Raw genomic sequence first — 57,671 nt, 5'->3', positions numbered from 1 at the left:
CTCTTTGCAGGCGGGGCTCCAATGGACTATACTGGGAAAAGGGATTCGGGCTGGTGGTATGGCGGCAAAAAAGGGCATCAAGAGCTCTGGAGCTATAGTTGGGCAGTAGCCAACAGCTTGCATCACTACTTAGAACGTCCCCATACGCATGGATTGACAGGTACAGTTGTCAAAGATCCTAGGGAGCTTCAGCCAGGAGATACCATAAGCTATGATTGGGATGGCGACGGCCGCTTCCAGCACAACACAATTGTTATAGGTAAAGATGCCAATGGGATGCCACTAGTTAATGCACATACCTTTAATAGTCGCAATCGTTATTGGGCATATAAGGATTCACCTGCTTGGTCAGAAAGGACGAAGTACGTGTTTATTCATGTTGCTGATGAAATGTAGGAAGGCATAGAGATTGTAAATACTAGACGGAGGTACGTAATGAGCCGCAAAATACGAATTGGATTAATTTATGGAGGGAAATCCGGGGAGCATGACGTATCATTGCAAACAGCATTGGCCGTTATGAAAGCTGTGGACTTCACGAAATATGAGATTACACCGTTCTACATATCCAAAAAAGGGGAGTGGAGAAGCGGTGCACCTCTTCTAGGTCCGGCTGAATCCAAGGAAGTACTGACATTCAGTACTGGAGATGCAGGAGCTCCTGCTTCGAACGCACTGGCACCGATTTTCGGTGGTATTCAAACGAAGGGCGATGTAGCTGTTTCTTCTATTACATCCGCTGGTGCGGAGGATCTCGGATTAGATGTTGTGTTCCCGCTTTTACACGGCACCTTCGGAGAAGATGGGACGATTCAAGGTCTCTTAGAAATGGCGAATATTCCATATGTAGGCGCTGGCGTACTGGCTTCTGCTGTAGGCATGGATAAAGTCATGATGAAAAAGGTTTTCGCACAGGAAGGGCTTCCTCAGTGCATTTTCCGTCATTTTACTCGTACCGAGTGGGAAAAGAACCGCGCTTATCACCTTATGGAGTTGGAAACAGCGATTGGCTACCCATGCTTCGTAAAGCCAGCTAACTTAGGTTCAAGCGTTGGGATTTCCAAAGCGAGAAATCAAGAAGAGCTTATCGCGGCGGTTGCGTTTGCTTTCCAATACGATCGCAAAGTCATTATTGAAGAAAATATCGATGCCCGTGAAATCGAAGTTGCGGTTCTGGGGAATGATGAGCCTATCGCTTCCGTTGTTGGTGAGATCGTGTCTTCGAATGAATTCTACGATTACAAAGCCAAGTATCTGGATGGCAAATCGGCCATGATCATCCCTGCAGAGATCTCCGAGGAGATATCGGATGAGGTCAGAGCACTGGCGCTCCGTGCATTCTTGGCAGTAGATGGCAGCGGCTTGTCACGTGTGGACTTTTTCCTAGGCAAAATCGATCAGAAGATCTATATCAATGAAATTAATACGATGCCAGGCTTTACGCCGTTCAGCATGTACCCATTGCTATGGCAAGAGACAGGTAAGCCATACAAAGAGCTGCTGGATGATCTCATTCGTTTGGCACTTGAGCGACATGCAGCTAAGCAAAATATCCAATATTCTTTCGATGCGGAGTAGATGAGCTATGGGTTTTCAAACGGAATTCAATTCAGTTTGTAAGTTTAAGTCCGAACAGGAGCTCTATGAGCTGCTGGAGTATGGCCGCGGCAAAATGGTAAAGAGCGGCTTCCGCGTTTTCCCGACAGGTCAGAAGGTCATCGCGTACACGCCTGAGAATCAAGCGATTGCGATTGTTCGTATCGTAGCTTCCATCGCGGAAATCAATTTCCAAGGTGAAGAGGTCACACAGGTGGAAATGGAGCTCATCCGTCGGTTGACAGAGGAAGAGGCTCGGATCCAGACCTCGCTTGCGTACGAAATGTTTTTCGGAGAGCAAGCTTAAGAAGAACAGATAGAGGAAGCACCGTCCTTGCAGGCGGTGCTTCTTTTATCTGTTATGACGCTATCTTTTGTCCCTTTCGAGCAGAGTGCTAGCTTCATATACTAGCTTATCCTACTAGAAAGTTCTGTTGTACGATGGCGCGATGGCGATCCGATTAATGTTCGTATTTAATTTCAGCCCCTTCTGACGTTTGAACGTCGAAGGGTCTGTTTGTATGTGCACCTATTCGCTAGGGTAATCTAATTATGAGAAAATCCGGGTTTTTCAGCAGCACCCAGCACCAAGTAGTAGCCGTACATTCCATTTGAAATCGAATCTGGAGGTTAACCGAACATGCTTATTCGCCTAGGATATGTAGCCATGTCCACTGTGGTAAAGAATGCTTCCCCGTCCAAGACGATGACGGCAACAAACTTCAACAAGTTGCTTGATCGAGAGGCCGCCATCCGTAAGTTAGAGCGAATTGGCGCTGAAAATTTACATAATACGCTCCGCTTGCTCAAACATAATCGTGCTCATGACATCATGGTGTTTCGGTTTTCTTCTCGGTTTATCCCGCTGATTGGCCATGAAATGCTAGGTGACTGGGATCCGATCCCATCCTTATCTGCGGAGTTTGAGGAGCTTGGCAGCTATGCGAAGCAGAATAACATGCGCGTCAGCTTCCATCCCGATCACTTCACCGTGCTTAGCACGCCACGGAAGGACGTTTTAGAGAAGTCTGTTCAGGATTTGGAGCGACATTCCGCCATGCTGAACGCCATGGGTCTTGGCATGGAAGCCATGTGCAACATCCATGTTGGAGGCTCCTATGGGGATAAAACGAAGGCAGCGAAGCGATTTGTTCAGAATTTCAGCGCGCTGCGCCAGCCAGTTCAACACCGAATCACACTCGAAAATGATGACAAAACCTTCAATGCGCTAGAAACGCTTGAGATTGCCGAGGAGGTCGGTGCTCCTATGGTACTGGATGTACATCATCATGCGGTCAACAACAATGGCGAAGACGCCGTCGAGCTATGGCCACGCATTCAGGAGACCTGGCTGAAGCGCGCACGCTTGCATCTGGATGAGGCATCAGCTTCTCTCCCTCCGAAAATCCATGTTTCCAGCCCAAAGGGTGAAACGGAGCCAAGAAGCCACGCCGATTACGTGGAGGTAGAACCTTTATTTACGTTTCTCAAAGCGATAGCTCCGATCACACCGAAGCTGGATATCATGATCGAAGCCAAGATGAAGGATAGCGCCCTTTTCAAACTTATGGAGGACCTTAAGGGACAAGAAGGCGTCACAGCACTCGATGAAGCCTCGTTGCAGCTCTAATCCCATATTTTTCTTGAATTGTTGGACAAAATGGGGTACTTTGGAGAATGAACGACTAACCATCCCATTGTGAGAGGGGCTTCTACGAACCATGAGTCAATTATTAAACGGAAAAAATATACTTGTAATGGGTGTTGCCAATGACCGCAGTATCGCTTGGGCCATTGCACAATCTTTAGCTGCACAAGGCGCTAATCTGGTGTTCACGTACGAAAATGAGCGTGTTGAAGAACGCGTGCGCAAGCTAGCTGATACGATTCCAGGCTCAACTTTGATGCCTTGTAACGTAACTGTAGATGCAGAGATCGATACATTGGCATCTGCGCTCAAAGAGAAGTTCGGTGTTGTGCACGGTCTTGTACATAGTATTGCTTTTGCTAAAACAGAAGAGCTTGACGGATTGTTCGTAGATACTTCACGTGATGGTTTTGCGCTTGCGCATGACATCAGTGCATACTCCCTCGTTGCAGTCTCCAAACGCATCTACCCGCTGATGACAGAAGGTGGAAGCATTATGACCATGACGTACCTTGGCGCAGAGCGCGCTATGAAGAACTACAACGTTATGGGTGTTGCCAAAGCAGCACTTGAAGCTAGCGTACGTTACTTGGCGGCAGATCTTGGCCAATACGGCATTCGTGTAAACGGTATTTCAGCGGGTCCAATCCGTACTTTGGCGGCAAAAGGGATCAAGGATTTCAATTCCATCCTGCGTCAAGTTGAAGAGAAAGCTCCGCTTCGTAAAACAACAGATACAGCTGAAGTTGGCGACACGGCTATGTTCCTAATGAGCAACTTGTCCCGCGGTATCACGGGCGAAGTTATTTATGTAGACGGCGGGTACCACATCGTTGGTATTTAAGTGAAGACCCTATTTTCATAGATAGAAAAAGAAAGAAATCCGTACGGCCTTGGTGCCGATACGGTTTTTTTCGCTTTTTTCCGCGGCCAATGTGAAAATGTACGAATAATTTAGGATGAAACGCACTAGTATTAGAAACGTATAATTTACTATACTTAACGTATTATCTAAATTAATGAAAAGAAAGAGTTGATATATATGGTACAAGGTGAGACGGAAACCTTCGTTGTTGGGAGCAAAAGTTTTACAGCAGTAGCCATTAATACGGCAGCCAAAGCAGGACAATGGATCAAGACCAAGCTCGGGGACATCAATCATGTAGGGACAAAGCACTCTGCTCAAGACTTGGTGACAGAGGTCGATAAAGGATCTGAGAAGCTGATTCGCAATCTGATTATGACGCACTTCCCGAATCATTCCATCCTTGGGGAAGAAGGGGTTGAGCCAGGACCGGAGGCATCGGCCAAAGCGCTGCAAGAGATGAGCGACGAAGAGTACCTTTGGATCGTAGATCCGATTGATGGCACGACGAACTTCGTTCATGGTTTTCCTTTCTTCTCCGTATCGATTGCATTGGCGCATAAAGGTGAAGTCATCGTAGGTGTCGTATACGACCCATCACGCGACGAGCTGTTTGTTGCTGAGAAGGGGAAAGGCGCTTACATGCACGGCAAAAAGACAGAGGTCTCCGAAGATGAGACACTGCTAACCAGCTTAATCGCTACTGGATTCCCGGCTGATCGTGATGGGGCGCTGCCAATTAACCTGAAAGGTGTTCAGGCGCTGTCGCCTAAGGTTCGTAACATCCGAGTCGCAGGCTCAGCTGCGCTGCATTTGGCTTATGTGGCTGCTGGACGTCTTAGCGGCTTTTGGGAAATCGGCCTCAATGCCTGGGATATTGCTGCGGGTGCTTTGCTCATTCAAGAGTCAGGCGGCCGTGTGACGGATACCGAAGGTAAGCCTTATCATCTGGGTGTTCGTAATGTGATGGCAACGAATGGACGCATTCATGAAGAGTTTCAGCGCGAACTGGCAGTGGCCGAGGCGACAGGGTTATAGAGTGAAAAACCAACCTCTTGCATGGTTGTTCCTTAAGGAATGATTATGCAAGAGGTTTTTTCCTCTATTTGGAAACCGTAAGGGCCTTCGTAAAAGTCTGGTGAAATCCGTGCAAATCCACTATAATATGAGATATCTCATTTATTTAAACGTTTCAATTAACGGGACACGCGAGTCGTGATCGGAATGGATGGAGTGCTTCTATGTCGGTTAATACAGGATCAGGACCAGATATTATTACGTTTGGAGAAACAATGGCGTTGCTCATGCCTTCAGGCGGCAAGGGCTTGGAGTACTCTTCTGAGTTACACAGCCTGTTTGGAGGTGCGGAGAGTAATGTGGCGATCGGCATTTCACGTCTTGGCGGCAGCGTAGGCTGGTTCGGCAGGCTAGGCAAGGACCCCCTGGGTCGTATGATTTTCAAAAAAATCCGTGGTGAAGGCGTCGATGTTTCTCGCGCGGAGTTGACTGCAGAAGCGCCGACAGGTCTCATGATGCGTGAAGTGCTAATGGGCAAAACGTCCGTTTACTACTATCGCAAAAACTCGGCAGCAAGTCAGATGAGCCCGAAACATTTGGATGAGGCGTACATTGCTGGGGCTAAAATATTGCATATTACCGGTATCACACCGGCGCTCAGTGAGTCGTGCAGGGAGGCAGCTTTTGAAGCTGTTCGCTTAGCACGCAAGCATGGCGTAAAGGTGAGCTTTGATCCGAATTTACGCTTGAAGCTATGGAACATCGAAGGGGCACGGCCTGTGCTGCTTGAGCTTGCGAAGCTGTCTGATATTTTCCTGCCAGGCTTGGATGAGCTGAAGCTGCTGTACCAAACAGAAGACTGGGATGTCATTGTTAGCAAGCTGCGCGAATTGTCGGCCGTATCCATCGTCAAAGGTGGAGAAGATGTGACGTATGTTGTGACAGCCGATTCTATTACGACGGTGCCTTACTTCAAAGCGGAGCATGTCATTGATACCGTGGGGGCGGGCGATGGGTTTTGCGCGGGCTTTTTGGTTGGCGTGCTGAAGTCGTATGAGTACCCTGAGGCCGTTCGCATCGGGAATTTGGTGGGCTCCATGATCGTGCAGACGGAAGGCGACTGGGAAGGCGCTCCAACGTGGGAGCAAGTGGAAGCGGTACTTAACAACATTAAACATATAGAACGTTAATAGTACCTAGGGATGTAAAAAAATAACAAATACTGGCTTACACATAGAAGGGAAGATGATTGTGAAGAAACTTCAATTACTTCAGCAAATTACAAATGAGGGTGTCGTTGCCGTCCTACGCGGGGATACACCAGAAGAAGTCGTCGAAATGGCGGATCAAGCTATCGCCGGAGGTATTAAAGTCATCGAAGTCACGATGACCGTGCCTTTCGCGCTGCGCGCAATCGAGGAGCTTGCGAAGCGCTACTCGAGCACAGCGAAGGACGCGTCCAAGTACGCGATCATCGGGGTGGGCACAGCCCTTGACCCCGAAACGGCGCGTGCCGCGATCCTAAGCGGGGCCGAATTCGTTGTCGGCCCATCCTTGAACCCTAACACGGTTACACTGTGTAACCGGTATCGTGTGCCGATCATGCCAGGGTGCATGACGATTGCTGATATCCAAACCGCCTTGGAGCTCGGCGTGGATATTGTAAAGCTCTTCCCGGGTAATCTGTACTCCCCGGCGATGATTAAGGCCATTAAAGGTCCGCTGCCACAGGCGAACATTATGCCTACTGGCGGGGTTTCGCTGAGCAACCTCGGCGAGTGGATCCAGGCCGGCGCAGTTGCCGTCGGCATCGGCTCCGATTTGACCAGCGAAGCGGTCAAAACAGGAAACTACAGCCTTGTTGCAAAGAGGGCTGCGCAATATATCGAGGCCTACCAAGCGGCCAAGAAGTAGGTAAGTACGTACGCTCCGTCGAATTTAGGACGGAGCGTATTTTTTTGTTCGGAAGGAACTGGAGGAGACACCATGTATCGAGGACGGGCTAGACTTCTTTTGCTGAGCGTGGACAACTTGGCAGCTTCATTAGCTTTTCATAAGAACCAGCTGGGCTGGGAAGTGATAGAGCTCGCCGAAGAGAGTGAAGCAGCATTGCTGCACATTGGCGGGACAGAGGATCAGGCAGTGATATGTGCGGGGGGAGAAGACCAAGACCAGTTAAAGTCCTACATGGAGCGTTGGCTGCAGCCGAATCATACCACCCCGCAACTAGGGAGTCTTGTGTACGTTGGCGTTGCCTCTGTGGCGGAGATGGAGTTGAGTTTACGCTCAATTGGCTGCACTGTCGCGATGAAGAGCACGGAAGAATCGGGACACATTCGTGAACTGCATGTGCCCACGATAGATGGGTACATCTTGGTGTATTGGGAAGAACTGTTTCTGTCTGACAATGACATTATGCGGATGTACGAGACGGGAGCCGCCGAGCTGGAGAATGCCATAGAAGGCTTGTTCGATGCTCAACTCAGCTTAAGGGAAGTGCCTGGGAAATGGTCCATACGCGAGCACGTGCTGCACCTTATCGATCTGGAGCTAGTCGCTATGCACAAAGTGAAATTTGCCTTGGCCGAGCCAGGTCGGATGTACCAAGGCAATTCTTTCCAACCAGATGATTGGCAGAAGGGACTGGCCTATGCAGATAGACCGATTGAGAGCGAAGTACAACTATTCCTAGCGGCTAGAAGGCATATCCTCGGCTTGTGTAACCATCTGCCAGATGCGCTGGAGCGAACCATACGAACGACGAATCGGGAAGAGACCGTTGCCCAATTGTTAAAAATGATGGCTGGACATGCGAACCATCACGTACGCGCGATTAAGCGAATTCGCGAGAAGAATGGCTGCTAGAGTCTGCTCTTAAGACTGCGCGGCTCTATAAAGACTATCCCCATGGCTCAGGCTTCAAAAGTTGTTGAACGTCCTAAGTGAAAAGGATAGTGCACAGTTCATATAAATACACAAAGAACCCGATGACCTTGTTTCCTTAGAAACAGGTCGAACGGGTTGCTTTGTGTTGGTCCCTCTTTAACGTGTGGGAGGAGAGGGGGGAACTTATTTACTTCTTACTTCCCGCATCATACTCGCTGGCGAATTCCGCCAGGGCTTTCACCTTACCATGTGGTGGATGTTGAGCTTGTTTACGACCCTTCCATGCAGCTTCTTCGCGGCGTTTTGAGTGGCTCATCGCTAAAAACCTCCTCTGGCATGCGGATGGTGTTGCACTAATAAATTGTGATAGATGAGGTTATTTTATGCAAAGCAGAAACATCTCTTTACGAAAAAAAACTCCACCGGACCGATGAGGGTCTGATGGAGTTTTTTACAATTATGCTATTCCGTAGCAACGGATTGGTCGGCTTGCATGTTGACCGGGGAGATACGGATGAAGTTAGCTTCAAGATTGCCCAGCAAAGCTTCGATTTTCGCTGCGGCTTCGGATTGACCGGAGTTCGCAAGCTCAGCGTGATAAGCTGTGAGCAATTCGGTAAGATCTTTTTTACTTTGAAGGCCGATAGGCTCAAGTTTAACTTTAGCGCCTTTAGCAATACGACGTTCGATCGCTGCTTGATCAAGACCCATTTCTGGAACAAGACGTTGGTAGATAACCCCACCAGTCATACCTGCACAGATCCATGGACCTGGATCGCCCATAACAACGGCACGGCCGTTTGTCATGTACTCGAACGCGAAGCCTTTAAGGTTCGCACGAGCAGCTAAACCGCCAAGCTCATCTTGCAAAGGTGTCGTGATTTCGCCGCCGAAGACAACGTCAGCACCGGAGAAACGGATACATGCACGTGTATCTGCACTGCCTTGAATCAAGAACAAACCTTTTTGTGCGCCGTAACCGAATGATTTACCAACGCTACCGTTGATGAAGGTATTGTTTTGGCCAAGTGATTTGACGATGGCAACTTTACCACCGAAAGCCATTTTACCAAGACCATCTTCAGCACCGCCGTGAACAGTGATGTTAACACCACGTGCGTTGAATGCGGCAAGACCGTTACCAGGAACGGAACCGTCAACAAGGTTAAGCGCAACAGCTGGAAGCTCATCGTAGCTGCCGTTGAAACGGTCTCTTACACGATGGCTGGAGTAACGAGTTCCAAGGATACGGGACTCGGCATCCACTTTGGACCAGTTACGTACGACAGGAGCATCGAACGATACGGACTCTGGGAAGAATTCCAAACCTTCTGCACCAGCCGCGATACGGATATCGGACGAAACCGCTGCTTCTTCAGCCGCTCTTGTCTCTTCAGAGATGAACTGAAGTGGAGCTGGACGAAGAATGTCGGACAGATCAATACGTTCAACGTGGCTGATTTGTTCCAATAGATCGGAACGGCCAACGAGTTCTTGTAAGCTTGAGAAACCAAGGGAAGCAACGACTTCACGTACTTCTTCACCCATCGAACCGAACAAACGAACCAAGCTGTCTACAGCTAGATCGAATTGACGAGGTACGAAACGGCGAAGACCTTTTTCTTCGGCTTCTTCCATGGAATCGATTTGTGTTGCGATACCAACGTGACAAGTGTCCAAGTGACAACCGCGACATGTTGTACAACCGATAGATTGCATTGCGATACTACCGAAGCCTGCACGGTTTGCACCGAGCATAACCATTTTAACAACGTCAGCGCCTGATTTCAGACCACCATCGGACCATAGCTCAACGCGGTGACGAAGACCAGCTTCAATTAAAGCAACGTGAGCAAGCTTCGTACCAATCTCCGTAGGAAGACCAACGTGCGTCAAGGAGTGAATACGAGCCGCACCTGTACCGCCGTCGAAACCGGAAAGGGTAATGACGTCAGCGCCAGCTTTAGCAACACCAACGGCAATCGTACCGATACCAGGAACAACTGGGATTTTTACGATGATTTTGGCTTTACGTCCGCTTCCTTCTTTAAGCTCGGAAATGATTTGCGCCAAGTCCTCGATGGAGTAGATATCGTGGTTGTTGGATGGCGAGATCAAGTCTGAACCGATAGTAGCGTTACGTGCTTCAGCGATTTTTGCTGTTACTTTGGAGCCTGGTAAGTGACCGCCTTCACCTGGCTTTGCCCCTTGACCGATTTTGATCTCAAGGAAAGCTACGGCGTTAGCAAGCTCAATGTTGACACCGAAACGTCCGGAAGCGACTTGCGCTCCGCGCGTTTTTTTGTAACGGCCAAGCATATCTTTAATCTCTCCGCCCTCGCCGTTCATGGTAACCATGTTCAGACGTTCGCCGGCTTCAGCATAGGCACGGAAAGCTGTTTCATTTTGTGAACCGAAGGACATAGAAGAAATCAACATCGGCAAGGAATGTCCGCCAATGGAAATATCAACTTGCGACGGATCGAGTGGCTGACGGCCATCGCTAATCGCTTTGAAGCCCGCAATATGACGAATGGAAATCGGATTCTTCTTCTCTTCTTCACGCAGTTTGTCGCGGTAGTCGCTGTAAGGAGCAGCTCCTGATGCAGCATCGCCTAGGGCTTTCCACATACGTTGGAAGAAACGGAAGTTTTTCGCTGCTTTCGCTTTCGGATTCGTGAAATCTTCATAACGTGCTTCAGCTTGAGTTTCAAACTGTGCAAAGCCAGTTCCTGCTTTTTCACTACCCAGGTAGTTCACGATATCCAGCACCTCGGATACTTCCGGATGGAAGCCAATGGAGGAGAAGAAACGTGTGTAACCACGTAGTTCATGCGTACCGATCGTAGAAATGACTTTTTCAAGTCCTTTCGTTAGTGCCGCATATACTTTACGTGCTGCTGCTGCATTGCCTTCTTTGTCAGAAGCCGTGGAGAACAACAAGTAAGGCGAAATCACATCTGCACCAAGACCACAAGCTACAGCAATATCATGCAGACTGCGAATAGCAGCTGAACGAAGGATTAGTGTAACATGGCGGCGCAGGTTGTCACCGAAACCGAGTTTCTCCGCACGAAGTGCGATATCGATTTTGGAAACTACGAGGTGCGGATCTAACCACAAGCGGTCGTTTTGGTGAGCTTCTGCATCGTCCAAGACGAGTAGAACAGCGCCATCACGTGCTGCGGAGATTGCATCAGCTGCAAGTTTGTTCAAGCCATCCTTCAGAGAAGTTCCTCTAGCGAATGTTGTGGATAGAACAGCAACTTTGTTATCACCTTGTGCGCGGAATTGAGCCAATAATTGCTCGAAAGATGGCTGTAACAAGTGCTCTTCGCTGCCTACACCGTTCGTTCCTTCAAGAACAAGCGGAGCAAGAAGCTCAAGACGAAGGTTGTTATCCACCTGTGCGAATACCGGAAGACGAGCACCAGCGATAACACGCGTGGAGAAATGCTCCATTTCACGGTCACGGTCAATGGCAGGGTTGGTTACAACGGCAACACTTTCTTTAATGAAGTCAGGCACGTTCTGGCGTTCCCATGCAAGCGCTGCGTGAGGGGAATCATGACCCAATGAACGAATTGGCTCAGCGCCAGTCTCGGACATGGATTCAATGTGTGAAATGCCGTCACGGTCCCAACCAAATGCACTGTAAACTTGATCTGTTGTAACAATATTCTCATTAAGCTCAGCTTCTGTATTCGTTGGGGCAGGGTTCAAATAAGAGCGGAGACCGCCAAAATTCACACGCTTGCTTACACGCTCATACACCAAGGATTGAACTTCATGGTAAGGAATAACTTGAATATGTTCGCCTGGTGTTAGAACAACACCGACTTTTTCACCTGGAGCGATTGGCTTCGGATCAGCAACCATTTCGCCAACCGTAATAACACCTTGCTCGGATGAGAAGTACAGGGACGTTTCACTTTCAACCATCCAGACGGGACGAAGACCCAGCGCATCTACGCTGAAAATACACTCATTACCGTAACGGGAAACGATCCCTGCTGGACCTTGTGCAAAGTGGCCCCATACTTGACGGTAGTAAACATATAGATCTTGAAGCTCGGGACGGAATTGTTTCATTTCATTAATAATAGGAGGGAACACCATTTCCATGGCTTCGAAAAGGGACAATCCAAAACGGTGAATGAACGTTTCGATCGTTCTGTTCATGTCTTGGGAGTCAGACCCACCGCTAACAAGTGGAACGCCAACCATGTCAGCTTCAAGACGAAGTTTCTTCACCGTGTTAATTTCACCGTTGTGTCCAAGAAGGGAGAACGGTTGAACGCGGAAGAAGCTGGACAATGTGTTCGTTGAATAACGGTTGTGACCGATGGTTACTTGGGACGCAAACAAAGGATCACGCAAGTCGTTAAAATATTTAGGAAGGATGCTTGCTGCACCTAGTACTTTGTAGGCAGATGTCACATTGCTAAGTGTCGCAACATGAACGTTGTAACGATCTTCAATCGCAATATGCAGCTCATAAAGGTGATCGGCAACTTGACCTTCTGTCTTATTGCTAATCGCTGCAATTTGCCAGAACGTAGGCTCATCGAGCAAACCGTTGGCACCAAGCGAACCGCTGTCAACAAGGTTTTCTTGCTCAAGAATAATGGATACATCATGGGAGGCAAAAAGCTCACGAATGCCGTTTTGAATCTCAGCAACGGTCAAATCCAACTTACGTGGAACAAAGATATGTCCAACAGAAAAACGGTTGTCAAAAGCAAGTTTGCCGTCCAGACCCGCATCTGTTAATTTCTTTTCCCAGAGAGTACGTGGAATGTCTGTTAAAATACCGCAACCATCGCCTTCACCATTGATAAATCCTGAACGATGTTCCATTTTAACAAGGGCATCAATCGTTTTTTGGATGTTATCACGGGAAGGGTGACCATTTTTTTCAATAATACAAATAATACCGCAGCTGTCGTGTTCGGTTCCTAGTAGATCTTGAAAACGGCCTTCATTACGCATAATTTCATTCATTGCTCTGGTCAGTCGCCTGACCGTCACCTCCCATACATAATTAAACTCCTCTTGCTTACGCTTCTTGCATTCTGGCGCTGATGAGCCTGCCAGCTCTCACATTTTAGGGAGAAAAGCCACAATATGCTTAAATCCGAAATATGCATGAATGTGTATAAAAATGCAATATAACTGAATATCATGCCGATTTACAGGAGATAAATCTCTTGAAATACGGCAAAAATCGACTCGTAGGAAAGTAAGGCATCGCACACAAAAATCCGTGTAGTATTTGTAAATCATGCCCTAACTTTCTAGGAAAATACTGTGTATTCAAGCCGTTTCGCTAAAAGGGTAAAAGTAATCTTAGAATAGCATGAAAAACTTCATCCGACAATACTTGCAGACGTAAATCACGAATGTAAGCGTTACCTTTTTTGTATATTGGTGAATAAAACCATAATATATATGACTCTAGTACGTGTAGAAAGACGAACGAACTATAATCCAGATAGGATCATAGTTCGTTTTTGGGACAATCAGCGTTTTGACATGACTTTGAAAGCGCGATCTGCCGCTTCGAGTGTTTGGGCAATATCTTCATCGGTATGGGCGATCGTCATGAACCAAGCTTCGTATTTGGAAGGAGCGAGATTGATACCTTGCTCCAGCATCAGGCGGAAGAAATCAGCAAAGCGTTCGCCATCGGTATCTTGCGCTTCCTCATAGTTGGTGATCGGATGATCACAAAAATGGGTAGAGAAGGCGCCGCCGATGCGGTTCAGCGTCAAGGCAATGCCATGGCGCGCGGCGGATTCCGAGATGCCGCTAGCAAGGCGTGTGCCAAGCTGCTCGAGCTTGGCGTAAACACCAGCCTGCTGGAGCACCTCCAAGCAGGCGATGCCCGCCGAGATGGAGGCGGGATTCCCCGCCATCGTGCCGGCTTGATAAGCAGGTCCGAGCGGAGCGACCTGCTCCATCACTTCCTTGCGGCCCCCGTAGGCCCCGATCGGCAGCCCGCCGCCGATCACTTTGCCGAGGGCCGTCAGGTCCGGTTCGACGGCGGCGAAGCGGGCCGCCGCCTCGGTAGGGCCTCCCTCTAGAATAGGGAGGTCTTCATAGGTCTGTGCCGATCCGTAATGGAATCGGAACGCCGTGATGACCTCGTCGTAGATGACGAGGGCACCGTGCTTGCGAGCAGCTGCGCAGAGCTGCTCGAGGTAACCGGCATGGGGCATGACCATGCCGAAGTTGCCGACGATGGGCTCGACCATCACCGCGGCAATGTCTTCACCCCAACGCGCAAGCGCGGCCTCTAGTGCCGGAATGTCGTTGAACGGCACGGTGATGACCTCTTGCGCAATGCTTGCCGGCACGCCAGCGCTGTCCGGCGTGCCTAGTGTGGACGGCCCGGAGCCGGCCGCCACCAGCACGAGATCCGAGTGGCCGTGGTAGCACCCGGCAAACTTAATGATCTTGGTGCGCTTCGTGAACGCGCGCGCCACACGAATCGTCGTCATCACGGCCTCGGTGCCGGAGTTGACGAAGCGCACTTTGTCGAGCGAGGGAATCGCCGACTTCAGCATCTTGGCGAACTCGATTTCGAGTTCGGTCGGGGTGCCGTACAGCGTGCCGTTCTGTGCGGCGCGGATAATTGCTTCGGTCACATGCGGATGTGCGTGACCGGTAATGATCGGACCATAGGCGGCAAGGTAGTCAATGAAGCGATTCCCGTCTACGTCCCAGAAGTGTGCGCCTTGCGCGCGCTTCATGAAGACGGGCGCGCCGCCGCCAACGGCTTTGAATGAGCGGGAAGGGGAGTTGACCCCGCCGACGATGTGTTGCAGTGCTTCTTGATAAAGAAGCTCGGATTGCTTGCGTTCCATGAGCGAATCATTCCTTTTTATCTATAGTAGTGTTTAACGTAATGACGTTTTACAAATGACAAATTTCCAATTCTGTCATACTCATTTTTTTTGCTTCGATATAGTTAGGTTGTCCGTCCGTCGCGCTTGGAGCCTATCAGATTGTGCCTTACCTTGGACCTTGCGAATCGTCGCCTTTAAGCCCCTCACACGAAAAATAAGAGTGGATACCCACTCTTATTATCCGATCAGTCTTCATATTCAACCTATTGTGCCTATTTCACGGTTTTCCCTGCCACCTTCGGTGTTGGCGAAGGTGAAGGCTTGGTTGGTCCCGTATCGGCATCCGCAGTACCAGCGAAAAGGTTTTTGATATATTGCTGGAGCTTCAGCCTATCTGCTGTAATTACGGAAGCGCCGCGGATCGTTTTCTCCATGAGCAGATCCGAAGGAGGGAGCTGCGAAGAGATGATACCGTCAGCTTTCGCTTCATAGCCAAGGCTTCCGAGCTTGAGCATGTCCGTTACGCTAAGATTCGTATCAATATACGGATCGATTGCATTCAGAATGCGCGGCAGCTTGATCAGCGATGAAGTGGATTGCATTTTAGCTGCAACTGCAGTCAGGAACTTTCTTTGCCGCTCTGTTCGGGAGAAGTCGGACAACGCATCGTGGCGGAAGCGAACATATTGCAGGGCTGTTTTGCCATCCAAATGCTGTTGTCCTTTTTTCAGATTAATATCATAGACATGATCATCTTCAGAGTCGGAGTATTTCATATCTTTCTCGACATCAATGTCGATGCCGCCGACAGCATCAATAAGTGCGATGAAGCCTTTGAAATCTGTGTACACATAATATTGAACCGGAATGCCAAGCAGATCGCTGACGGTTTTCATGGCCAAATTAGGACCGCCTGTCGTAATTGCCGTATTAATCCGGTCTTCACCTTCGCCTGGGATTTTCACGTAGGTGTCTCGCAGAATCGAGAACAGATGAGCCTTCTTCGTGACAGGATCGATGGAGGCTAGCATAATACTGTCTGATCTTGGTAACTCATTCTTTACCATGCCGCGAGAATCGCCGCCTAACAGCAAAATATTCACCCGCTGCTTACTTTCCCATTTCGGCGGTGTGTATTTATCTCCATTTTCCTTCACGGTGTTCGGAATTAGGCTTGTGCTTCCACTACCTTTCCCATCATTACTATCTGATTTATGAGAGATATTATTAGCAAAGCTGTAGAAGGCGTAAGTATAATAGCCAGCGACCACCATAAGAAGCATTACGATCAGGAGCATGGTCCGTTTGAAGATTTTCATACTATGTAAGCTCCTCTCCAAGGTAAAATTCCGTGTGATTTAAGGGGGAAATACAATGCATGCTAATCTGTACTTTTTTTTCTTACAGAATTGAGTTATCATGAGCATGTTGTACGGTTGTATGAAACGTCATTATGATCCATATTATAGATGCTACGAAACTTCGATAGCAAGTTATGACGAATGTTGCCGTAATCTGTAACCGAGACGACGAAGTCAGGGGGGAAGACGCATGTTAGCCATAGATGTTCAAATGCTGCGCAAAGAATTTCAAGTTCAGCAAAGCCGCGGTGGTCTCAAGGGTGCCGTGCAAGATCTATTCAAACGAGAGTATAAGCAAATTACAGCCGTGAAGGACATTAGCTTTCAAATTCCGAAAGGTGAAATTTGTGGATATATTGGTGAAAATGGGGCTGGGAAATCAACGACAATCAAAATGTTGACGGGTATCCTCGTCCCAACGTCCGGCCACATCAAAGTGAATGGCTACGTACCTTTTAAAGAGCGTGAGAAATTCGTTGCTGGGATCGGTGTTGTTTTTGGTCAGCGCAGCCAGCTCTGGTGGGACATTGGCGTGGTGGAGTCGTTCCAGCTGTTGAAAAAGGTGTATCGTGTCTCCGAAGCTGATTATAAGAAACGTCTCGACGAGCTTGTTGACCGTTTGCAGCTGTCGGATCTCTTATCACGACCTGTCCGTAAACTCAGCTTGGGTCAGCGGATGCGCTGTGAATTAGCGGCTTCCTTGCTGCATAATCCCGAAATTTTATTTCTGGATGAACCGACCATCGGTCTGGACATTGTTGTGAAAACAGAGATTCGCGAATTTCTGAAGTCGCTCAATCAGCGATATGAGACGACAATCCTGCTCACAACGCACGATCTGCAAGACATCGAAGCGCTGTGCTCCCGTGTTATTATGCTAGATGACGGCCGAATTATTTATGATGGCGGTCTGGAAGAATTGAAAGCGAGATGGGGCAAAGGCAAAGAGGTCGTGCTGCAGTTCGAACATCCAACAACGTTAGCTCGTCTTCAAGAGTTGACTCTTGGCTTGGATGTAGCCTGGCAGCTAGACAATGAGCTTTCCGCCAAAGTGTTCATTCCCTATGAAAGAGCGAATATCTCGGACGTATTAAGCCGCGTCGTTGGGGTATTGCAAATTCAAGACATCAAGATAAATGAAACGAATACGGATGATATCGTTCGTGAAATTTATAAATCAGGCTCGGCCGAAGTAAAACGTTTGGAGATTGATCAGCCAGAGGGAGTCACGACACATGCATAGAGCTTATATAGAAGTCATACGCATGCGGTTCCTCATGATGCTCGCTTATCGGGTGAATTACTACAGCGGGATCCTGATCTATGCGCTTAATATTGGCTCCTACTATTTTGTCTATAAAGCGATTTATGGCGACCAAGCAGTCATCGGAGGACTTACCCTAGGTCAAATGACAACCTATGTGGCGATTTCCTGGATGGGCCGCGCTTTCTATTTTAATAACTTAGATCGTGAAATCGCGAGTGAGATTCGGGATGGCAGTGTAGCCATTCAATTCATCCGGCCTTACAATTATATCTTTGTGAAAATGATGCAAGGCTTAGGTGAAGGGGTTTTCCGTCTATTGCTCTTCACGACACCTGGTATGATCCTGATCTGGCTGCTGCTTCCGATTCAATTCCCAACAGATCTAAGCTTGTGGGTCATCTACTTAGTGATGCTGTTCTTCAGCTTTCTGATTAATACGCAGTTGAATATCATTACGGGCTTGTTTGCTTTTTTTCTTGAAAATAACGAAGGTCTTATGCGCATGAAACGCGTGGCGGTTGACCTGTTCTCAGGGCTCATTATTCCGATTTCCTTCTTCCCGGGATGGTCCAAGTCCGTTCTTGAGTGGATGCCCTTTCAGGCGATCACTTATTTACCCAGTGCAGTGTTTACAGGGAAAATTACGGGTAATGCCATACTCCAAAACTTTGGCGTACAAGTACTCTGGTTCCTGCTCCTTATTATTCCGATCTATGTGCTGTGGGTTAAATCCAAAACACGTCTATTCGTACAGGGAGGGTAACGCATGTTCTATATCACCCTCGTTTTCGACTATTTCAAAAACTACATGAAAACAAGACTCACCTACCGATCCGATTTTTGGATTGAAGTGCTGTCGGACTTGTTGTTTAATGGCTTGAATCTATTCTTCATTCTTGTCGTTTTTCTGCAAACACAATCGCTTGGCGGCTGGAATCAAGAACAAATTTTGTTCATCTACGGTTATTTTATGATCCCATATGGCATATTTATTTCCTTTTTTAATCTATGGGGTTTTAGCGAGCGCTACATTGTCAAAGGGGAAATGGATCGTATCCTAACGAGACCGGCCTACAATCTCTGGCAGCTTATGCTCGAGAATCTCGATCCAGCTTCCATGTTCAGTGCGTTGGCGGGTTTAGTGGTTATGATCTACTCCTGGGTACAGCTCGACCTGCCGTTCCACTGGCATGATCCGCTGATCTTCATCGTCATGGTGGTGGGCTCGATCCTCATATATGCCGGGGTCTATATTTCCTTGACCTCGTTAGCGTTCTTCTCCGATGCACCAACGGGTATCCTGCCGTTGATCTGGAACATTCAGAACTATGGGCGTTATCCAGCAACGATTTATAATAAATTGTTACGAAGTATTCTGACGTGGATTCTACCGTTTGCATTTGTCGGCTTCTATCCAGCGGCGTATTTCATTGATCCTGAGAACTGGAAGTGGTTCGCCCTGCTAACCCCTGTGGTTGGTATCGCGTTTAGTGTGCTAGGCATCACGGTTTGGAATATTGGTGTGAAGCGCTATCGCGGCGCAGGTTCATAACTCAAATCATAAGGCCGTCCTACAAGGTGAATAACCTTGCGGGACGGCTTTTTTTGTATAGAATCCCCCTTCTAGGAGCTGTAAGGGTGAAAAACACGCTTACAGCGTGAGGATGTCCGGGGATCCGCCAGAAGGAAAGCTGTAGCGTTGAAAAACATCATTCATTCTCAGAAGGTGGTTCTGAAAAATGTTCCGTAAGAGGTTCCGTAAGAGGTTCTGTAAGAGGTTCTGTAAGAGGTTCGGTAAAAGGTTCTACGCTCGGGAGTGGTTGCTCAATAGAAGCGGTCGAAAAGCGCCGCATCGGCGCTCTCTTCGCTTTCGAGCAGCTTAGATCATACTTCCGGCCATTAGCTCTGCCGAACTGGATGATTTTACGGATGATCGATTTGTCCTCCAGCTTGGTGAAGGGACAGGGATCGGGCCGCGTGTTGACCTCGAGGATCCATGGCTTGAGCTTATGATCGACGGCGATGTCGATGCCAAGCTCGTTCATGCCTGGATATGCGCGACCTAATTGAAGAGAGGTCAAATAGGCTATTTTCTCCATTTTAAACATAAGAATAGACGTTGCATCGACGCCGAATTGGGGTTCCAAGAGGTCGTAGGGACTGTAAATGGTGCCGCCTTGACTGCCATTGGTTACGGCCTTCTGTGGATGAGCAACCCTTGCAGCTGTTCCTGTACATACCCATTTCCCCGAAGGGCTGCGCTGAATCATGACGCGGAAGTCGTAGGGATTGCCCTCGTGAGTGAGGACATGGATTCCCTTCTGAATGAGATAACGCTTGGTGCCGCAGCGGTGTTGAAGTGACTGATACATTTTCTCGAATGTCGGAAAACGGTAGATGTTCACCCCGCTCTGATAGCGATAGATACCTCCCCGTTTCTCAACGCGCATAACTCCTATACCGAGGGAACCGATGTCGGGTTTAACATAGAGCATACCGTGCTGGGCGAGCATGGCAGATAGTCTGCTGCGATCAAAAGGATGCGTAGTCGGCACATACTGGCGCAGCTTTACATTCCGAAGTATGACGCGTGTTTTAATCCATTTGCTTGAAACAGCCTTCAGTGAACTTGTCATGGTGACGATCCTCTTTCTACCGAGTACGGCGTTTCATTATTTCATTATGATATGAACGACAGGAGGGGCAGGTGAACAGGGAAAATGATTTTGGAAATTAGGAATAAAGAACGATGGGCAGGAAGGGCGCATAGAATATGTAGTCAGGTGGATTTGAGGTGCATGTTTCAGTTAGTAGAGCTGAGAGGAGGAGCCGCACGTCTATGCGCATGAAAGATGTTACACACAGGATGAAGCGGCAATTTCCCTGGTTGCTGCCAGGACTCGAGCAGGAAGCTTCAATAGATCAAGATGAGTTGGAAGAGCTTACTGCACTACCGCTAGTGTCAGCTGGAATGCTGGAATCGTTTTACTACACAGAGGCTAACCCGTTTTTACAGGAAGTGGATATGAATTCGTACCAGACGTCAGGCACGAGCTCGAAGCGGCGAAAGACTATTTTTTACTCCCAATCAGACGAAGAAGCTTATTTGCGAATCAAATTGGACGTTTTCCGTACCATTCTGGAAGGCACCCGTTATCGAACTGCGATGGCGGATATGGGTACAGGTCATGCGGAGGCAACGGCAGTGGAGGTATTTCGCGAGCTCGGTATGGAGGTGGAGTCGTTATCCTTTCGGCTTCCAATTGAGCAGCATATTGAACGGCTTCAAAGCTTTAGACCCGAGGTGCTGTATACAATGCCATCCATTTTGGATCGGATTTTGCAAGCGTCGGAGGATCCTGCAAGCTATGGCATCCAGCATGTCATTCTAGTTGGGGAGATTGCTTCACCAGGTTGGAGACAACGTACAGCCGAAAGACTGGGGATAGCCGAGACGCAGATCACCGATACGTACGGCTCCATCGAGATTGGGACCATAGCCTACTTTTCACACAAATACGGCAGATATTTATTTGCAGAGGGCATCCTTGCAGAGGGTGTCAAAGCGGAGCTGATAGATGCGGATATGGAGCCTCTGCCGGATGAGTTAGAGCAAGTATTGATCCTCACCTCAACCGTAAGGGATTCGTTCCCGGCGCTGCGGTACGTCACCTACGATGTTGTACGGGATTTGAGAGCTATAGATGTCGATGGAGTTCCTACACAGAGCTTTCAGAGCATCGTGAAACGCATCGGGCCTGACCTGAAGCACGGGGAGAAAATCAGTATCTATGACATAGAGGATGTCGTCTATCGTCTTCTTCGTGAAGCGAGCGTTCGTGTACAGGTAAGCGGTAACGCATTAACTGTATTTGTCTACAGCGCACTTGCAACACCAGTCGTTCTGGACAGCATTCGTGCAGATGTGGAAAGCCGCATTCCAGCTATCGGCATGATGATTCAGGCAAAGCTGTTGGAAGGCATTCAAGTTATCGGGGGCACCTTTGAGGATTCACAGAACCGCACCTCCGTGAAAAATAAGAAAATTTTTTACACGTAAAGGAGGGGAAGCGAATGGAGCTTGAAGGAGGTATTGTCCAAGCGATCGGGCATACGCCGCTTATTCGGCTATCACGTTTGTTTAAGGATCAACCCTTTGAGGTTTATGGCAAAATGGAATGGATGAACCCTGGCGGCAGCGCGAAGGATCGACCTGCCTTGTTTATGCTGCGGGAAGCGATACGCCGAGGTGAGGTGACGAGCGAGAGTGTCATCGTGGAGTCTAGCTCCGGCAACCTGGCGATCAGTCTGGCTCAGCTCTGCCGATATCTCGGGCTTCGTTTCATCTGTGTTGTTGATCCCCGCACGACGCAGCAGCATTTGCAAATCATCCGCAGCTTCCATGGGGAGATCGATCTCGTTTCCGTGCCGGATGAGGCGACGGGCGAGTTTCTGCCGGCTCGGATTCGGCGAGTAGCTGAGCTAGTGAGTCAAATCCCTAATGCGTACTGGACGAACCAGTACGGAAGCCCGGACAATGCGCTGGCTCATAGCGAGACAACGATGCGGGAAATTGGCGAGCAGCTAGGAGCGGTGGATTATTTGTTTTGCGGAGTTAGCTCGTGTGGAACGATTCGAGGCTGTATGGAATACATCCGCAGTCGTGGATGGTCAACACAGATCGTGGCAGTGGATGCCGAAGGCAGCGTTATTTTTGGCGGGGAAAAAGGTTCGAGGAAGTTCCCAGGATTAGGTGCCGGTATTACACCGGGCTTGCATCGGCATGATGTTGCGGACAGGGTTATGTACGTCTCGGACAGAGATTGTGTGGAAGGCTGCCGTGCTTTAGTGCGGCAAGAAGCCGTACTAGCGGGTGCTTCCTCCGGAGGCGTTATTTCAGCGATACAACGAATGAGCGGAATCATTCCCGCAGGAGCCATTTGCGCAGCCATTTTGCCGGACCGTGGTGAACGGTATTTGAGTACTGTGTATAACGATGAATGGGTTCGACGAGAAATAGGGTATACACCGAGTAACTAGCATGGGAGACTAGCGGATGTTGTATTTACAGGATGACCATATCCGAGAAATCGGAATCGATTGGAAGAAGCTAACCGACATCATTCAAAATGTCGTTGCCATACAAGATAGCGGGGACTGTGCACACCCTTTGAAGCCGTACTTACGTTTTCGTGATCCGAGGAACCGTATTATTGCGATGCCTGCCTATGTGGGCGGTAACATCGAGATGTCGGGTATCAAATGGATTGCGAGCTTTCCAAATAATATCCAATTGGGACTGCCAAGAGCTCACAATACATTGATTTTGAATAATCCCTCGACGGGTGAGCCTACGGCATTTATCCACAGTGGACTGTTGAATGGTTTGCGAACCGCAGCGGTTAGCGGTGTGATGATGAACCACTATGTCGCTGCCAGGAAGCCGAGACAGCTACGCATCCTCTTACTAGGATGGGGGCCGATCGGACGCCTGCATTTGGCTATGTGTGTGGCTTTATTTGGAGATCTGATTAGCCATGTCAGCATTTATGATCTCAAGGGGGTTGACCCTGCGACGGTTCCAGCTGACATTCAAGAGAAGACGCGGATTGTAAACGATTGGCGAGCGGACTACCGTGAGGCTAATGTGATCATGACCTGCACGGTCTCTGCTGAGCGGTATATTGATGAAGTTCCACCCAAAGGTGCACTCCTTCTCAATGTCTCCCTGCGCGATTATAAACCGGAAAGCGTGGCGGGCGTGAAAGCGATCATTGTGGATGATTGGCGCGAGGTGTGCCGTGAACAGACGGATATCGAGCAGCTGCATCTCCTGTATAACTTACAGGAAGCGGGCGTCCGCACATTAGCCGATGTGGTGCTTCGCGACCAACTAGCTAGTGTGGAAGCAAGAGAGCCTGTGTATTTTAATCCGATGGGCTTAGGTATCTTTGACATTGCCATCGCAGGTTACTATTGGAGGGAAGCCTTGCGTCTGGAGAAGGGCGTTACGTTAGAGCGAAGTGGGTTGAAATAGCAACAACTGCGATGGGGCATCGAGTAGGCAGTACTTTGGTAGTGGGAATTCACAAAAGTAAACAGAGATCGGCTCTCCTAGAGAGCGTCATTTGCTTGTTATCCACATCTATCCACAGAGTTACCCACAAGTCCACAGGGCCATAAGTCCCTGTTGTGTATAACTTATTCAACGTGTATTAACATATCCACACACTAAGATATCCACAGAAAATCGTCTGTGGATTATTTTTTTGTCTTTGGATGGTGACTCCTTATGCAGACCCAACCCAACCAACCCAAGCCAACCCAACCCAACCAACCCAAGCCAACCCAACCCAACCCAACCCAACCCAACCCAACCCAACCCAACCCAACCCAACCGTTAACCGCACCCTATCAAACTAACTGGATTTTCTACATCTATTCGGGCGATATCTCACGTTTTGGACGGGTTAACTGCATTTCCTACAGTTATTTTTCAACGATTGCCCCGTTTCTTCCAAATCCCAATCAATTAACTGTAGTTTTTACAGCTATTCCTGAAAGAACGTCCGATTCGCAGGAATTAACTGTATGTTATACAGCTAAACACTCAGACAAGTCCCCATCGGACACCTCAATCCTTGTCTGAACCTTTGCAAAGTGGACTAGTCAGCCCACCACATGCTCAGAATCCGAGTAGTATTTGTCACAAAACCCGTACCTATTTCGCCTTATAGACGTAAAGCGAAATGGAGGATGATGAACATGACAAAATACGACACAGCCGTCATTGGTGGAGGCTTAGCTGGATTCATTGCCGCACTTGAAGTAGCGAAGGGGGGCAGAACCGTTGTTCTGCTGGAACGATCAGGGCGAATGGGCGGCAGAGCGATGACGAATAAGAAAAATGGTGTGCTTTTCAACCTTGGCGGGCATGCCTTATACCGTGCAGGAGATGCCTTTCGAATTCTGCAAGAGCTTGGTGTTCGTATCGAAGGAGGCCCGCCTTCATCGAAAGTCAATGCTTTGTGGAACCGCGGGGTAGTGCCGATGCCGGCAACGCCGCTCAGCGTGCTCACATCGAAGCTGCTTTCGTGGTCCGGAAAGCTGGGACTTCTGCGACTCGTCATACGGCTAACCAAAATGGACGCGAGCAAGGTTGGAAACGCACCGTTGAGACAGTGGGCGGAGCAAGAAATTGCCGATCCGATGGTTCGTCATATTTTTTACTCGTTGTGCCGAACGGCAACTTACACGTATGATCCAGATCATCAGCTTGCTGGTCCGGTGCTAGGGCAGGTTCAGCGCTCATTAAAAGGAGTTCTTTACATCCACGGAGGCTGGCAAACGATCGTCGATCAGCTTCATGAGAAAGCGATTGAAGCAGGTGTCCACATTATAAGTGGTTCCGACGTGAAAGAAATCGTACATGCGAACGGTCAGGTGCTGGGCCTCAAACTTGTTGATGAAGAAATGGTCGAAGTATCGCATGTCATCAGCACCGCGTCCCCATCGGAGACCTACAAGCTAGTTCCAAACGCAGACCGCACGATATTGAAGCAGTGGAAGGACGAAGCGCGCCCCTCGAAGGCTGCATGCCTTGACTTAGGCTTGAATAGGCTCTCCGTTCCAGGTCGAGATGTGGCTATCGCGTTGGATCAACCGATCTTTTTCTCGCATCACACCTTAAATGCCAAGCTTAGTGAGGACGGCACCTTAGTCGTGCATATGGTCAAATATAACGGATCTGGGGAAAGTAACCCGAAGGATGATGAGGAAACCCTTACTGCTGCCATGAATACCCTGCATCCGGGTTGGGAACAAGAAGTCGTAGCTAAACAGTTTCTGCCGAACATGACGGTCGTCCACGACACCTTGCATGTAGGTAAATCCAATCTGCAAACGGGCCCAGCTGTCAAAGGTATTCACGGTCTCTATGTAGCTGGAGACTGGGTAAGCCATGGCGAAATGCTGGCCGATGCCTCGGCGGCAAGTGCTAGACGCGCAGCCCACGCTATTTTAAAAACGCCTCAGTTCGCTTAGAATTATCCTATAAAAGTAAAAATCGGGAGGTGTGGCAAGATGGAAATCACAGGAGCAGAAGCTTCCGAGCAGATCTATCTGTCCTATAAGCCATTGATGTTCTCGCTTGCGTATCGCATGCTGGGCAGTGTGATGGATGCGGAAGATGTCGTGCAGGAGGCATTTCTGTATGCCAATGAGACGAATCTGGACCACGTTCACAATCCCAAGGCTTATCTATGCAAAATCGTCACAAACCGCTGCATCGACAACCTGCGCTCTGCTAGCAAAAAGCGAGAGGTCTATGTCGGGCCTTGGTTGCCGGAGCCACTGTTGACGCCTAGTACGGATCATCAGATTGCACCTGATCTTGCGTATACACACAAAGAGTCACTGTCCACCGCGTACCTTTTGCTCCTGCAGCAGCTATCTTGGATAGAGCGGGCGGTCTTCTTGCTTCGCGAGGTCCTGCAGTATGAATATGATGAAATCGCGGAGATTGTGGGCAAAAGCAGCACGAATTGCCGTCAAATTTTCCGTCGAGCCAAGAACGCGATTAGTCATCCGCCAGAGGAGCGGGAAAGTGAAACGAAGTTACCACTTAAATCACCGGATCTTAAACAAACGACAGCGGTCGTGGAACAATTCGTACACGCGCTTATGTCAGGCAATATCGGTCAATTGTTAACCATCGTGAAATCTGATGCGGTTCTATACTCCGATGGCGGAGGCAAGGTGAAAGCAGCGATCCACCCTATTTTAGGAGCAGAGCGAATTGCCAAGTTCTTGTCTGGTATTTTGGGCAAATTACCGGAGGGTTATCGCTATACGTTAACGACAGTGAACGAACAAATAGGGATCGTAGCCTATGTGAACGAGCAACCCAATAATGTGATGACCTTCCAAGTGGAGGATGGTCAGATCAAGTCATTCTATCTCGTCGTGAATCCTGATAAATTGAAGCACCTCGAAACAAGGTAAACGGAAGCGTGAGGTCTTATCCTCTTATATAGAAAGCTGCTCATGAGTCATTGCGATTCGTAGCAGCTTTTTTTCGTTTGATGTCATCCTGGGAATGTCGCATAATGGATGAAGTTGATAGCTGGCTAGCAAGTGAAGAAAGAGGAGAGAACCGCAATTGAAAAAAGTGAATGAAACGGCAGTAACCAAGCGTAAGGCACCAGCCTTCTCGCTGCCTGCCTCTAACGGAGAGAAAGTTTCTTTAGCCGATTATAAAGGGCGCAAAGTCGTCGTTTATTTTTACCCGCAAGACAATACACCAACCTGTACACAGCAATCCTGCGACTTTAGAGACTATAATGGAAAGTTTGCCGAGTTAGGTGTAGAAGTGATTGGCATCAGCCCGGACGAGCTGAAATCGCACGACAAATTTATTGCCAAGTACGAGCTTCCATTCCTCCTGCTTTCAGACACGAATCATAAAGTAGCTGAGAAGTATGGGGTATGGGCGCTCAAAAAACTGTATGGTCGCGAGTATATGGGCATTATTCGATCGACGTTTCTTATCAATGAAAAAGGATACATTGTGAAGGAATGGAGTAAAGTGAAGATTAAAAATCACGTTCAATCTGTGTTAGATGCTGTTCTGGAAATGAAGTAAGTTCAAATACGTTCATCGAGGTGTTAATAGAACATGTGGCTCATGCTCAAAGACCGAAGAATGATGTTTCTAATGATGGCAAACATGTTATCCTCGATCGGCTCTGGGATTACGATGATCGGGGTGCCATGGTTACTGGTGAATCGGGCAGGAGGAAGTGAGATATACGGGTACGCAACGCTCGTTTCTACCCTCATTCTGTTCCTGCTATCGCCTCATATAGGCGCGTATATTGACCGCATTTCTCGGAAAAAAATGCTGCTGGGCAGCGAAATTGTCGGCGGTGCTGTCACTCTGCTTTTTGCGTTATGGGGGATCCTAGCTGGTCATTTTGAAACATGGCAATTAATTGTGATTTATTTCAGTGGCTCTCTTTACTATAATGTCCACTTTCCGACGCAGTTCGCGTTTACCCAGGAGATCTTCTCCAAGGAGCAGTACAAGACATTGAACGCGATCCTCGAGGTGCAAAATCAATCGACCTCCATGATCGCAGGGGGCTTGGCGAGTCTGCTGATTGACCATATCAATTTTGGATGGATCCTATTAGCGGATGCGATGACCTATTTCTTAGGCTTTGGCCTTTTTCTGCTCATTCCTTATATCAAGAATAAGTCTGTCACAGCCACGGGCGCTGTCTCCATGTGGGCCAATTTTAAGGAAGGGTACACGTATTTGAGGACGAGACCGCTATTGGTCTTATTTTTCCTGTGTGCGCTGATGCCTTTCCTATGTGTGATGGTGGGGAACTATTTGTACCCTGTGTACATTACAAGCGTTCTTCATGGCGGTGCCAATGTGCTTGGAGCGGCAGATATGATATTTGCCATAGGGGCTATCGCGGCAGGTTTAACGATTCCGCTTATCATGAAGCGTCTAGGGGCATATGCCACAACGATTCTCGCATTTGTCATGTTTAGTCTATCAATCGTGTTCTTCTATTCGTTTCCAATCGTTTCTATCTTTCTAGTATTTAAAACGCTGAACGGCTGGGGAAATGCAGGAAGTCGCGTAGCGAGGAATACAATCTTAATGGAAATCGTGCCGAATCATTTGATAGGCCGTGTGAACAGCTTCTTTAACACCGTAGGTATGGGGATGCGCGTTCTGCTCATCGCCGTCTGTACGCAAATCGTTTCCTTTCAGGGGGCGAGATCCGCGATTTTGCTGCTTGGCTTGTTGCTGATCGTGAGCTTTGCAGGTCTGATCGGCAGTCGCTCGCTGTTTAAAATAGGCACGAAAGAGGAGCGCCATAGCTTGCCTCAGGAAGCTTAAACGAACTGCCAAATCATTCATGAACGATGCTTCTCATTGCTGAGAAGGATCGTTTTTTTTCAAATATAGAATGTATGTTTCACATTATAAGGTGGCTATATTCTCTATAAACGCACACGTCCTAAGAGGACGGTGTAGCCGTTTATTTTGTGTCATACTCTCATACCTTCGCCCATATAATCTATCAGATGTCAAAATGATAGAACATGCGGAGGGATCATCGGATGCGCTTACAGGTACAAGCTCCAAACAACAGAAGGCTGCGAAATCAAATCATGATGGTTGTTGTTTTACTAGTTTCACTCTTGGTTGGTTGGATGCCAGCCAAAGCTGCGGAGAATGAAGTTGATCCAGCCGTGCAAGAGGCGTTTCAACAGCTTCAAGCAGGGAAGCGACTGAAGAGCGAAAGAACCTACGTAACACCGGAGCAGCCGACAGTGTATCTGACATTTGATGATGGTCCAAGCAAACTGACGAATCAGGTGCTGGATATTTTAGATAAAGAAGATGTTAAGGCGACGTTTTTCGTACTTGGCGAGCAAGCGAAAGCGCATCCTAACGAACTCAAAAGAATCGTAAAAGACGGTCATGCCATTGGCAATCATACCTATAATCATGTTTATAAAGAGCTTTATAGTGATTTTCAAACCTTTTGGAATCAAATTGTGCGCAGTGAAGACGCTATTTCAGATATTGTGGGGATCAGGCCTCAACTCGTACGTGCACCTGGAGGTACGGCTACTAATTTTGATGCCTACTACTTTTATTTGATGGAACAGGCAGGTTATATCATGCAGGATTGGAATGTCGACAGCGGAGACTCCAAGAGAGCCAATGTGCCAGTGAATGAAATTTGGCAAACCGTGAAGGCTTCACCACTTGATCGTGAGATCAACATTCTTTTCCATGATGGAACGGGGCATGAATCTTCTGTTGCCGTATTACCCCAAGTTATTAGTTATTATAAAAAGTTAGGATACGCTTTCGCCACGTTGACTGATCAAGTAAAGCCCAAACAATTCGCCATCACGAAACCGAAATGGTCGCGAAATATGAGCTTGCAGCATTTTCAAGCGCTGGTAGACCAAACGCAGCAATATGCGGTAGCTCACCCGAGCCCTGCTAATCTTGCAAAGATGGCAGAGGAAAAGCGCCTCGTTCAGAAGCTGGAGGCCGAAGCGGCAGCGAAAGCCAAAGCGAAGAAGGAAGAAGAGGAGGAGGCTGCGCGTATACTCGCCAAACAAGCGGCCTTGCCTCTGCAGGTTCATGTGCTCGGAGGCAATACGTTTAGCATAGAGCCCTCCATTTATAAGCTGCGTGCGAATCAAATAGAGCTGCCCCTGCGTTATCTGATCGAGAAGATGGGCGGAAAGGTCGAATGGCAGGCGAGTACGAAAACAGCCAATGCGCATTACGGCATCTATGATATGGATTATGATCTAGTCAATAGAAGCATTCGTTTGTACACCTTAGGTACGCAAACAGCTGCCTATTCGCTAGCGGATATGGATATGCAGAATAATCAAATTATCGTTCCTCTGCGCAAAACCATAGATGCATTAGGCGGCCGAATTACGAATGCGGTAATGGCAAGTGACAATCGTCAAGTCACTATGGCGCTGCGACCTCTCTACTTTTTCAAAGAAAATAATAGTATTCTCAAAAACTCTCTATTTGCTATGGGTGGTTAATGTCTAAAAGAGTAGAGAGCTGGAAAAACTAGAAGCATACCCTTATTAAGGAGGCTTCTTGTCTATGGCGTCGAAAACCCGAATATTCGATCAACCGCAGCCTCTTGTGGAACGGATGATCATGAACGTAGAAAAAGTGATAGTTGGCAAAAGAGAGACGATAGAGAGAGCTTTTATCGCGATGTTAAGCGGCGGTCATCTACTGCTAGAAGACGTTCCTGGTGTAGGCAAAACTATGCTAGCACGCGCATTAGCCAAAACGATCGGTTGCGAGTTTAAGAGAATCCAATGTACGCCAGACCTGCTTCCTTCGGATGTGACAGGTGTTTCTGTTTTTAATGTAAAAAGCAATGAGTTTGAGTTTCGTCCTGGGCCATTAATGACATCGGTCGTACTTGCTGATGAATGTAATCGGACTTCTCCGAAGACTCAGTCTGCTTTCCTCGAAGCGATGGAAGAGAAACGCGTGACCATTGACGGCACGAGCTATGAGTTGCCTAAGCCCTTTGTCGTCATCGCGACCCAAAATCCGATGGATTATGAAGGGACGTATGCTCTGCCAGAGGCGCAGATGGATCGGTTTATGATGAAGCTTTCGCTCGGTTATCCAACGCATGATCAAGAGATTCTGATGTTGGATCGCTTGCAGGATCGCCATCCGCTGGAAAGTCTGAAGCCTGTTATCGTGCAGGACGAATTTGTGCAATTGCAGAAAGAAGCGTCCATGATCCATGTGGATAACACGTTAAAAGATTTCATCGTTCGCTTAGCTTTAGCGACGCGGGACCATACTGATTTTTATGTAGGCGCAAGTCCGAGGGCATCGTATGCCTTGATGCGTGCTGCACAAACGGCGGCTTACGTGAAAGGGAGAAGCTTTGTTGTTCCGGATGATATTAAGGATTTGGTTTTACCCGTTTGGACGCACCGACTTATTCTGACTTCGGATGCTCGCATGATGGGGCGTTCGGCAGAACAGATTCTTAAAAGCTTACTAGATGGTATGCAAACTCCAGTTCTTCGTTATGTTACAGCGAAGTAGGGGGCCATTATGAAAAGCTGGGGGAAGACGACGTTATTGCTCGTAAGTTGTGTGTTGGTGATCTTCTTGGCTTATCGCCAAGGCGGATTTGCCGCGTGGTATTTAGGCATTTGTTTATCGTTAATCTGGATACAGGCTGGATTGTTTTATGTGTTTGCACTGAAAGGCTTGAACTTGAGTCGGCACCTGTCTGGCGATGTACTTCTCTCCGGTGAAGACGTGACGATTGTCTTGGAAATCAAGCATCAATCGTGGGTACCTATGCCATGGCTGCTCATGAAGGAGACCTGGATCCATGAAGGAAGCGGGAGGAAGCTGACGTATAGTAAGCTGCTGTTCCCTTGGTTTCAGAAGACGCTGTTGCTTTCTTATAAAATGACCCATCTTATGCGAGGCAGCTATCGATTTGCTCACCTTGAAGCTGTGGCTGGTGATCTTTTTGGTTTCGCGCTGCGCAAAGTACATAGAGAAGACTTGCAGCGGTATGTCGTGTATCCGCGGCCGGATGCCTTGGGACGAAGCGGGATGACGTTTCAATCCGATGAAGGTTCTACATCCATTCGTTCAAAGGCTGAAACGCCGCTGATCAGCTCCGTTCGCGATTACACCAGCGGTGATCCGTATCACCGCATCCACTGGAAATCGACGGCTCGTCTGGGCCGTCTCATGACCAAAGACCCCGAGCAGGCCGCCTCCACGAAGTGGATGCTGCTGCTCGATGTAGCGCCTGCGGCCGGCCCAGCAGAAGCGGCTCAGCCGCTGCTGGAGAAGGGCGTCGCCCTCGCGGCTGGCTTCTTCGAAGCTGCCGCGGGCGGGCGAGAGAGCTGCGGCTTCGCCTGCAGCTCCTCTCAAGCAAGGCGAATCGCGCCGACGATTCGCCCCGACCTGACGCTCGCGTACGAAGTACTCGCGAGTGTTGGCGGCAAGCCCGCCCTGTCCTTTCCTGACCTCGTCAGGAAAGAGGCGGCAGACTTGCCGCTGCATGCGTCGATGCTGTGCATCACATCGACGCTGGATGTGGCGCTGGTGCGCGCGATCGCAGATGCGCGCACCAGGCGCCGAGCCGTGCACGTGATCTACGTGCACGCGCGGCCTTCCCTCTCGGTCGCAGAGCGAGAGGGGGCTTCTCAGCTGCAGGCCACAGGCTGCAGCTTCACGGAAGTGCCGCATCCGCAGAGCCTGTGGCCGAAGCAAGGGGGTGTTGCGGATGCAACCGCTTGAACCACGCCGCGGGCTACACGCGCGCTCTCGCACTTCGCCTTTAAAAAGTTCGCACTCCAGCACTTCGCACTCAGGTGTTTCGCACTCAGGCACTTCGTACTCAGGTGTTTCGCACTCAAGCACTTCGTACTCGGGTGTTTCGCACTCAAGCACTTCGAACTCAGACACTTCACCCTCTAGCAATCTACACACCAGTCCTTCACACCCAGACACATCATCACGCAACCCATCCCAGTTCATCTTCCGCGCAGACAGCCTGCCGCCAACACACAGTAGTCTCTTCCGAGACAGTCTCATCACCCTGCTGCTCTTTCTACTTCTCTCGGAATGGCTGCGACCATTGGCTTGGATGGCCGATGAGTCGATCCAAATTGGACCGGTCCTTTTTGTATTTGGGTTTTGCCTTGCACTGGATTGCTTCAGGGTACCTTATGGATGGGGATGGCTGGCGAAGTGCAGCATGGTCGTGATTTTTATTGGCTATATGTTTTACCGGGATTCCTTACTTGCTGGAGGATGGATCATCTCACTGGTGAGGACGTTCGTGCAAGATATTGTGTACATCGTACAGGCTCATTTTGATCTCATCAGCGGTGAGATGCGTACGCTCCTATTTTTAATGGGCTGGGCGCTGCTGCTCTCCGTCGTCCAGGCGCTTATGCTGCAGAGACAGCATAGTCTTTGGTTTGTAATGGCAACGCTAATCTATCTCGTAGGTATCCAGCTCGTGTTAGGGGCGGATACCGTGCAAGGCATTATTCGCACATTAGGCTACGGGCTTCTCCTGATGGCGCTGCTCAATCTTTCGAGAATTGAACAGACCTATCGAGTAGCGATTACACGTTCAGGAAGTTATATGCAATGGTTGATCGTCAGCGTGATTGTCGTAGGGATCTTGTCTGGGGTCGGCTGGTTATCAGCCAAACAAACGGAGTCCGAACCTTTGATGAAGCCGGTCAGTTGGACGAATTGGTATGATCGTTTATTTGAGCTATATAACGAAGATATGGGAGTAAGCCCTACCGTAGCGACATCTGGATATGGTCAAAATGACACATCGTTAGGTGGTCCACTCCAAGTGGACACTTCACCAGTATTTACAGCCAAAACCACCGAACTCACCTACTGGCGCGGCGAATCCAAAAGCTACTACGATGGCAAAGGCTGGACACAGCCTATTCAGAAGTTAGAGCCCTTTGTGGCCTTTAGTCCGGCTTCGTCAGTGCTGCCTGTTGTGGAGCAGGAGATCTTGTTGAATGGAAACTCGCCAAGTAAACAATTGTTCGTAGGGGGGCAGCTGCGGAGCGTTGATATGCTGCTGAGTGAGAAAGGGAAGCCGATCTCATCCGATAGTCTTTTAATGTCACAAGTAAGTGGCTTAACGACCTTACCGGAGGTCGCAGACCCGCTATCTTATTACAAAATAACTGTTCAACCTATCAAGGAAAATCCAGATTTGTTGAACACAGATATTGCGCCATATCCGGAAGCGATCACTAGCGAATACCTGCAATTGCCGGCTACGCTGCCGCGGACTGTTCGGAGCACCGCAGAGCAAGTAACCGAAAATCGGTTGACTCCTTATGCCAAAGCGGTGGCTATTGAGCAGTATTTGAGTCAAACCTTTCCGTATAGTCTCGAAAAACCTACCAATCCCAGTCGCAGCGAAGATTTCGTCAGTCATTTCCTGTTCGTCGATAAGACAGGATATTGCGATCATTTTTCCACAGCCATGGTTGTCATGCTTCGTTCAGTTGGTGTACCCGCCCGGTGGGTGAAGGGGTTTGCTCCAGGATCAGCAGGCTCCAGCGATGACAACGGGCTGCAAGAGGTTATCGTTCGGAATCAAGATGCGCATTCCTGGGTTGAGGTCTATTTTCCATCCATGGGATGGGTACCATTCGAGCCAACTCCTGGTTTCTCAGGGATATCCGCGGATCAACCGAGAGATATGATGACTAGTGAAACTATGGAGCAACTGGGGTTGACGGCTTCACTCACCAATACACCAATGTCAAGTTCCGTCATTACAAAGTCGAGCGAGTGGCTGCACACATCGAAGAATAATCTCATCCAATTGGTAAAGGCTTATAAGAGTGCTGTTTTCGTTGGGATCGGCAGCATCTGTCTGCTTGTTGGTGTGGTTCTCTTACTGCGACGTCAAGGCTATTTGTTGCATAGAACGGTGGAGCTCCCCGGCTACAACAATGGAACTACGACTCAGCAGCATCCGTTGACGCCTTATATGGATCGTTTGTGGAGACAGCTTTTCCGCAAATATGGTGTCAAACCAGCCAATCAAACGGTTCGCGAATATGTCATGAATCTTCGGGTGAGCCATCAAGGGCAACAACAGGCACTGATGACTTTCGCTCAAATCTATGAAAGTGTCCGCTACGATCCAGCGCGTGCATTCGCCTATTCGAAGCGGGAAATTACAGCGATTTGGAAAGCCATTCAAAAGACACATTAAATCCCCTTTACATCCTAGGTGCCTAATGTTTAAAATTAGTACCTAGAAATAGCGGTAAATGGACAAGGGTTCTCCCGAAGCTTCAACCGCTATGAACCTAGGAGGTCGGATAATGAGTAAACCGAGTGAATTGATCGTCGTTTTAGATTTTGGAGGCCAATATAACCAACTGATTGCTAGACGCATCCGTGATTTGGGCGTATACAGCGAATTGCTGCCGCACAATACAACGGTTGATAAAATCCGTGAGATTAACCCTAAAGGGATCGTATTCTCTGGCGGACCTGCAAGCGTATATGGCGAAGGAGCTCCTTCGGTTGATGCTGGCATTTTCGATTTAGGTATTCCGATTCTAGGTATTTGCTATGGGATGCAGTTAATTGCACACCAATTGAACGGAAAAGTTGAACGTGCACACACACGTGAATATGGGAAAGCGGATCTAGAGTTCTCGAACCAAAGCCCGCTAGTTAAAGGTCTAGAGGCGAAACAAACGGTATGGATGAGCCACGGTGACCATGTTTCCGTTTTACCTGATGGCTTTGTTGTTGAAGCAAGCACGGATTCACTTCCTATTGCTGCAATGAGCAACCGTGATCGTAACATTCATGCGGTTCAGTTCCACCCTGAAGTTCGTCATTCAGTCCAAGGAAACGAAATGATTCACAACTTCATTTATGAAGTATGTGGTTGTGTCGGCGATTGGACAATGTCATCCTTCGTGGAAGATATGATTAAAGAACTTCGTGCAGAAGTTGGCGATAAAAAAGTGCTTTGCGCACTTAGCGGCGGCGTGGATTCTTCCGTTGTGGCGATCCTGCTTCATAAAGCAATCGGCGCACAATTGACGTGTATGTTCATTGACCACGGATTGCTGCGTCAAGGTGAAGGCGAAAGCGTTATGGAGACGTTTGTTGGCAAATTCGATATGAAAGTAGTTAAAATCGATGCAAAAGACCGGTTCCTAGGCAAATTAGCTGGTGTAGCGGATCCGGAGCAAAAACGCAAAATCATCGGCACTGAATTCATTCGCGTGTTTGAAGAAGAATCAAGCAAGTTTGATGACTTTACTTTCTTGGCGCAAGGCACGTTGTACACGGACATCGTAGAAAGTGGTACAGCTACCGCGCAAACGATCAAGTCGCATCATAACGTTGGCGGCCTGCCGAAAGATATGAAGTTCAAGCTCATCGAACCATTGAAAACACTATTCAAAGACGAAGTGCGTAAAGTAGGCGAAGAGTGTGGCCTTCCGTCCGCGATCGTGTGGAGACAGCCATTCCCAGGTCCGGGACTAGCTATTCGTGTTCTAGGTGAAGTTACCGAGGATAAGCTGAAAATTGTTCGTGAATCCGACGCTATCCTGCGCGATGAAATCGCCAAAGCTGGCCTAGATCGTGAGATCTGGCAGTACTTCACGGCGCTTCCAGGCATGAAGAGCGTAGGCGTTATGGGCGACGCTAGAACTTACTCCTATACCGTAGGTATCCGTGCAGTTACGTCAATCGACGGTATGACAGCCGACTGGGCTCGTATCCCTTGGGATGTACTTGAGAAGATTTCCGTACGTATCGTAAATGAGGTTGAGAACGTGAATCGTATCGTATACGATATCACTTCCAAGCCGCCAGCTACGATTGAGTGGGAATAGATTGGGATAAAATAATGTCATTAATCGCTTGGAAGCCTTGATACATAAGGCTTTCGAGCAGTTATTACATTGAAATTCCACGTACACCTGCAACAATAGAGTGCAAAAATTACTCTCTTTTATTTGCGTTGTTTAGCGAATAGAAGGGAGTATTTTTTATGACCAAAATAAAAGAACTAATTGAGGACTTCAAGCTAAACCAAGAAATTCTAGGCAGGGAAAAGAGATATGTTGATCTTTGCGTGTTCCGTTTGTATAGGTGGGAAGAGTTCACAGTAAAAGTGTTAGGTGTAGCCGAAACAGAGGATGTTACACAGTTTCATATCAAAAAATTTATTCAAGAGCGCCAACGTGTAGGAAGTGAAGTAAACAGTACAATAAATAATAATATTGCTACGTTAAAGGTGTTCTTTCAGTATTTGGTGTGTGAAGAATTTATTGATGAACAAGATAATCCTATGCGGAGGATTAAAAATCTCAAGGAAGAGAAGACCGTCATTGTCACATTCAATGATGACGAAGTGTCGCGGATACTAAATGACCTAGAAGAAGAAACGTATTCAAATGTCCGAGACAAACTCATACTCATTATGCTTTTTGACACGGGTATAAGGGTTTCTGAGCTTTGTTATATAAAAAATGATGATATAGCAAGGCGACACATTCTGATTCATGGGAAAGGCTCTAAACAGCGTCTGGTTTACATTAGCAATATCATGCGGAAGTACATGAGAAGGTATGAAGAATTAAAACGGGAGCGATTTAAAAAAAGACTACAGGATGAAATTGAAGATTACTATTTCCTTGATCAATCGGCTGTAGGATTATCCCGCTCCCGCATCAACAAGATTCTAAAAGAACATTGCAATAATGCTGGTGTAAGAAAAGAGGTTAGATGTTCTCCGCATGATTGTCGCCATTATTTCGCACAGAAGCAATTGAGAAATGGAATTGACATTTACAGCTTGAGCAGACTTATGGGGCATTTTGATACTCAAATTACTTCCAAATATCTAAGGGGATTAGAGCAGGAGGATATTTTGCAGATTGGACGATTACATAGCCCGTTAAATGGGTTGAAAATAAAACATGACAAATCTTAACGCCATTAATGTTGCTGATACATTAGCATGTGATCTCACAATGGGCTCTCAGATCCACTCTAAGCTCGTTTTGGAACAGGGTAAGACATATATGTCACCTGAAAGCGGGAGGGGCATATGGAGTGAAATAGAGCCGTTTAAATAAATGTGGAAAATCAGATGCGGGGGAGAGTGATTACTACATCTGTTTTTTGTATTTAAACACGATTATAGAGTGGGTAAAGCTAGCATCGAAATGGGTGCAAAAATGAAAGTGCATGGTATAATCTGACTGTGAAGTAAGGTATTAACTCCTACTAATCAAACACTAACCTACAAATGTTAGGAGATAGACTATGTCACTATTGAATAAACTATTTGGTCAGAAACGTACAATTCAAAGTCCAACATTCGTAAAAGACTTCACAAAAGAAAATCATCAACTTATGTCTCTAATTGAACTTACTAATAGTGTTGCCGATGGAGAGCAAAAAGACAATATTGAACGTGATATCAAGTTACTCAAATACGGTATAGACGGGGAAAATAACGTCTATTTCGAATTGAAAAACTCATTTCTTCCGATCCTGTGCCTTCATGATGTGCGTATCGAATATGGTAATTACGTTGCTCAACTCGATTTTGTTGTGATTTCCAACAAGTTTACATGTATTTTGGAAACGAAGAAGTTAAGTGGCAATATCTCCATTGATTCAGACGGTAACTTTGTTAGAACAATGAAAAACAAGTATGGCAAAGATTATAAAGAAGGCATCTACAGCCCAGTAACACAAAATACAAGGCATGTAGATATACTTAAACATGTTCTCTCCAAAGAGTTGAAAATCAACAATATGCCTATCCTATCTCTAGTGGTCATGGCTAATCCCAAAACGATCATTAAGAAAGTCAAATGCCCTGCTGAGATCGAAAAAACGCTTATTAAGTATGACCAAATAAAAGCAACCTTGGAGAAGTATCAGAATGATAAGTCTAATCAATACGATCTTGCAGAGAAAGATATGCAAGGAATAGCTGAGTTATTGGTTAAACTTAATACTCCAATTGATATGGACTTTGAAGCAAAATATCAGATCACAGAAGTTAAAATCAAAAGTAAAGAAGAATCGCTACTTCGTGAAGAACTGACTGCATATAGGCTGAAAACCTCAAGAGATGAAAATGTTAAAGCTTATTTCATTTTCAATAATGCTGAGATGGATGAATTAATAGTGAAATATCCAATAACAGAGGAAGAGTTGCTGTGTGTTAAGGGATTTGGGAAAGCGAAAGTCGAGAAATATGGTGGCGCAATTTTAAGTATCTTTAATGGGTAAAGGAGATTGCCTAACAATGAAGTTATATAACAAACTTGTACGTGATAAGATACCACAAATCATCGAAGCGAAAGGCAAGAAAGCTAATGTTAGAATGCTTAGTGATGTTGAATATAAGGCAATGCTAAATCAAAAGCTTCATGAGGAGTTTCTTGAATATACGAATGCAAATGCAGAAGAACAAGTTGAAGAATTAGCTGATCTTGTTGAAGTGGTCTATGCAATACTGGAGAGCAAGAAAGTTAGCATTGAGGAATTTGAGAAGGTAAGATTGGCTAAGAAGGCAGATCGTGGAGGGTTTAAGGAGAAGTTATTTTTGGAAAGTGTTCAGGATTAATTAAAATGGGTGTTTTGGACTTATAAGTTAATAATTCTGTCCCCATCAAAAATATCCGAAGTAAGAGTTTCGATATGGTACAAGCAAAGATAAGGAGAGAATTATCTATAATGGAGAAGCAATGCAAAGTATGTTTGCAAATTAAACCATTCAGCGAATTTAAAAAAAATGCAAGTTCTAAAGATGGATATGCTTACACTTGTAAAGCTTGTATTCCAATTGAAATATTAGGTGAAGAATCAGGATTTTTCGGACATATAAAATTGAGGTATAAGAAGGGAATTGAACACTATTTAACAGGAAATGTTAATGGAGAATATATTGATGAGATTTTCCCTTATGACCCAACTTCCAATTTTCAACCATATCAAATATACAGGCAGTTAAAATCCGATTGCTTATATGGAAAGGGAAATTGGCAAGAATGCGGATATTGTCAAGAATGCAAGCATAATAGAGAATTTAACGCACGTCATTATTATTATAAGGAATCGCATTCCGATATTTGTATTCCATGTAAAGACAAGAATGCAGAAGATGAAAAGAAAAGCCGAAAAAAATATAATGAAAAAATCGCCAGAGAAGGGTTACATCATAATCTATATTGGGACTCCAAGGGAAAACTTTGGGAAAATGTTTATATCAAAAATGATGGAACAGTTTTAAAAAATGGTGTTGTCGTTAGTCATTGTAGAAGTTATGTGAATCCATATGCAACATCAGATCAACTTGATAAAAATCAATTTGAAATTGCAATTAGGCAAGATAGAAATCATGAAATTAATAAACCTAAAGAAGGATTTTTTCGAAGGATTATAGATGCAATTAAATTAAGTTGACTCGTTAGAGGGAATATGCCAATAGAGGATAAAGGTTGAGAGTATGTTTCAGTAAATAAAGTTTTGACCATCATCAATAAATGGTATATATTGTAATAAATAAATAAATAAATAAATAATAATATGAACGGAAACTACGAAGCACGTAGGGATAATGGCGATCTAGCCTTTATTTCTACGTGCTATTTTGTTTTCAAAACGGAGGAGTAAGTAATATGAAAAGTCCAAATAACAGAACCATGAGGTGAGTACCCCTACAACAACAGCTATGTTGCCAAACAGCATTATCATAATTATCATACACTATCGCTTTAACATACAAAGCACCTCCACGAAACATTTAAGCTTATTTTGTTGTGTTATCAGTCCTAACGATAAAGGAAATCTCGAAATCAATGTTTGTAATATTAAAAAGATTTGTTTTCAGTATCTTGGAATAATGTACTTCGAGCCAGTCCTTCTTGATAGTAGTATCAGTTCCGAAGATGACGCTCTTGTTGGTGTCTAAAGAAATAATAATGTCACTAAACCATGTCTCAAATGCAGTTTCAGAGATGTTGCTCCGTACATCATTAAGAAGTTTCGCCAGTAAATTCTTCATATAATCTATTTTCAATTTCTCTTCATTTGCCAATGCCCGCTCCCATATTTGAGGGAGCGCATCGTCGAATTCCTTTGTCACCCTTATGATTTTTTCATCGTCTTTAGCAGTCATAATACCGCTCCTTTTTTCAGTGTGTCATACTCGTTAATCTGAACTTCCAATGGATCAGAGATTTCATCGTGTAACCCATCAACAACTGTTCAATTGAAGCAATCTTGTTCTCAATATTAGCCAACCTAGCTTCAATCTTACCCGTTGAACTAATAATGCTCTCGATATAATTCATCCTGTTTATGAATATGGTTTGATTGTCATTTTCTTTTATGCTTTGTTCGTCCATATTGCAATCCTCTCATCCTTAAGATACTGATGGTCATGAATCACTCTTTCAGATTCTCAATAAAACTGATATTTTATTTAGTCTTGTTCAATCTCTGAGTATACGCATCTTTAATCTGTTTAATTAAATCGATCGTTTTTTCATTGGAGAAATACTCTTTTGATGTTAAACTCCCATACGATTCTACAATAACACTTATGTTAAGCTTCATTCTTAATGCACGTTCAATGTAAAAGAAATGGCTAAAGTTTTCTTCTTCTAATCTAGCATTTACATCTGCCATCCATTTCTTAGCTAGTACTTCGCTATAACATACCGTTACTCTATCTATATATTCATTCGAAGTCATCCTATGTTTCTTTACAATATATTCGACGACTTCATTCCATCTTCTCATTTCAACATTGTGTCTTTCACCATATCTATCAAACCAAATAAACGGGTTCATTGAACCTTTTGAACTATTGATTGATCGATGCAGTGTAACCATGTTTGCATAAGTTGTTCCCCCCAATACCATACTTACGAACAATTGAACCCCAATCCAAAAGGACAAAGTGATCTAAAGCAACATAATCGTACTTTCCTGTTAAGGCGCATTCACCATAGAAGTCAACGTAAAGCTGTTCCTTTTGATAAAGCCATAAAGTATTCGGTACTTCATTCATAAGTTTTTTTCTTTTTTCTTGCGCTTTAGTCGAGTTTATATACCTTTTAATTTTATCCATCTAGTTGATATCCTCCGTCGTGGTGTTAGTAATATATTCTCAACACCATGATATCACAAATAATCTCATTAATGGATAATAATGCCAAAGAAAGTACTATCCAATTTATGGAATGCATTTTTAAATTTAGCACAACTATTTAGTGTTGAAGCTGTATACTTATTATCAAAAGAGTTAATAAGGAGAAACCTCATGAGTATTCCGATTGAAGTTAAGAAAAATGGCGAGACTGTTGGAAAGTTTTCAAGTCTTCAAGGAGTTTACAAATATTTTAAGGGGTTTGTGCCACATAATACGAATGAAGAAATCTATGACATTATTAACAATGGTATAGATTATGAAAAATCTTGGTCATATCAAGGGGATACATATGAATTTATTACGACGGAAGAACATAGACTGGCGAGAAAAGACAGAAAAACTAGAAAAAAAGTGAAGATTAGATTTCTTCTTAAGAACAAAGAAGCTGATTTTAGCGAGCGCCAAAAGAAACTTATCGAACAAATAATTGATGATCCCACCAATTGGAGTGGATTCAAAGTGGATTTTATTTCAGTAAAATTTATTAGTATTAGCAATAAAGCATTTGTTGTAGAAGTAGAAGAAAAAGGAACAGCGTGGCGCAAACAATTTGCAAAAAAGTTATGTAAACTGGCTGATTTGAATGATTTATGTCTTCCTACCAAAACAAGTAGAGAGTTATTTGATATTATAGTTGAGGGAGATAAACCTGGGGAGAGTAGGAGTAACACCCCACCTCTGTTTGAAGTAGGGAAGTATTACTCCCGCAAAGATGTTTATAATATTGTAAATGTCCCAAAGTCACAACAAGGTGGAAATTGGGATACTGGATACACTCGCTTTAAAGATAACTCTTTTGTATTTGTTAATGTAGATACGACAGCAAGAACAGGGCATAATCACCCCAACCGATTTGATGGAAATGATTTAATATGGTACGGCAAAAAGGATTCAAAGCTTTCGCATGATTCTATACAGTCACTTGTACACCCAAAAGGAAGAACTTATTTATTTGTGCGGGAAGATAGCAATGATCCTAACTTTTTATTCTTAGGTAACGGTAGAGCAAAAGAATACTATGATTCATCTCCTGTTAATATTGTATGGTCTTTTGATAATATATCTGAAAATCATCCAGAGATTCTTCCTGAGGAAATAAGTGAACCTGAAAAATATTTAGAGGGTTCTTTAAAGCAGGTTTACGTTAACATTTATGAACGAAATCCCTTGGCAAGAAAGAAGTGTATAGACCATTTTGGATTAGATTGTACTGTATGTGGTTTTAACTTCTATAACTCATATGGTGAAATTGGAGGAAATTTTATTCATGTGCATCATCTTAAGGCATTACATGAGGTTGGAGAGAAATATGAGGTAGACCCAATTGAGGATTTGCGTCCAGTGTGTCCTAATTGTCATTCGATGTTGCATAAGAAAAAACCACCTTATGGTATAGAAGAATTAAGAGAAATATTAAATAATATTCGTTAATGAATAATTTAAATGTACCCACTATCGATCCATGTTGAGCTAAGTGCCTGACGCACCTAAAAGCTTCGCTTTTAGGTTTGTCTACTCGTCAAACGCTTCGCTTATTGACTCGTTTTGAAGTTAATCGTTTGGGACTTAAATAAATGAAACTAATATTAAAATAACCTACAAATTATAAAGGTGAGGTAATAATGATACTTTTAAGACACTACACAACGAAGTTGTGGAGGGGCAAAAAGTATCGAATTTTTAACCTCACCAACTAATGAGACTAAATAATATACTGTAAACTTTTTTCTTTAAGGAAATGATTTGAAAACCTTTGATTTTACTGACTTTTTTCAATGTGCTTAGGCAGTCATTTGCCTAGCTTCTATAGATGCCAATCACTAGGTGGATCTTTAGTTGTAGCTTGTTCTGGTAAACTTTCAAATTCATCCGTTCTTAAATAGCGTTGGAACAGTTCCCTCATTCGTTTACTTGGAATATAGATAGATACGTGTAGACCATCTCTAATCCGACTCCTCCAGATCCACTGAATCAGTTCTGATAATGCCCACGCATCCTCGTCAACTGTAACCCCATACTGTTCAAAAAAATTCTTCTCAATAGGATTCATAAACCTGTTAATTAAGTAAGCGAGATGGAATCTATCCTTATAACGATTCGTTGCCCTCATGGTCATAGCTATAAAGCAACCAGCGAAACTTCTGGGTTTCACTTTCTTTCTGATTTTATCATTGTTTCCTTTAACTGTTGTCCAAAGTGCAGTGTCTTTGTTTGCTTTGCACTTATTTGCTAAGAAGTTATATGTATTATTTCTTAATGTAGTTATTATTTCTTTATTAACAGACTTCTCAAACCAACTTGTTGAGAGCGCAGTTCTGGTATCACCGATTGCATTGAGTTGGCCTTCATAGACAGATATTTTCTGACTTAGTAATGTCTTGTCATGAATTTGCCTATCCTCGTAAGGGACTAAACAATATTCTTGTTGATTGTTAGTTACTGATAGATATCTATAATTAATTTTGTGCAAGTCATAATAATACCGCTGAAATTGTCCTTTGAACAAATATGTCAGGATAAAAACATCTTTAAACAATTTGAAAAGATCACAAGGGAGATTCCAAATTAAAGCTGAATTATCGCAATACATAAGATTATTCGATAATGCCAATTGTTTGATATCGTTATATTTTGTGTCTAAGTCTATTTTGTCTTCTTTCCACTTTATGAACCTCAAGCCATCAGCTTTATCATCAAACTCTATAGCTTCTGCCTTAAACAAGAACTCCAGATCATTTTTCCTAAGAGGGACTTGCTCAATAACATTCATGACTTCATCAAGAATGAGTGTGTAATTGTTGCTCCTTATAAGTTCTCTTGTTTCTGCGTTTGCCATTTTGAACAAGGCATGTGTTGTACAAATGTCATTTCCTTGTCCTAAAAGGCGGTGTAAATCCTCTAGCTTAGTTTCACCTTTAATAGATTTAGGATCATAGAATTTTCTATTCTTTACAGCATCTTGAACCCTTTCAATTTCATCAATAAAAAGGGTAACATAAATAAATCTATGAGAATCAGTACTCATCTCATTCATATATTGGATTGCCCAAGAAGTCTTACCAAATCCACAAGGTGCATCTACTACGTTAATATTAGTCATTTTACATTTCTCCTTTAATAGTCAATTTAATTCTAGTCTTTAGTTCATTTGAAATTACATAGTAATTGGTGTTCCATTTTCGGCCTGGAAAATACGGACGGTTAAACGTAAATTAGTATTCTTCATTTCGATCACCTCCTTTCACAAATGCGTGATGTATATAACAAAAATAAAAAAACTCCCCGAACAGATCGGAGAGTGGTTCAATTCATATAGTTATATATGCGATGGAAGTTATATCATTCTGGCTATTGCTTTCAACTTGATATCTTAATTACTCGGTAAGGTTGCCCGTTACGATAGAGGTAAAGGTTTACTAATAAGAAATAAGCAATTACCAAGGATTAATCGTATGAGCCTTTCGTGTCGGGAAAGACAAATATTGAATTGCTGTGTGGTAGTGTACACCTTAAGAATTGATAAAAAGAAAGCTTCAAATATGTAAACCTACCCTCTCCCGCTTCAGAACTATTTTTTCACTATATATAGTTATGGCGAAGTGCATTAAAATCACACGATCGACTAAAATATTTGAAATAATAATGTAAGAGTCTCCGAACAGGAGAGGGTAAAAAGTAAAGTCCAATTACTGTTATATCCATGCAACTTCATAGACGTAACTAATCTATATATGGTATAATTTTACTTAAATTTAGTTGGTAGGAGTACAATATGAACATATTCTTAGATACAACGAATTTTCATGATGATCCATTCCTAAGAAAAATATATAATGATAAACTGTTGAAAATTTGTGAGGACAATGGACTAGAGTTATTCATATCTAGTGTTGTGTTAGAAGAAGCAAAAGCAATGTATAGGCGGAGATTAGAAGAGCAGATAAAAAAGTTAAAGGAAACTTTAGTGGAGTATAATCAAGTCCCCAATATTGAACAAGTAACGATTACTCTCCCAGACGTTCAACAAGCAATGGAACAGTTTGATTCATACTACTCTAATCTGGATGCTAGGGGAGTAATTAGAATTGTTGAAGTTGATAATTCGCTTTTACCTGAACTTATTAGACGTTCAATAAATCGAATTAAGCCATTCACTGAAAACAAACAGGAATTTAGGGATGCTGTCATATGGCTGTCATATGCAACGTTCGCTGAAACAGAAAATCTCGAAGACTGTGTATTAATAACAGCAAATGTTAGTGACTATGCCCAAAATGATAAACTCCACCCCGATCTTCAGGCCGACTCAAAAAGGTTTAGACGGTTCTTTAAGAATACTTACGGAATAGTGCATTCAGATGAGTTTAAGCCTTACAAAACTAATTACGAACTGCAACAATGGGTTGAAATTAATTCTATTACAGTAACTGACATGGAATTGTTGAAACTATTAAATTTAGATAAGAATTTCGATATTTTTTACTATAGTATTAGTGAAATCATTGGAAATTACAGCCCCTCTGATGTTGATGATGATTTCTTTGATCCAGGTTATGTTGAGATGAACGGCGTCACAATTGGTGATTTATTGTCGTTCAGTTTTGATGTCGTTGGTGAAGACATACTTCTAACAGGTAACTTAGAAGTATTTGCAAGTATTGAGGCTAGTACAGATATGAGCGAAGGAGATTATTACCATCATGGTGAGGTCGAAATTGTTTATCAAGTACAGTTTACTGCGAGATATAATCATCATACAAAAGAAATCGATTCTCTAGAAGTTGATGATCATTGGAGAACTCAAACTATAAGCAATTCGGTTAAAGAGATTGAGTTTGATCCATATGAAGATGAAGATCGCTATTAACGTTAGAGTGCCGTAAAGGCACTCTATTTTTATTGCAAAAAGTACACAATTTGAAATACATGTAATTCTTCGATTTTAATATGTCAAAAAGTATACATTGATATTTTGAAATATTTCACATCTATGATATACTTTTTGACATAGACATTAATGGGATTGGGGTGTATTAAATGAAATTGAGCTATGTACGAGTTTCTACTAAGGAACAGAACACGGAGCGACAATTAAAGAAGATGCGTGATCTGGGAATTGAGGAACGTTATGTGTTCGTAGACAAACAATCAGGCAAAGATTTTAACCGCCCTCAGTATCAAGCTATGCGACTTGTAATTAGGGAAGGGGATTTACTCTATCTGGATTCATTAGACCGTCTGGGACGGAATTATGACGGTATTATTAGTGAATGGAAACACATAACCAGAGAAGTTAATGCAGATATAATTGTTCTTGAGAATGAATCACTATTTGATAGTCGTAAATTTAAAACGATGGGTGATTTGGGAAAACTTCTGGAAGATCAATTTTTAAGTATGTTGTCATATTTGGCAGAACAAGAACGTAAAAAAACCAAACAAAGGCAAGCCGAGGGTATCGAAATTGCTATAAAGAAAGGTGTGAGGTTTGGTAGACCAAAGCAACTGGTTACTGGAATTTTTGATAAAGTGTATAAGGATTGGAAAGCGGGGAAGTTAAGTGCGGTAGAAAGTATGAAACTGCTCGCAATGAAACCAAATACCTTTTATAGACGTGTAAAAGAATATGAGGCAAAGTAACTTGTGATTTTCTTTAAGATACAATGACAGCGTACTAAACAATTTATGTCACGAGCTTGAAACTAATAAATAAAATCACTGGAAAACACAATTAATTGATAATCCATTTGATTGTGTTTTTTTGAAATCCAAGGGATGTTTACATTATGATGCGGAAGCACACTCAGTAAATAAGATCAATGAGTTAACTGGAGTTAGGAGAGCAACATTATACCAAGCGATAATAAAGAGGAAATTAGCTGTATGAAAATTGAAAATACGGTGTCAACATCCAAGTTGAAAAACTTGGATATTTTGTTTCGTTTTTAAAATATATTAATGATACTAAGGAATTGATACCCGATTTTATGGAGTTTATGGTATAATTTTACCATATTATATAGTTCCTTAGTCTAGGGTGCTATTATTATTAATAGTTTGAATGAGAATACTAAGATGCCTTTCATTTGTCTATAGGAGGCTTGAAAAGTGGAGAGAAATTACATCATTTCAAAACAAAGTGATGTTGACGGCTTTAGTACATTTCATTGTTCACTCTGTACTGAAGAATTTAAGTTACAAACTGGTGAGGTTCAAGAAGATGACGTATTAGAAATTTTCTGCCCCAGTTGCGGAATCCCTAGTCCTATCTCCTCGTATTATACAGATGATATAATACAACATGCTCAGACAATTGTTATGAATGAAGCAATCAAATCAATCAATGATATGTTCAAAGGACTTGAACGAAAGTTTAGCAACAATAAGCATGTTACGTTTAAGGCGGGTAGACCTATCGAAACAACAAATCCACTACCGCTATATGAGCAAGATAACTTAGAACAAATACAATTTCAATGTTGTAATAAAAGTGCAAAACTTACACTAATCGCAAAAGCAGTCAATCCATATTGTCCATATTGTGGGGTGAATTAGTTGGAAAAGATCATTGACATTAAAGAGTTCAAATTAATATCAAAGCAGTTTAGAAGAGTAGCAGGTGATCTATTAAACGCTAATGATACCCATGAAGCAATAAGATTAGCTAAAAGATTCATATTGTATATCGATTCAGAGCCTATATTAAGTGATTTTATTAGTAAAAATCATACTATGGACTTTAATATGGAAGAGATAATAAGACAGAGGGATTACAGTGAGAAATTTGAAATTCCATTGAAGGTAAGCGAAGAGATTAGTTTCATATATCAGTTGTTAGTGTATTCAACTACTAATTTTGATAGATATGATACGATTTCACGTCCTTATGCCTTCTATAGCGGAGCGAAAATTTCAGATAGCATCAGAGAATTTAACAGGGAAGTAGTAAAGCTACTTGTAAACCATATTTCCGATTACTTAGGGGAGAAGGCGATAGAGTTGGGAATCGATGAAAAGCCGAATGCAAAAATTCTAGTTCAAGGAAATGTAGGTCAACTGAATTTCTCCGAAACAGGAAATGTCACTGCAAATCAGATAAATAATCATAGTGGTAGTGAGGAGTTATTAAAGATAGCAGAAAATCTTCTTCGATTAATTCAAGAGACCCCTATTTCGAATACAGAATTAAAAGAAGATACTATTGATTTTGTCCAACAAGCAGTAGAAGAGATAGAGTCTGGACAACAGCCTAAGCCTTCCTTGTTTAGAAGGATTAAGGATTCGCTATCCAGCATTAGAGGAACAATTGAAGAAACGTCTCTCCTGGCTACAAATATCGATAAGTTTATACAGACAATATCAACGTTTCAATTGTAATTGTATTAATCGCCTTTTATGTAAAAGGGCGATTTTTTGTTTAATTTTTTATGCTAGTATCAAATGGACAATAGAGTTAATATACTTGGTGATTTATTCGAACGGAGGTAAGTTATGACTTGCGAAAAAGTTAGCCAAATGATGGAGGAATACAATCTACTTAGAGAGTCATATAGCGTTTATTGTAATACAATTGTTTTTTTACTCGAAACAATACTGAAACAAAATTCATTTCAATTTCAAATGGTAAGTTCAAGAGTTAAAGAAGAAGGTTCGTTAAAAAAGAAATTATTAGATGATAGCAATCTTTTGGCCAAGATAAATTCAATTACTGAATTAGATGATACAGCTGGTTGCAGGGTAATATTTTATCTGGAAAGCGAAGTTGAAAAATTTATACATTATGTCTATAGCGAGTTTGAGGTTGCTAAAAGTAATTTAAAATATTCACATGATGATTATAATGCAACGCATTTAATTATAAAGTTCAAAGAGGAGAGGCTTAAACTTACTGAATATGCTCAATTTAGAGGTTTTCAATGTGAATTGCAACTAACAACTGTATTATTTCATGCATGGTCAGAAGTATCACATAATATTACTTATAAAACGCCAAAGGAACTAACAGAATTTAACAATGACGCTATTGAGTCGCTTAAAAACCATTTGAAAGAAACCATGAAGAATTTAATTAAACCAGCAAACTATAGATTAGAATTCATTCATAGGGAGTATGCGAATCTACTTGAGGGTAGAAGAATATTCAATTTATCTTTCCTGAACAGAATAGTCCAATCAAGTAATAGAAATGAAATGTATGAAAAATTATTATTGTTAGTGCAATTTGTTAGGAAATATGGTGATAGATCACCATCAGAATTAAAACTGGCTGATTTTGTGAAGGTAATACTAAAAAAATCCAAAAAGTTGAAGGCTAGTAAATCTAATATAATAGGGATAGGTTATGAGCATAAACATGTAGCAGAAGAATGTCTGGAAATATTAAAAATTATCAAGTATCAAAATACTGAACAGGTATTTCCTCTTTTGATTGAGATGTCACTTGATAGTAATAGAGAAATTCGTGAAAAAGCGATAAACATATTAAGGGATTTATCCAAATATAAGTTGAAGGCTTTGCAAACTATAGGATTTTCGATGCAATACTATATTCTCGAAGAGGTAATGAAGTGGAATGACTCACAACGAACTCAAAGGCTTAGCATAATAAATTCAATTTTTGATAAAATGCTTGAATTAGAATATGAAGAAACATCAATGCAAGATTATAAAACGTTTAGTTATGGCTTTGGGGTTTTAAAATCTGGAGAGCATATTAAACACATAAGACAACAAATTATTGAAATTCTTTTTGATTTATTTGGAAAAGTAGAAACACAAGCAGATAAAATAACTGTTTTACAAATATTAAAAGAAGTTTCAAGAACACCGAATCGTGGAATTTATAGTGAAGATGTTGAAAGTCTAGTTAAAGACAATACTACCTATGTAGTGAATTGGTATATTACTTTGATAGAGAGAAAGGAAACCACATATGAAATAATCAAAGAAATAGATGAACAAATTAATTGGTTCACACGAAGGTTTTCGTCTATGGACTGCATAGTAACTTTAAAAGGGATTATAACTAATAATGAATACTACCGAATATACAAGGATTTGGTAGGATACGATCATGAATATTTAGAGGAAATTGATTGGAGAAAGTCTAGAGAAGTTCGCAATGAAAAAATTACTCATTATGTAGATAAGATAGATAAAGAAAATATAGATTTTTGGAAACAAATGATATTAGAAATAAGTGGTGGATTTACACTAGAGAACCAAGGAAAATATACATATTTTAATAATTTTCTACATTTAATTGGTTTAAGAAAACAAAAGTTTGCGAAAATGCTACTGAGAGAATTTATAGGAAACTTAAACATGTTTTTAAGCCATATTGTAGCTGGATTATGGACTTCAGATAATGATTATGCGAGAGAAAAAGTAAATGGATGGATAGTCGAAAGTTCGCATCTTTTAAATTGCCTGAATATTTTTAAGTATTTCGAAAATATTGAAATAGAATTTCTCGAAAAGATTTATAATAAGGCAATTAGTGAAAAAGATAATAAGGTTCTAAATGAGATTGTAAATTTAATTACATCTTCCAAAGTACCAGTTTGTAAAACTAGTAAAGAACTTTTTATTAGTACAATCAACACTCTATCCCAAATAAATGATTTTTGGTGGACTAATTATTTATGGTTCGATAAGGATTCTATTTTAAATAGCTTCAATGAAACTGAACATGACCAAATTCTTAATGTGCTAGTTGTTTGCCCCCGAATTGATTATCATTTAGAACAGCTATTAATACCAATAGCTAACAGCAGTCCAAGGAAAATAATCTACTTTTTTGAGAAACGTATTGAAGTTCAAAAAAGAAAAAAGTCTTTTAATTCTAATTACGATGCTGTTCCTTACCATCTCAATAATATTGCTCAAATATTAAATGAGAATGCAAAAGAATGTATCCCGATTATCTTTTCATGGTATAAGAAAAAGCATTGGTTATACCAATGGGAAGCAAGTGATTTGCTCCAAAAAGTGTTTCAAACTTTTGGTGGCGAGTTAGAAGCTTATCTAAAAGAAATACTTCCTAATAAAAATACAACAGAAGCAAAAATTATTCTTCATATACTTAGGAAATATGATGGTGACCCATCGATATATAATATTTGCAAGCAATTTATCGAAATTTATCACTACGAGAATTCGATGTTGCAGGAGTTAATGCATGTCCTCACAGAAACTGGTGTAGTTACTGGTGAATACGGATTTGCAGAAGCATTAAAGCAAACAAAAGCAAACATTAATAAATGGAACAAATCTAAAAATCCTTACATTAGAAAATTTGTTAAGGATTTTAAAGACTATTTGAATGCCTCTATTACAGCTGAAATTAAAAGATCAGATGAACAAATAGAAGAAATGAAACAAGAGTTTGAGGCTAATTTATAATGGTATAAGCATCACATTCTAAGGACTTCCCCTTATTGGAGAGTTCTTTTTGTACTGAGACATTGTTTGAGTCTTTAATAGATACAGTGGTCTGCAATTGACTGTGTCCTAGAAGCCTAGACAATGTGTATAGGTCAACTTGTCTCAACATCTGCTTTGCAAACATTCTCCTAAAATTGTGAACCGTTGTAGCCATATCCATTTCAACAGCGTCAAATATTCAATGAAAGGCAATATCTCTTACTTAAGCAGGGTCAGAGAAATCAGAGGGTCAATACAATAACTTTAGTATTCTATACCTAAATTGACTAGAAGATAATAACCATTATTTTTGGAAGAGCATCCGTTTTTGGATGCTCTTTTTATTCTTTGGTGTGGTAATACGATATTCAATTTTACTATAACTAAATTCTGTTAAGCATATTGGAAAACTTTGGTTTTCAACAGAGCATCATCATACGATGGTGCTCTGTTACTTGAAAGAAACTCTAGAATCGGGGTTGGCTTTAATAAACGTACTGTTTACTTTCAGAGATACTAATAAGCAAAAACATTTTAAATGTATGGGGAAAGCTACGTGTGTAAATTAATGTTTTCATGCAGTGGTTAATCGCAATACCACTTAATATATCGGTGTCAATGTTTATATAATGGTAAAATACCCAATTTTTAAATGTATATTTTATTTTTTCTAGTATGTTAAGCTTACCTCAAATTATGATGAGAAGGTGATTCCGTTTGAGTGGAGTAAACTTGGATGCCTTAATAATAAAAGACGATTTTGAGGTTGTTGAAGTACAAGAAGATGATCGTGGTGGCGGTAATTTCACCATTAGAATACAAGATATGGAGACCGATGGTTGGTTTTTGGCTACTTATCGAAAACCAGACTTTCAGAGAGAGACAAACAAATGGAGTAAGGAAACAATTTGTGGATTAATTGAAAATTTCCTGGATGAAGATTTAATACCAGCTATTATATTGTGGAGAGCCCCAAGTGGAAAAGTATTTATATTAGATGGTGCACACCGTTTAAGTGCTTTTGTTGCATGGGTAAATGATGACTATGGAGATGGGAAAATCTCTAAGTCCTTTTACGATGATGCTATACCAATTCGTCAAAGAGAATTAGCTGAAAAAGCTCGCAAATATATTAACAAAAAGATAGGACCATTTTCTGAATATAAAAGGGCATTAATTGCAAAAAACAATTCAGGTATCAAACCAGAAGTTTATTTGAGAGCAAAAAGAATGGCATCAAGAGGTTTTGAGTTTCAGTGGGAGAGAGGAGATGCTAGAAAAGCTGAGAAATCATTTATTAGGATTAATAAGAGATCTGTAACCATAAGTGATCCTGAGCTTGAAATATTAGAAACGAGAAAAACACCAGCTACAATTGCTATGAGAGCAATTCTACGTGGTGGAACAGGGTTTAAATATTGGGGTGGGTTTAACGAAGCGATACAGAAGGAAATAGAAATATTGGGAGAAGAGGCTTTCCTGTTATTATATAATCCGCCTTTGCAAACTCATATACGATCTTTAGATGATTTACCTGTCGCAGGTAACAACTATGCTCAACCTAGTTTACATCTCCTTTTTGAAACTGTACAGATAATAATTGAAAAATACTGTGTAGATTTAGAAATTCAACAACGTATGAAAACTACAGAAGATTTAGAGGGCTTAATGACAGTCGAGGTGCTGAAGAATTGTATAAAAACCTTTAAAAGGATTAATAGTCTGAGCTCCTCTTCTCTTGGATTACATCCTGCTATCTACTTCTACAATCATAGAACAGGGAGATATCAACCAACTACGTTCATGTCAGTTACATCATTTATCTTACATTTAGAAGAAAATAAAATGTTGAAAAAATTCATTGATATTAGACAAGTTTTTGAGAACTTTTTGGTAGACTACAACTATTTTGTAGAACAAATAATATTAAAGTTTGGAAGTCAAACAAGAAGCGTTGAACACCTTAAGAATTTTTATTTAGAAATACTGAACAATTTATTAACTGGTAAGTCAATTAATGAGATCGTAACTCATTTGTTAGCCTCCCCTGAATTTAGTTTTTTAAAGCTGGATCATGAACTAAACAAAGCACACGGAATAAATTTTACTGATATTACAAAAAATGCAATTTTTATTAAGGAAGCAATTTCTAACGCTCTTCAATGTAAGGTTTGTCAATCTCTGATTCAACCGAAAGTGATTTCATTTGATCATAAAATAAGAAAACAGGATGGGGGATTAGGAGGGGTTGAGAATGGGCAAGTAGCACACCCGTATTGTAATAGTATATATAAAAATTAAAAATATATTTTCGGATATAAGATCGGAAATGGAAAAGATACAATGCCATTAGATTAAGTGTACAAATGTTCACCTTTTTATTGAAATCACTAGATTTACCAGCTACAATTGATATACAGGAATAACGCAATAATTGAATAGTAATTTACTCTAATGCTAGAACCTACTCCTATACAGTAGGTATCCGCGCAGTAACATCCATCGACGGTATGACAGCCGACTGGGCTCGTATCCCTTGGGATGTACTTGAGAAGATTTCCGTACGTATCGTAAATGAGGTTGAGAACGTGAATCGTATCGTATACGATATCACTTCCAAGCCGCCAGCTACGATTGAGTGGGAATAGTAACTGCTGATTGATCAGTTCCAAATAGCATGAAAAATGACTCTCTTTGAGCTGTAGCCCAGCTGGAAGAGAGTCTTTTGATTTTGAACGAGATTATTGGATAAATATGTTACATTATAGGGACACGCAATATATTGGATCACCCAATGGAGGAATGGATATGGTTATGATTGCAACAATCTTGGTAGGTTTAGTTGCTCTTGAGCATCTGTACATCCTGGTACTTGAGATGTTCCTATGGACGACCCCGCGCGCTATGAAGTCGTTCGGTATGACGAAGGAGAATGCGAAGATCACCAAAAGCTTAGCCGCCAATCAAGGGTTGTACAACGGCTTTCTTGCTGCAGGTCTTGTCTGGGGGCTTGTTCATCCGGACGCCTCCACAGGACGTTCGATCGAGATTTTTTTCCTTGTCTGCGTGCTCGTCGCAGCTATATTCGGAGGCGCGACAGCGAAGAAATCGATTCTGCTCGTCCAGGGGTTGCCTGCTCTAGTCGCACTTATTTTCGTTCTTTTTACCAAATAGAATTGACTTTATGAAAAGACGAACGATTTGTTATATTTTACCCATGAAACGTTCGTCTTTTTTTATTGACACTTGCTCAATTCTTCACTAGAATATGAAATTGGATAACAGTTTTTCGTATAATCTCGGGAATTGGCCTGGGAGTTTCTACGAGATCACCGCAAATGATCTGGCTACGAAAAAAAGGAACGGTATCCGTATGAGTTTTTACGTGCGACTTCACATTATGAAGGCAGCCCTCATATGGACGGCTCCTTTTTCGTACCCGGAATCAGGTAACATGATTCCGGGTTTTTTGCTGTTCCAGATAGCATATATGGGTACTTTGTTTCGCAGAACCTTGGTAAACGCGTACGTCCTAGAAGGACGACAGGGGCGTTTATCCGTGGTTCCCAACATTCGTTAGGAGGAGTAGGAAAATGGATTTGGATCGTTTTTTTAAGTTGAAACAAAATGGCACCACGGTAAGAACAGAAATCATGGCGGGGATTACGACGTTCATGACAATGGCTTACATCCTTGCAGTAAATCCAGATATCCTGAGTGCCTTTAAAACAGGGGCAACTGGTGGAGACTGGACTTCCATTTTCTTAGCTACAGCGATTGCAGCAGGTGTTATGACGATTGCAATGGGGCTTTTCGTTAACTTCCCTGTGGCACTAGCACCGGGTATGGGCTTGAATGCGTACTTCGCGACGATCATTTTGACCTCACAAGGTAAATTTACGTTTTCGATGGCACTCACAGCCGTGTTTATTTCAGGGATTATCTTTATCATCCTTACGATTACGAAAATGCGTCAAATGCTTCTTGTCGCAATCCCAGATAGCTTGAAGCATGCAATCACAGTAGGTATTGGTTTGTTTATCGCAATGATCGGTTTCAAAAACAGCGGTATCCTTACTGTAGCCGTTGAATCCGGTAATGATATTAAAGCACATCAATTTACGGATGTTCTTTCTTTTGAGACTATTTTCCATATGGGTTCATTAGAAAATAAAGGTGTTATTTTAACACTCGTCGGAATCTTGTTGATTTCTATTTTACTGGTAATGCGTGTGCGTGGCGCGATTCTATTCGGAATTCTAGGAACGACAGTTGTAGGTTATTTCATGGGTATGGTTGATTTAGCTACATTAACTAGTGACAATACAACTTGGGTACCGGATATGACTAAACTGCGTTTTGGTGATTTTGATTTCGCAGGCATTATGACAACAGGAATCGTTTCTGTTATCGTTACATTTACATTCGTTGAGCTATTTGATACTTTCGGTACTATGGTTGGAACAGCAACCCGTGCTGGAATTATGAAGAACAAAGAAGAAGGCACCAAACGCGTTGGTAAAGCGATGTTCGTAGATGCGATTGGCGTTAGCGGCGGTGCATTAGTTGGAACGAGCACAGTAACAGCATTTGTAGAGAGCTCAGCAGGTGTTGCCGAGGGTGGACGCACAGGTTTGACAGCAGTAACTACAGGCGTATGTTTCTTGCTTGCCCTGTTCTTGGCACCAATTGTCATGTTAATTCCTGGTTCCGCAACAGCCGCGGCGTTAATCGTGGTTGGTGTTCTCATGGTTCAATCTATTAAAGAGATCGACTTCCAAGACTTCGTTATCGCGATCCCAGCGTTCCTTACAATTGTATTGATGCCTTTCACATACAACATTGCGAACGGGATTTCCTTCGGTATCGTTACTTATGTAGTTCTTGCTGCAGCAGCTAATGTAAGTGGCAAAAGTGAAAAGAAATACAGTGTCCACTGGTTAATGTGGATTCTAGCCATTCTAATCATTGCTCGATACATCTTTATTGGTAGCCAAGGTTAATAGGAAAGTAAGGCTCTGGTGCGTTATGCGCCAGGGCCTTTTTTAATTCCGTTTTTTACCATGATTAAAAAACTTGCAATCGCTTGGAGGATTTGTTATATTACTCCTTGTCGCTTCGGCGGTCGAACGAAAGAACGAATGAACGAAAGAAATTTCAAAAAAAGTTCTTGCATTCGGACAAGCTGATGTGGTATATTACTTCTCGCTGCTTCGGTAACACGGCAGTGAACGAAAGAAATTGATCTTTGAAAACTGAACAACGAGTGAGTAAGCACAGTCGAGTAATCGACTATAAAAGAGATTGCAAAATCTCGCTAGCTTCAAATGAGCAAGTCATCTTTCTACTATGGAGAGTTTGATCCTGGCTCAGGACGAACGCTGGCGGCGTGCCTAATACATGCAAGTCGA

47 protein-coding genes, 1 rRNA gene, 1 pseudogene and 1 riboswitch (1 of these 50 running past the window's edge) are annotated in these 57,671 nt (G+C 43.5%); of the genes and pseudogenes, 39 read left to right on the top strand and 10 right to left on the bottom strand.

The features are described from left to right. The 9 genes from AC58QG_RS32840 to AC58QG_RS32800 form a co-directional block, all read left to right on the top strand. Positions 1-396 carry the 3' end of an amidase domain-containing protein gene (locus AC58QG_RS32840; RefSeq protein WP_497366228.1) on the top strand. Its footprint begins 627 nt before the window's first position, so 396 of the gene's 1,023 nt are visible here — the last part of the coding sequence; its start codon lies off the left edge, out of view; its stop codon occupies positions 394-396. Positions 397-435: 39 nt separating this feature from the next. Beyond that, a complete protein-coding gene (locus AC58QG_RS32835; protein WP_497366227.1) occupies positions 436-1,578 on the top strand; it encodes a D-alanine--D-alanine ligase in 1,143 nt (380 codons plus the stop codon). 7 nt (positions 1,579-1,585) lie between these two features. Next, complete coding sequence (locus AC58QG_RS32830; RefSeq protein WP_436233791.1) at positions 1,586-1,903, top strand: hypothetical protein; 318 nt, start codon at positions 1,586-1,588, stop codon at positions 1,901-1,903. 333 nt (positions 1,904-2,236) lie between these two features. Further along, positions 2,237-3,226 carry a UV DNA damage repair endonuclease UvsE gene (uvsE, locus tag AC58QG_RS32825; RefSeq protein ID WP_497366226.1) on the top strand — a complete coding sequence of 330 codons (990 nt, stop codon included), beginning with the start codon at positions 2,237-2,239 and terminating at the stop codon, positions 3,224-3,226. 91 nt (positions 3,227-3,317) lie between these two features. Further along, complete coding sequence (fabI, locus tag AC58QG_RS32820; protein ID WP_497366224.1) at positions 3,318-4,088, top strand: enoyl-ACP reductase FabI; 771 nt, start codon at positions 3,318-3,320, stop codon at positions 4,086-4,088. A gap of 198 nt (positions 4,089-4,286) precedes the next feature. Then, positions 4,287-5,147: an inositol monophosphatase family protein gene (locus AC58QG_RS32815; RefSeq protein WP_497366223.1), complete on the top strand. Its 861-nt coding sequence runs from the start codon at positions 4,287-4,289 to the stop codon at positions 5,145-5,147. Between the two features lie 203 nt (positions 5,148-5,350). Continuing rightward, complete coding sequence (locus tag AC58QG_RS32810) at positions 5,351-6,316, top strand: sugar kinase (protein ID WP_497366222.1); 966 nt, start codon at positions 5,351-5,353, stop codon at positions 6,314-6,316. A 61-nt stretch (positions 6,317-6,377) separates the two neighbouring features. After that, a complete protein-coding gene (locus AC58QG_RS32805; RefSeq protein WP_497366221.1) occupies positions 6,378-7,040 on the top strand; it encodes a bifunctional 2-keto-4-hydroxyglutarate aldolase/2-keto-3-deoxy-6-phosphogluconate aldolase in 663 nt (220 codons plus the stop codon). A 72-nt stretch (positions 7,041-7,112) separates the two neighbouring features. Beyond that, the gene (locus AC58QG_RS32800) at positions 7,113-7,991 is read left to right on the top strand and encodes a DinB family protein (protein WP_497366220.1); all 879 of its coding nucleotides are present in this window, start codon (positions 7,113-7,115) and stop codon (positions 7,989-7,991) included. A gap of 208 nt (positions 7,992-8,199) precedes the next feature. Here the strand turns inward: AC58QG_RS32800 and AC58QG_RS32795 are convergent, their stop codons facing one another. The 4 genes from AC58QG_RS32795 to AC58QG_RS32780 all read right to left on the bottom strand — a co-directional run bounded on the left by AC58QG_RS32795 (position 8,200) and on the right by AC58QG_RS32780 (position 16,182). Next, positions 8,200-8,328: a DUF6254 family protein gene (locus AC58QG_RS32795; RefSeq protein WP_497366219.1), complete on the bottom strand. Its 129-nt coding sequence runs from the start codon at positions 8,326-8,328 to the stop codon at positions 8,200-8,202. 146 nt (positions 8,329-8,474) lie between these two features. Then, positions 8,475-13,016: a glutamate synthase-related protein gene (locus AC58QG_RS32790; protein ID WP_497366218.1), complete on the bottom strand. Its 4,542-nt coding sequence runs from the start codon at positions 13,014-13,016 to the stop codon at positions 8,475-8,477. 518 nt (positions 13,017-13,534) lie between these two features. Beyond that, positions 13,535-14,881 (bottom strand): glutamate-1-semialdehyde 2,1-aminomutase, encoded by a 1,347-nt coding sequence (locus AC58QG_RS32785; RefSeq protein ID WP_497366217.1) that lies wholly within the window; start codon positions 14,879-14,881, stop codon positions 13,535-13,537. 254 nt (positions 14,882-15,135) lie between these two features. After that, positions 15,136-16,182 (bottom strand): LCP family protein, encoded by a 1,047-nt coding sequence (locus tag AC58QG_RS32780; RefSeq protein WP_497366216.1) that lies wholly within the window; start codon positions 16,180-16,182, stop codon positions 15,136-15,138. 232 nt (positions 16,183-16,414) lie between these two features. On the opposite strand from AC58QG_RS32780, the gene AC58QG_RS32775 reads away from it, so the two are divergent. Genes AC58QG_RS32775 through AC58QG_RS32765 form a run of 3 tightly spaced genes read left to right on the top strand, consistent with a single transcriptional unit; the run spans position 16,415 to position 19,043 of the window. Next, positions 16,415-17,467 carry an ABC transporter ATP-binding protein gene (locus AC58QG_RS32775; RefSeq protein ID WP_497366215.1) on the top strand — a complete coding sequence of 351 codons (1,053 nt, stop codon included), beginning with the start codon at positions 16,415-16,417 and terminating at the stop codon, positions 17,465-17,467. Next, positions 17,460-18,254 carry an ABC transporter permease gene (locus tag AC58QG_RS32770; RefSeq protein ID WP_497366214.1) on the top strand — a complete coding sequence of 265 codons (795 nt, stop codon included), beginning with the start codon at positions 17,460-17,462 and terminating at the stop codon, positions 18,252-18,254. Before AC58QG_RS32775 ends, AC58QG_RS32770 begins: the two co-directional genes overlap by 8 nt. A gap of 3 nt (positions 18,255-18,257) precedes the next feature. Then, the gene (locus AC58QG_RS32765; RefSeq protein WP_497366213.1) at positions 18,258-19,043 is read left to right on the top strand and encodes an ABC transporter permease; all 786 of its coding nucleotides are present in this window, start codon (positions 18,258-18,260) and stop codon (positions 19,041-19,043) included. Between the two features lie 157 nt (positions 19,044-19,200). Here AC58QG_RS32765 and AC58QG_RS32760 read toward each other — a convergent pair whose 3' ends face one another. Beyond that, positions 19,201-20,127 carry a YheC/YheD family protein gene (locus tag AC58QG_RS32760; RefSeq protein ID WP_497366212.1) on the bottom strand — a complete coding sequence of 309 codons (927 nt, stop codon included), beginning with the start codon at positions 20,125-20,127 and terminating at the stop codon, positions 19,201-19,203. Positions 20,128-20,330: 203 nt separating this feature from the next. On the opposite strand from AC58QG_RS32760, the gene AC58QG_RS32755 reads away from it, so the two are divergent. The 16 genes from AC58QG_RS32755 (at position 20,331) to AC58QG_RS32680 (ending at position 40,082) form a co-directional block, all read left to right on the top strand. After that, positions 20,331-21,551, top strand: coding sequence for an AMP-binding protein (locus AC58QG_RS32755; RefSeq protein WP_497366211.1), 1,221 nt, complete (start codon positions 20,331-20,333; stop codon positions 21,549-21,551). Between the two features lie 14 nt (positions 21,552-21,565). Beyond that, a complete protein-coding gene (sbnA, locus tag AC58QG_RS32750; protein ID WP_497366210.1) occupies positions 21,566-22,531 on the top strand; it encodes a 2,3-diaminopropionate biosynthesis protein SbnA in 966 nt (321 codons plus the stop codon). Positions 22,532-22,547: 16 nt separating this feature from the next. Next, positions 22,548-23,528 (top strand): 2,3-diaminopropionate biosynthesis protein SbnB, encoded by a 981-nt coding sequence (locus tag AC58QG_RS32745; RefSeq protein WP_497366209.1) that lies wholly within the window; start codon positions 22,548-22,550, stop codon positions 23,526-23,528. A 728-nt stretch (positions 23,529-24,256) separates the two neighbouring features. Beyond that, the gene (locus tag AC58QG_RS32740) at positions 24,257-25,534 is read left to right on the top strand and encodes a phytoene desaturase family protein (protein WP_497366208.1); all 1,278 of its coding nucleotides are present in this window, start codon (positions 24,257-24,259) and stop codon (positions 25,532-25,534) included. A 39-nt stretch (positions 25,535-25,573) separates the two neighbouring features. Continuing rightward, positions 25,574-26,494 (top strand): RNA polymerase sigma-70 factor, encoded by a 921-nt coding sequence (locus tag AC58QG_RS32735; protein ID WP_497366207.1) that lies wholly within the window; start codon positions 25,574-25,576, stop codon positions 26,492-26,494. A gap of 157 nt (positions 26,495-26,651) precedes the next feature. Then, complete coding sequence (gene bcp, locus AC58QG_RS32730) at positions 26,652-27,134, top strand: thioredoxin-dependent thiol peroxidase (RefSeq protein WP_497366206.1); 483 nt, start codon at positions 26,652-26,654, stop codon at positions 27,132-27,134. Between the two features lie 33 nt (positions 27,135-27,167). Beyond that, on the top strand, positions 27,168-28,409 hold the full coding sequence (locus tag AC58QG_RS32725; protein WP_497366205.1) for an MFS transporter: 1,242 nt from the start codon (positions 27,168-27,170) through the stop codon (positions 28,407-28,409). Positions 28,410-28,633: 224 nt separating this feature from the next. Further along, complete coding sequence (locus tag AC58QG_RS32720; RefSeq protein ID WP_497366204.1) at positions 28,634-30,100, top strand: polysaccharide deacetylase family protein; 1,467 nt, start codon at positions 28,634-28,636, stop codon at positions 30,098-30,100. A 64-nt stretch (positions 30,101-30,164) separates the two neighbouring features. Further along, positions 30,165-31,142, top strand: coding sequence for an AAA family ATPase (locus AC58QG_RS32715; protein ID WP_497366203.1), 978 nt, complete (start codon positions 30,165-30,167; stop codon positions 31,140-31,142). 9 nt (positions 31,143-31,151) lie between these two features. Further along, the gene (locus AC58QG_RS32710) at positions 31,152-32,363 is read left to right on the top strand and encodes a DUF58 domain-containing protein (RefSeq protein WP_497366202.1); all 1,212 of its coding nucleotides are present in this window, start codon (positions 31,152-31,154) and stop codon (positions 32,361-32,363) included. Beyond that, complete coding sequence (locus AC58QG_RS32705; RefSeq protein ID WP_497366201.1) at positions 32,350-34,836, top strand: DUF4129 domain-containing transglutaminase family protein; 2,487 nt, start codon at positions 32,350-32,352, stop codon at positions 34,834-34,836. Before AC58QG_RS32710 ends, AC58QG_RS32705 begins: the two co-directional genes overlap by 14 nt. A gap of 112 nt (positions 34,837-34,948) precedes the next feature. After that, entirely contained in the window at positions 34,949-36,487 is a 1,539-nt protein-coding gene (gene guaA, locus AC58QG_RS32700; RefSeq protein WP_497366200.1) for a glutamine-hydrolyzing GMP synthase, read from the top strand. 158 nt (positions 36,488-36,645) lie between these two features. After that, positions 36,646-37,590 (top strand): tyrosine-type recombinase/integrase, encoded by a 945-nt coding sequence (locus AC58QG_RS32695; RefSeq protein WP_497366199.1) that lies wholly within the window; start codon positions 36,646-36,648, stop codon positions 37,588-37,590. 335 nt (positions 37,591-37,925) lie between these two features. Continuing rightward, positions 37,926-38,906: an NERD domain-containing protein gene (locus AC58QG_RS32690; RefSeq protein ID WP_497366198.1), complete on the top strand. Its 981-nt coding sequence runs from the start codon at positions 37,926-37,928 to the stop codon at positions 38,904-38,906. A 16-nt stretch (positions 38,907-38,922) separates the two neighbouring features. After that, positions 38,923-39,243, top strand: coding sequence for a phosphoribosyl-ATP pyrophosphohydrolase (locus AC58QG_RS32685; RefSeq protein WP_497366197.1), 321 nt, complete (start codon positions 38,923-38,925; stop codon positions 39,241-39,243). A 74-nt stretch (positions 39,244-39,317) separates the two neighbouring features. Then, the gene (locus tag AC58QG_RS32680; RefSeq protein ID WP_497366196.1) at positions 39,318-40,082 is read left to right on the top strand and encodes a hypothetical protein; all 765 of its coding nucleotides are present in this window, start codon (positions 39,318-39,320) and stop codon (positions 40,080-40,082) included. A gap of 346 nt (positions 40,083-40,428) precedes the next feature. Here AC58QG_RS32680 and AC58QG_RS32675 read toward each other — a convergent pair whose 3' ends face one another. The 4 genes from AC58QG_RS32675 to AC58QG_RS32660 all read right to left on the bottom strand — a co-directional run bounded on the left by AC58QG_RS32675 (position 40,429) and on the right by AC58QG_RS32660 (position 41,754). Further along, complete coding sequence (locus tag AC58QG_RS32675) at positions 40,429-40,797, bottom strand: DnaA N-terminal domain-containing protein (RefSeq protein ID WP_497366195.1); 369 nt, start codon at positions 40,795-40,797, stop codon at positions 40,429-40,431. Positions 40,798-40,813: 16 nt separating this feature from the next. Further along, positions 40,814-41,026 (bottom strand): hypothetical protein, encoded by a 213-nt coding sequence (locus AC58QG_RS32670; RefSeq protein ID WP_497366194.1) that lies wholly within the window; start codon positions 41,024-41,026, stop codon positions 40,814-40,816. Positions 41,027-41,099: 73 nt separating this feature from the next. Further along, positions 41,100-41,375, bottom strand: coding sequence for a hypothetical protein (locus AC58QG_RS32665; protein ID WP_497366193.1), 276 nt, complete (start codon positions 41,373-41,375; stop codon positions 41,100-41,102). Between the two features lie 112 nt (positions 41,376-41,487). Then, positions 41,488-41,754, bottom strand: coding sequence for a hypothetical protein (locus AC58QG_RS32660; protein WP_497366192.1), 267 nt, complete (start codon positions 41,752-41,754; stop codon positions 41,488-41,490). A 192-nt stretch (positions 41,755-41,946) separates the two neighbouring features. On the opposite strand from AC58QG_RS32660, the gene AC58QG_RS32655 reads away from it, so the two are divergent. Then, entirely contained in the window at positions 41,947-43,266 is a 1,320-nt protein-coding gene (locus AC58QG_RS32655) for a DUF3427 domain-containing protein (RefSeq protein WP_497366191.1), read from the top strand. A 373-nt stretch (positions 43,267-43,639) separates the two neighbouring features. Here AC58QG_RS32655 and AC58QG_RS32650 read toward each other — a convergent pair whose 3' ends face one another. Then, positions 43,640-44,935 (bottom strand): YonV family putative phage-derived protein, encoded by a 1,296-nt coding sequence (locus AC58QG_RS32650; RefSeq protein WP_497366190.1) that lies wholly within the window; start codon positions 44,933-44,935, stop codon positions 43,640-43,642. A 672-nt stretch (positions 44,936-45,607) separates the two neighbouring features. Here AC58QG_RS32650 and AC58QG_RS32645 point away from each other — a divergent pair. The 10 genes and pseudogenes from AC58QG_RS32645 to AC58QG_RS32600 form a co-directional block, all read left to right on the top strand. Further along, on the top strand, positions 45,608-46,702 hold the full coding sequence (locus AC58QG_RS32645; RefSeq protein WP_497366189.1) for a PIN domain-containing protein: 1,095 nt from the start codon (positions 45,608-45,610) through the stop codon (positions 46,700-46,702). Positions 46,703-46,872: 170 nt separating this feature from the next. Continuing rightward, positions 46,873-47,475, top strand: coding sequence for a recombinase family protein (locus AC58QG_RS32640; RefSeq protein WP_497366188.1), 603 nt, complete (start codon positions 46,873-46,875; stop codon positions 47,473-47,475). 468 nt (positions 47,476-47,943) lie between these two features. Further along, the gene (locus tag AC58QG_RS32635; RefSeq protein WP_497366187.1) at positions 47,944-48,390 is read left to right on the top strand and encodes a hypothetical protein; all 447 of its coding nucleotides are present in this window, start codon (positions 47,944-47,946) and stop codon (positions 48,388-48,390) included. Then, entirely contained in the window at positions 48,391-49,212 is an 822-nt protein-coding gene (locus tag AC58QG_RS32630) for a hypothetical protein (RefSeq protein WP_497366186.1), read from the top strand. A 114-nt stretch (positions 49,213-49,326) separates the two neighbouring features. Then, the gene (locus AC58QG_RS32625) at positions 49,327-52,239 is read left to right on the top strand and encodes a RelA/SpoT-related domain-containing protein (RefSeq protein WP_497366185.1); all 2,913 of its coding nucleotides are present in this window, start codon (positions 49,327-49,329) and stop codon (positions 52,237-52,239) included. A gap of 738 nt (positions 52,240-52,977) precedes the next feature. Further along, a complete protein-coding gene (locus AC58QG_RS32620) occupies positions 52,978-54,561 on the top strand; it encodes a GmrSD restriction endonuclease domain-containing protein (protein WP_497366184.1) in 1,584 nt (527 codons plus the stop codon). A gap of 143 nt (positions 54,562-54,704) precedes the next feature. Continuing rightward, a pseudogene (locus AC58QG_RS32615) lies at positions 54,705-54,908 on the top strand (GMP synthase (glutamine-hydrolyzing)); the annotation flags it as partial. A gap of 160 nt (positions 54,909-55,068) precedes the next feature. After that, the gene (locus tag AC58QG_RS32610; protein WP_497366183.1) at positions 55,069-55,434 is read left to right on the top strand and encodes a DUF1304 domain-containing protein; all 366 of its coding nucleotides are present in this window, start codon (positions 55,069-55,071) and stop codon (positions 55,432-55,434) included. A gap of 95 nt (positions 55,435-55,529) precedes the next feature. Further along, positions 55,530-55,630: riboswitch (purine riboswitch) on the top strand. 229 nt (positions 55,631-55,859) lie between these two features. Beyond that, positions 55,860-57,263 (top strand): NCS2 family permease, encoded by a 1,404-nt coding sequence (locus AC58QG_RS32605; RefSeq protein WP_497366320.1) that lies wholly within the window; start codon positions 55,860-55,862, stop codon positions 57,261-57,263. 343 nt (positions 57,264-57,606) lie between these two features. Further along, positions 57,607-57,671: ribosomal RNA gene (locus AC58QG_RS32600) — 16S ribosomal RNA — on the top strand; the annotation flags it as partial.

This window comes from Paenibacillus sp. J22P169, assembly GCF_059691995.1.
The sequence above is the reverse complement of the archived record's forward strand: the minus strand, read 5'-3'. Positions and strand labels throughout refer to the sequence as shown.

Excerpts from the sequence above, each read along its gene's own strand:
- AC58QG_RS32670 (WP_497366194.1), bottom strand. The coding sequence starts at position 41,026 with ATGGACGAACAAAGCATAAAAGAAAATGACAATCAAACCATATTCATA.
- AC58QG_RS32760 (WP_497366212.1), bottom strand. The coding sequence starts at position 20,127 with ATGACAAGTTCACTGAAGGCTGTTTCAAGCAAATGGATTAAAACACGC.
- AC58QG_RS32795 (WP_497366219.1), bottom strand. The coding sequence starts at position 8,328 with ATGAGCCACTCAAAACGCCGCGAAGAAGCTGCATGGAAGGGTCGTAAA.
- AC58QG_RS32755 (WP_497366211.1), top strand. The coding sequence starts at position 20,331 with ATGCGCATGAAAGATGTTACACACAGGATGAAGCGGCAATTTCCCTGG.
- AC58QG_RS32800 (WP_497366220.1), top strand. The coding sequence starts at position 7,113 with ATGTATCGAGGACGGGCTAGACTTCTTTTGCTGAGCGTGGACAACTTG.
- AC58QG_RS32695 (WP_497366199.1), top strand. The coding sequence starts at position 36,646 with ATGACCAAAATAAAAGAACTAATTGAGGACTTCAAGCTAAACCAAGAA.
- AC58QG_RS32640 (WP_497366188.1), top strand. The coding sequence starts at position 46,873 with ATGAAATTGAGCTATGTACGAGTTTCTACTAAGGAACAGAACACGGAG.
- AC58QG_RS32685 (WP_497366197.1), top strand. The coding sequence starts at position 38,923 with ATGAAGTTATATAACAAACTTGTACGTGATAAGATACCACAAATCATC.
- AC58QG_RS32675 (WP_497366195.1), bottom strand. The coding sequence starts at position 40,797 with ATGACTGCTAAAGACGATGAAAAAATCATAAGGGTGACAAAGGAATTC.
- uvsE (WP_497366226.1), top strand. The coding sequence starts at position 2,237 with ATGCTTATTCGCCTAGGATATGTAGCCATGTCCACTGTGGTAAAGAAT.
- AC58QG_RS32715 (WP_497366203.1), top strand. The coding sequence starts at position 30,165 with ATGGCGTCGAAAACCCGAATATTCGATCAACCGCAGCCTCTTGTGGAA.
- AC58QG_RS32745 (WP_497366209.1), top strand. The coding sequence starts at position 22,548 with ATGTTGTATTTACAGGATGACCATATCCGAGAAATCGGAATCGATTGG.
- fabI (WP_497366224.1), top strand. The coding sequence starts at position 3,318 with ATGAGTCAATTATTAAACGGAAAAAATATACTTGTAATGGGTGTTGCC.
- AC58QG_RS32830 (WP_436233791.1), top strand. The coding sequence starts at position 1,586 with ATGGGTTTTCAAACGGAATTCAATTCAGTTTGTAAGTTTAAGTCCGAA.
- AC58QG_RS32740 (WP_497366208.1), top strand. The coding sequence starts at position 24,257 with ATGACAAAATACGACACAGCCGTCATTGGTGGAGGCTTAGCTGGATTC.
- guaA (WP_497366200.1), top strand. The coding sequence starts at position 34,949 with ATGAGTAAACCGAGTGAATTGATCGTCGTTTTAGATTTTGGAGGCCAA.
- AC58QG_RS32655 (WP_497366191.1), top strand. The coding sequence starts at position 41,947 with ATGAGTATTCCGATTGAAGTTAAGAAAAATGGCGAGACTGTTGGAAAG.
- AC58QG_RS32660 (WP_497366192.1), bottom strand. The coding sequence starts at position 41,754 with ATGGATAAAATTAAAAGGTATATAAACTCGACTAAAGCGCAAGAAAAA.
- AC58QG_RS32645 (WP_497366189.1), top strand. The coding sequence starts at position 45,608 with ATGAACATATTCTTAGATACAACGAATTTTCATGATGATCCATTCCTA.
- AC58QG_RS32835 (WP_497366227.1), top strand. The coding sequence starts at position 436 with ATGAGCCGCAAAATACGAATTGGATTAATTTATGGAGGGAAATCCGGG.
- AC58QG_RS32785 (WP_497366217.1), bottom strand. The coding sequence starts at position 14,881 with ATGGAACGCAAGCAATCCGAGCTTCTTTATCAAGAAGCACTGCAACAC.
- AC58QG_RS32720 (WP_497366204.1), top strand. The coding sequence starts at position 28,634 with ATGCGCTTACAGGTACAAGCTCCAAACAACAGAAGGCTGCGAAATCAA.
- AC58QG_RS32610 (WP_497366183.1), top strand. The coding sequence starts at position 55,069 with ATGGTTATGATTGCAACAATCTTGGTAGGTTTAGTTGCTCTTGAGCAT.
- AC58QG_RS32780 (WP_497366216.1), bottom strand. The coding sequence starts at position 16,182 with ATGAAAATCTTCAAACGGACCATGCTCCTGATCGTAATGCTTCTTATG.
- sbnA (WP_497366210.1), top strand. The coding sequence starts at position 21,566 with ATGGAGCTTGAAGGAGGTATTGTCCAAGCGATCGGGCATACGCCGCTT.
- AC58QG_RS32815 (WP_497366223.1), top strand. The coding sequence starts at position 4,287 with ATGGTACAAGGTGAGACGGAAACCTTCGTTGTTGGGAGCAAAAGTTTT.
- AC58QG_RS32770 (WP_497366214.1), top strand. The coding sequence starts at position 17,460 with ATGCATAGAGCTTATATAGAAGTCATACGCATGCGGTTCCTCATGATG.
- AC58QG_RS32665 (WP_497366193.1), bottom strand. The coding sequence starts at position 41,375 with ATGACTTCGAATGAATATATAGATAGAGTAACGGTATGTTATAGCGAA.
- AC58QG_RS32775 (WP_497366215.1), top strand. The coding sequence starts at position 16,415 with ATGTTAGCCATAGATGTTCAAATGCTGCGCAAAGAATTTCAAGTTCAG.
- AC58QG_RS32680 (WP_497366196.1), top strand. The coding sequence starts at position 39,318 with ATGGTACAAGCAAAGATAAGGAGAGAATTATCTATAATGGAGAAGCAA.
- AC58QG_RS32710 (WP_497366202.1), top strand. The coding sequence starts at position 31,152 with ATGAAAAGCTGGGGGAAGACGACGTTATTGCTCGTAAGTTGTGTGTTG.
- AC58QG_RS32735 (WP_497366207.1), top strand. The coding sequence starts at position 25,574 with ATGGAAATCACAGGAGCAGAAGCTTCCGAGCAGATCTATCTGTCCTAT.
- AC58QG_RS32705 (WP_497366201.1), top strand. The coding sequence starts at position 32,350 with ATGCAACCGCTTGAACCACGCCGCGGGCTACACGCGCGCTCTCGCACT.
- AC58QG_RS32790 (WP_497366218.1), bottom strand. The coding sequence starts at position 13,016 with ATGAATGAAATTATGCGTAATGAAGGCCGTTTTCAAGATCTACTAGGA.
- AC58QG_RS32810 (WP_497366222.1), top strand. The coding sequence starts at position 5,351 with ATGTCGGTTAATACAGGATCAGGACCAGATATTATTACGTTTGGAGAA.
- AC58QG_RS32765 (WP_497366213.1), top strand. The coding sequence starts at position 18,258 with ATGTTCTATATCACCCTCGTTTTCGACTATTTCAAAAACTACATGAAA.
- AC58QG_RS32690 (WP_497366198.1), top strand. The coding sequence starts at position 37,926 with ATGTCACTATTGAATAAACTATTTGGTCAGAAACGTACAATTCAAAGT.
- AC58QG_RS32650 (WP_497366190.1), bottom strand. The coding sequence starts at position 44,935 with ATGACTAATATTAACGTAGTAGATGCACCTTGTGGATTTGGTAAGACT.
- AC58QG_RS32625 (WP_497366185.1), top strand. The coding sequence starts at position 49,327 with ATGACTTGCGAAAAAGTTAGCCAAATGATGGAGGAATACAATCTACTT.
- AC58QG_RS32725 (WP_497366205.1), top strand. The coding sequence starts at position 27,168 with ATGTGGCTCATGCTCAAAGACCGAAGAATGATGTTTCTAATGATGGCA.